This window comes from Paenibacillus sp. 01L418 (assembly GCF_056400045.1).
The window spans coordinates 1-55,749 of record NZ_JBFTSN010000010.1; the positions used below are offsets into that span (position 1 = coordinate 1).

50 protein-coding genes are annotated in these 55,749 nt (G+C 45.9%); 16 read left to right on the plus strand and 34 right to left on the minus strand.

Annotation, left to right across the window (positions count from 1 at the left end):
* The first annotated feature begins 179 nt into the window (after positions 1-179).
* Entirely contained in the window at positions 180-746 is a 567-nt protein-coding gene (locus AC1DSE_RS02705; RefSeq protein ID WP_477509502.1) for a beta-class carbonic anhydrase, read from the plus strand.
* 72 nt (positions 747-818) lie between these two features.
* Here the strand turns inward: AC1DSE_RS02705 and AC1DSE_RS02710 are convergent, their stop codons facing one another.
* The 4 genes from AC1DSE_RS02710 to AC1DSE_RS02725 form a co-directional block, all read right to left on the minus strand.
* On the minus strand, positions 819-1,301 hold the full coding sequence (locus AC1DSE_RS02710) for a GyrI-like domain-containing protein (RefSeq protein WP_477509503.1): 483 nt from the start codon (positions 1,299-1,301) through the stop codon (positions 819-821).
* A 65-nt stretch (positions 1,302-1,366) separates the two neighbouring features.
* Positions 1,367-2,305 (minus strand): helix-turn-helix transcriptional regulator, encoded by a 939-nt coding sequence (locus AC1DSE_RS02715; protein WP_477509504.1) that lies wholly within the window; start codon positions 2,303-2,305, stop codon positions 1,367-1,369.
* 29 nt (positions 2,306-2,334) lie between these two features.
* A complete protein-coding gene (locus tag AC1DSE_RS02720; protein WP_477509505.1) occupies positions 2,335-3,144 on the minus strand; it encodes a GNAT family N-acetyltransferase in 810 nt (269 codons plus the stop codon).
* A 193-nt stretch (positions 3,145-3,337) separates the two neighbouring features.
* Complete coding sequence (locus tag AC1DSE_RS02725) at positions 3,338-4,243, minus strand: NAD(P)/FAD-dependent oxidoreductase (protein ID WP_441909989.1); 906 nt, start codon at positions 4,241-4,243, stop codon at positions 3,338-3,340.
* Between the two features lie 229 nt (positions 4,244-4,472).
* Here AC1DSE_RS02725 and AC1DSE_RS02730 point away from each other — a divergent pair, with 229 nt between their 5' ends.
* Together AC1DSE_RS02730 and AC1DSE_RS02735 are read left to right on the plus strand one after the other, a co-directional pair.
* A complete protein-coding gene (locus tag AC1DSE_RS02730) occupies positions 4,473-5,441 on the plus strand; it encodes an MraY family glycosyltransferase (protein ID WP_477509507.1) in 969 nt (322 codons plus the stop codon).
* A gap of 413 nt (positions 5,442-5,854) precedes the next feature.
* The gene (locus AC1DSE_RS02735) at positions 5,855-6,370 is read left to right on the plus strand and encodes a DUF4309 domain-containing protein (RefSeq protein WP_477527373.1); all 516 of its coding nucleotides are present in this window, start codon (positions 5,855-5,857) and stop codon (positions 6,368-6,370) included.
* Between the two features lie 91 nt (positions 6,371-6,461).
* On the opposite strand, the gene AC1DSE_RS02740 is transcribed toward AC1DSE_RS02735, so the two are convergent.
* The 3 genes from AC1DSE_RS02740 to AC1DSE_RS02750 form a co-directional block, all read right to left on the minus strand.
* Positions 6,462-6,842: a VOC family protein gene (locus AC1DSE_RS02740; RefSeq protein WP_477527380.1), complete on the minus strand. Its 381-nt coding sequence runs from the start codon at positions 6,840-6,842 to the stop codon at positions 6,462-6,464.
* Positions 6,843-6,993: 151 nt separating this feature from the next.
* Positions 6,994-8,235: a TolB-like translocation protein gene (locus AC1DSE_RS02745; protein ID WP_477509509.1), complete on the minus strand. Its 1,242-nt coding sequence runs from the start codon at positions 8,233-8,235 to the stop codon at positions 6,994-6,996.
* A 133-nt stretch (positions 8,236-8,368) separates the two neighbouring features.
* Positions 8,369-8,521 carry a hypothetical protein gene (locus AC1DSE_RS02750; protein ID WP_339205563.1) on the minus strand — a complete coding sequence of 51 codons (153 nt, stop codon included), beginning with the start codon at positions 8,519-8,521 and terminating at the stop codon, positions 8,369-8,371.
* A gap of 16 nt (positions 8,522-8,537) precedes the next feature.
* Between AC1DSE_RS02750 and AC1DSE_RS02755 the strand changes: the two genes are divergently transcribed.
* A complete protein-coding gene (locus AC1DSE_RS02755) occupies positions 8,538-10,616 on the plus strand; it encodes an acyltransferase family protein (RefSeq protein ID WP_441878437.1) in 2,079 nt (692 codons plus the stop codon).
* 58 nt (positions 10,617-10,674) lie between these two features.
* Here the strand turns inward: AC1DSE_RS02755 and AC1DSE_RS02760 are convergent, their stop codons facing one another.
* The 4 genes from AC1DSE_RS02760 to AC1DSE_RS02775 form a co-directional block, all read right to left on the minus strand.
* A complete protein-coding gene (locus AC1DSE_RS02760) occupies positions 10,675-12,558 on the minus strand; it encodes an FtsX-like permease family protein (protein WP_441878435.1) in 1,884 nt (627 codons plus the stop codon).
* Entirely contained in the window at positions 12,530-13,297 is a 768-nt protein-coding gene (locus AC1DSE_RS02765) for an ABC transporter ATP-binding protein (RefSeq protein ID WP_441878433.1), read from the minus strand. Before AC1DSE_RS02765 ends, AC1DSE_RS02760 begins: the two co-directional genes overlap by 29 nt.
* Positions 13,298-13,390: 93 nt before the next feature.
* Positions 13,391-14,401: a sensor histidine kinase gene (locus tag AC1DSE_RS02770; protein WP_477527374.1), complete on the minus strand. Its 1,011-nt coding sequence runs from the start codon at positions 14,399-14,401 to the stop codon at positions 13,391-13,393.
* The gene (locus tag AC1DSE_RS02775) at positions 14,398-15,105 is read right to left on the minus strand and encodes a response regulator transcription factor (RefSeq protein ID WP_477509512.1); all 708 of its coding nucleotides are present in this window, start codon (positions 15,103-15,105) and stop codon (positions 14,398-14,400) included. Before AC1DSE_RS02775 ends, AC1DSE_RS02770 begins: the two co-directional genes overlap by 4 nt.
* 186 nt (positions 15,106-15,291) lie before the next feature.
* Between AC1DSE_RS02775 and AC1DSE_RS02780 the strand changes: the two genes are divergently transcribed.
* From AC1DSE_RS02780 to AC1DSE_RS02790, 3 genes are all read left to right on the plus strand, one after another.
* Positions 15,292-15,831 (plus strand): sigma-70 family RNA polymerase sigma factor, encoded by a 540-nt coding sequence (locus tag AC1DSE_RS02780; RefSeq protein WP_441878427.1) that lies wholly within the window; start codon positions 15,292-15,294, stop codon positions 15,829-15,831.
* 11 nt (positions 15,832-15,842) lie between these two features.
* Positions 15,843-16,853 (plus strand): DUF4179 domain-containing protein, encoded by a 1,011-nt coding sequence (locus AC1DSE_RS02785; RefSeq protein WP_477527375.1) that lies wholly within the window; start codon positions 15,843-15,845, stop codon positions 16,851-16,853.
* Positions 16,854-17,102: 249 nt separating this feature from the next.
* Complete coding sequence (locus tag AC1DSE_RS02790) at positions 17,103-17,864, plus strand: alpha/beta fold hydrolase (RefSeq protein ID WP_477509514.1); 762 nt, start codon at positions 17,103-17,105, stop codon at positions 17,862-17,864.
* Positions 17,865-18,025: 161 nt separating this feature from the next.
* Here the strand turns inward: AC1DSE_RS02790 and AC1DSE_RS02795 are convergent, their stop codons facing one another.
* The 8 genes from AC1DSE_RS02795 to bglX form a co-directional block, all read right to left on the minus strand.
* Entirely contained in the window at positions 18,026-18,640 is a 615-nt protein-coding gene (locus tag AC1DSE_RS02795; protein ID WP_477509515.1) for a flavin reductase family protein, read from the minus strand.
* 38 nt (positions 18,641-18,678) lie between these two features.
* Positions 18,679-19,290 carry an alpha/beta hydrolase gene (locus tag AC1DSE_RS02800; protein ID WP_477509602.1) on the minus strand — a complete coding sequence of 204 codons (612 nt, stop codon included), beginning with the start codon at positions 19,288-19,290 and terminating at the stop codon, positions 18,679-18,681.
* Positions 19,290-20,237, minus strand: a complete 948-nt coding sequence (locus tag AC1DSE_RS02805) for a ring-cleaving dioxygenase (RefSeq protein WP_477509516.1) — start codon at positions 20,235-20,237, stop codon at positions 19,290-19,292. Before AC1DSE_RS02805 ends, AC1DSE_RS02800 begins: the two co-directional genes overlap by 1 nt.
* 61 nt (positions 20,238-20,298) lie before the next feature.
* Positions 20,299-20,700: a DoxX family protein gene (locus AC1DSE_RS02810; RefSeq protein WP_372238955.1), complete on the minus strand. Its 402-nt coding sequence runs from the start codon at positions 20,698-20,700 to the stop codon at positions 20,299-20,301.
* Between the two features lie 195 nt (positions 20,701-20,895).
* Positions 20,896-21,342, minus strand: a complete 447-nt coding sequence (locus AC1DSE_RS02815; RefSeq protein WP_477509517.1) for a MarR family winged helix-turn-helix transcriptional regulator — start codon at positions 21,340-21,342, stop codon at positions 20,896-20,898.
* 187 nt (positions 21,343-21,529) lie between these two features.
* On the minus strand, positions 21,530-22,513 hold the full coding sequence (locus AC1DSE_RS02820; protein ID WP_441912982.1) for a LacI family DNA-binding transcriptional regulator: 984 nt from the start codon (positions 22,511-22,513) through the stop codon (positions 21,530-21,532).
* 78 nt (positions 22,514-22,591) lie between these two features.
* On the minus strand, positions 22,592-25,981 hold the full coding sequence (locus AC1DSE_RS02825; RefSeq protein WP_477509518.1) for a GH36-type glycosyl hydrolase domain-containing protein: 3,390 nt from the start codon (positions 25,979-25,981) through the stop codon (positions 22,592-22,594).
* 18 nt (positions 25,982-25,999) lie between these two features.
* Positions 26,000-28,156 carry a beta-glucosidase BglX gene (gene bglX / locus AC1DSE_RS02830; RefSeq protein ID WP_477509519.1) on the minus strand — a complete coding sequence of 719 codons (2,157 nt, stop codon included), beginning with the start codon at positions 28,154-28,156 and terminating at the stop codon, positions 26,000-26,002.
* Positions 28,157-28,699: 543 nt separating this feature from the next.
* On the opposite strand from bglX, the gene AC1DSE_RS02835 reads away from it, so the two are divergent.
* The 3 genes from AC1DSE_RS02835 to AC1DSE_RS02845 all read left to right on the plus strand — a co-directional run bounded on the left by AC1DSE_RS02835 (position 28,700) and on the right by AC1DSE_RS02845 (position 31,801).
* Positions 28,700-29,947, plus strand: coding sequence for a sugar ABC transporter substrate-binding protein (locus tag AC1DSE_RS02835; protein WP_477509520.1), 1,248 nt, complete (start codon positions 28,700-28,702; stop codon positions 29,945-29,947).
* Positions 29,948-30,044: 97 nt separating this feature from the next.
* Entirely contained in the window at positions 30,045-30,932 is an 888-nt protein-coding gene (locus AC1DSE_RS02840; RefSeq protein WP_076266418.1) for a carbohydrate ABC transporter permease, read from the plus strand.
* 20 nt (positions 30,933-30,952) lie between these two features.
* Positions 30,953-31,801 carry a carbohydrate ABC transporter permease gene (locus AC1DSE_RS02845; protein WP_477527376.1) on the plus strand — a complete coding sequence of 283 codons (849 nt, stop codon included), beginning with the start codon at positions 30,953-30,955 and terminating at the stop codon, positions 31,799-31,801.
* Between the two features lie 91 nt (positions 31,802-31,892).
* Here the strand turns inward: AC1DSE_RS02845 and AC1DSE_RS02850 are convergent, their stop codons facing one another.
* The 5 genes from AC1DSE_RS02850 to AC1DSE_RS02870 form a co-directional block, all read right to left on the minus strand.
* Positions 31,893-32,822, minus strand: coding sequence for an MBL fold metallo-hydrolase (locus AC1DSE_RS02850; protein WP_441958508.1), 930 nt, complete (start codon positions 32,820-32,822; stop codon positions 31,893-31,895).
* A 276-nt stretch (positions 32,823-33,098) separates the two neighbouring features.
* On the minus strand, positions 33,099-33,350 hold the full coding sequence (locus AC1DSE_RS02855; RefSeq protein WP_076266420.1) for a GlsB/YeaQ/YmgE family stress response membrane protein: 252 nt from the start codon (positions 33,348-33,350) through the stop codon (positions 33,099-33,101).
* 139 nt (positions 33,351-33,489) lie between these two features.
* The gene (locus AC1DSE_RS02860) at positions 33,490-34,551 is read right to left on the minus strand and encodes a sensor histidine kinase (protein WP_477509521.1); all 1,062 of its coding nucleotides are present in this window, start codon (positions 34,549-34,551) and stop codon (positions 33,490-33,492) included.
* Positions 34,548-35,222: a response regulator transcription factor gene (locus AC1DSE_RS02865; protein ID WP_339205592.1), complete on the minus strand. Its 675-nt coding sequence runs from the start codon at positions 35,220-35,222 to the stop codon at positions 34,548-34,550. The genes AC1DSE_RS02860 and AC1DSE_RS02865 overlap by 4 nt, the downstream gene beginning before the upstream one ends.
* A gap of 24 nt (positions 35,223-35,246) precedes the next feature.
* The gene (locus tag AC1DSE_RS02870) at positions 35,247-36,992 is read right to left on the minus strand and encodes an ABC transporter ATP-binding protein (protein WP_477509522.1); all 1,746 of its coding nucleotides are present in this window, start codon (positions 36,990-36,992) and stop codon (positions 35,247-35,249) included.
* 230 nt (positions 36,993-37,222) lie between these two features.
* Between AC1DSE_RS02870 and AC1DSE_RS02875 the strand changes: the two genes are divergently transcribed.
* Together AC1DSE_RS02875 and AC1DSE_RS02880 are read left to right on the plus strand one after the other, a co-directional pair.
* Positions 37,223-38,212, plus strand: a complete 990-nt coding sequence (locus AC1DSE_RS02875) for a BadF/BadG/BcrA/BcrD ATPase family protein (RefSeq protein WP_477509523.1) — start codon at positions 37,223-37,225, stop codon at positions 38,210-38,212.
* Between the two features lie 108 nt (positions 38,213-38,320).
* Positions 38,321-39,007, plus strand: a complete 687-nt coding sequence (locus AC1DSE_RS02880) for a class I SAM-dependent methyltransferase (RefSeq protein WP_477509524.1) — start codon at positions 38,321-38,323, stop codon at positions 39,005-39,007.
* Positions 39,008-39,016: 9 nt separating this feature from the next.
* On the opposite strand, the gene AC1DSE_RS02885 is transcribed toward AC1DSE_RS02880, so the two are convergent.
* The 3 genes from AC1DSE_RS02885 to AC1DSE_RS02895 are packed head-to-tail and all read right to left on the minus strand — an operon-like array spanning position 39,017 to position 41,724.
* Complete coding sequence (locus tag AC1DSE_RS02885) at positions 39,017-39,634, minus strand: class I SAM-dependent methyltransferase (RefSeq protein WP_477509525.1); 618 nt, start codon at positions 39,632-39,634, stop codon at positions 39,017-39,019.
* 21 nt (positions 39,635-39,655) lie between these two features.
* Positions 39,656-40,231, minus strand: coding sequence for a class I SAM-dependent methyltransferase (locus AC1DSE_RS02890; protein ID WP_441878391.1), 576 nt, complete (start codon positions 40,229-40,231; stop codon positions 39,656-39,658).
* A 44-nt stretch (positions 40,232-40,275) separates the two neighbouring features.
* Positions 40,276-41,724, minus strand: coding sequence for a DEAD/DEAH box helicase (locus AC1DSE_RS02895; RefSeq protein ID WP_477509526.1), 1,449 nt, complete (start codon positions 41,722-41,724; stop codon positions 40,276-40,278).
* 260 nt (positions 41,725-41,984) lie between these two features.
* Between AC1DSE_RS02895 and AC1DSE_RS02900 the strand changes: the two genes are divergently transcribed.
* A complete protein-coding gene (locus AC1DSE_RS02900) occupies positions 41,985-44,225 on the plus strand; it encodes a GDYXXLXY domain-containing protein (RefSeq protein WP_477509527.1) in 2,241 nt (746 codons plus the stop codon).
* 187 nt (positions 44,226-44,412) lie between these two features.
* On the opposite strand, the gene AC1DSE_RS02905 is transcribed toward AC1DSE_RS02900, so the two are convergent.
* Together AC1DSE_RS02905 and AC1DSE_RS02910 are read right to left on the minus strand one after the other, a co-directional pair.
* A complete protein-coding gene (locus AC1DSE_RS02905; protein ID WP_441878385.1) occupies positions 44,413-44,874 on the minus strand; it encodes a hypothetical protein in 462 nt (153 codons plus the stop codon).
* Between the two features lie 133 nt (positions 44,875-45,007).
* Positions 45,008-45,331, minus strand: coding sequence for an MGMT family protein (locus tag AC1DSE_RS02910; protein WP_339205605.1), 324 nt, complete (start codon positions 45,329-45,331; stop codon positions 45,008-45,010).
* 350 nt (positions 45,332-45,681) lie between these two features.
* Between AC1DSE_RS02910 and AC1DSE_RS02915 the strand changes: the two genes are divergently transcribed.
* Positions 45,682-46,122 (plus strand): DUF1641 domain-containing protein, encoded by a 441-nt coding sequence (locus tag AC1DSE_RS02915; protein WP_054025638.1) that lies wholly within the window; start codon positions 45,682-45,684, stop codon positions 46,120-46,122.
* Positions 46,123-46,158: 36 nt separating this feature from the next.
* The gene (locus AC1DSE_RS02920) at positions 46,159-47,340 is read left to right on the plus strand and encodes an NAD(P)/FAD-dependent oxidoreductase (protein ID WP_477509528.1); all 1,182 of its coding nucleotides are present in this window, start codon (positions 46,159-46,161) and stop codon (positions 47,338-47,340) included.
* A 65-nt stretch (positions 47,341-47,405) separates the two neighbouring features.
* Here AC1DSE_RS02920 and AC1DSE_RS02925 read toward each other — a convergent pair whose 3' ends face one another.
* From AC1DSE_RS02925 to AC1DSE_RS02935, 3 genes are read right to left on the minus strand one after another with little or no spacing between them, the layout of a single operon-like run.
* Complete coding sequence (locus AC1DSE_RS02925) at positions 47,406-48,947, minus strand: extracellular solute-binding protein (protein WP_441878378.1); 1,542 nt, start codon at positions 48,945-48,947, stop codon at positions 47,406-47,408.
* Positions 48,948-49,001: 54 nt separating this feature from the next.
* Positions 49,002-49,871 (minus strand): carbohydrate ABC transporter permease, encoded by an 870-nt coding sequence (locus AC1DSE_RS02930; protein ID WP_441878376.1) that lies wholly within the window; start codon positions 49,869-49,871, stop codon positions 49,002-49,004.
* An 18-nt stretch (positions 49,872-49,889) separates the two neighbouring features.
* Positions 49,890-50,834, minus strand: coding sequence for an ABC transporter permease (locus AC1DSE_RS02935; RefSeq protein WP_477509529.1), 945 nt, complete (start codon positions 50,832-50,834; stop codon positions 49,890-49,892).
* Between the two features lie 254 nt (positions 50,835-51,088).
* Between AC1DSE_RS02935 and AC1DSE_RS02940 the strand changes: the two genes are divergently transcribed.
* Positions 51,089-53,389, plus strand: a complete 2,301-nt coding sequence (locus AC1DSE_RS02940) for a helix-turn-helix domain-containing protein (RefSeq protein WP_477527377.1) — start codon at positions 51,089-51,091, stop codon at positions 53,387-53,389.
* 70 nt (positions 53,390-53,459) lie between these two features.
* Here AC1DSE_RS02940 and AC1DSE_RS02945 read toward each other — a convergent pair whose 3' ends face one another.
* Together AC1DSE_RS02945 and AC1DSE_RS02950 are read right to left on the minus strand one after the other, a co-directional pair.
* Positions 53,460-54,407: a YbjN domain-containing protein gene (locus tag AC1DSE_RS02945; protein WP_477527378.1), complete on the minus strand. Its 948-nt coding sequence runs from the start codon at positions 54,405-54,407 to the stop codon at positions 53,460-53,462.
* A gap of 24 nt (positions 54,408-54,431) precedes the next feature.
* The coding region (locus AC1DSE_RS02950) for a hypothetical protein (RefSeq protein ID WP_477527379.1) at positions 54,432-55,749 on the minus strand (1,318 nt) is incomplete at its 5' end.

Consider the following 55,749-nt stretch of genomic DNA (forward strand, 5'->3'; position numbering starts at 1 on the left):
GTGCTGCACTGCTGATTGGCCTAGCTCTGAAGAAATGGATTAACCGCTATTCTACCAAAATGCTGGAAAAAGCAAAGCAGAGCGGATTAATTCACTAGTAAAACATTTGACTAGCCCCCTTTTTCTATGAATAATAAAATAAACAATAGAAAAACGATCTTGGGTTAGGAGGCAATTATATGTCCATGGTTCCGCAAATATTGGAGTTTAATAAGAAATTTGTTGAGGAAAAACAATATGAAGCCTATTTGACTGACAAATTTCCTGATAAGAAGATTGCAGTCCTTACTTGTATGGACACTAGACTTGTAGAGCTTCTGCCAAAAGCATTAAATTTAAAAAATGGCGATGCCAAATTTATTAAAAATGCTGGCGCCATTCTGACTCAGCCGTTCGGAAGCGCGATGCGCAGCATCCTCATCGCCGTGTACGAGCTTGGGGCTCGCGAGGTTCTCGTCATTGGCCATCATGGCTGCGGTATGACCAACCTCAATACTGAAGGCATGGTCAGCAAATTCCAAGAGCATGGCATTGATCCGCTTGCCATCGAAACGCTCGAAAATTCAGGCATACGCATGGATAAATTCCTTCGTGGCTTCTCAAGCTCCGAGGAAGGCGTCATGCACAGCGTCAAATTGATTCGTAAGCATCCTCTCTTCCCAAAAGCCATTCCAGTTCACGGCTTTATACTCGACCCCGAAACGGGCGCTCTGGAGCTTCTCGTTCAGGATTATCAAGCAGAGTAATTGAACCATCAGCAAAGAATACAAAAAACGGTTGTCCTTTCAGCTGAATCAGCCAATAGGACAACCGTTTTTTTATTTTATCGCAATGTAGATGTCGACTTCCGCATTCGCAGGGTCAAAGGTCCGGCCGTCATACAGCTCGTAATCGCCGCCATAAGTGCGCTCAATAGACGAATGCTCGAAAAACGCCCAAATCTCGCCCCATGCTTGCGCTACAACCTCATAAACGGGACCCTTCTTCGTTTTAAAAACCATAAATTTAGCCTCTGGAACCGTCGCTTGCTCTAGTCCATCCGGCAGCTCGGCTTGTGCATCTGCCCGCTCATGCCCAATAAGCACCGTGTAGGCTCCACTAGCATCACTTTCATAATCCGTATACAGCGCATAGATAAGATGACCGTTATTCACCTGTGCTCGTTCTGAGATACCGCTGGTGAAATAAGAATCCCATAGACTGGACAAAAGTCCGTTTGCTCCCGCTTCCTGGGCATTCGTCGTGCGCGTTGTTACCCCTATAAGCGTAACTGCTGGTTTTACTGCAATGGTATCATTCATCTGCTGTTTCCCCATTTCCTTGGTATGATCTTATTTTACCGTAGGAAACTGGACAGCTGTCTGTCTTAGTTCTTATAACGGTTAACAATATTTTGAGCTCGCAAAATGATTTCCTCCACGAGAGCCTGAGGCTGCTCAACCTTAACCTGATCACCGTAGCTTAGCAGCATCCCATAAAACCAGTCATCTATCGTATGCTTGCCTTCCACACGCAAGCTTCCATCCGCTAATACAGTCACTTGATCCGGATGGAAAGCATCTCCTACACGGTGGCGCACCTGCGGCTGGAAAATAAGCGTTACATTGGTATCGGCATTTTTCGACCATTCTACATCCCATGCGTAACTGTCCAGCGAAGGAGTCTCGCGGCGTTCAAATTGCTCAAACAATAGATTCAGCTTCTGTATGCGCGATAAACGGAACACGCGAAACTGCTCGCGAAGCGTGCAATAAGCCTGCAAATACCATATGTTCCCCTTCAAAATGAGCGCATACGGCTCAATCACTCGCTCCGTCTCCGAGCCGTTCATGTTAATATAGCTGAGCCCCGCCTTCCGCGTCTCTTCAATCGCCTTCTTGAACAAGTTTACCTTGTCGCGCGCTGCTGGTCCCTGTCCCCAAGGGTTCAAATCAAAAACCAAGCTATCTCCAAGGTGATCGTTCTGAAGCTTATCCGATTTGTGCAGCAATGCTCTTACCTTCTCATGCAAACCAGCATAGGTCGCATCATCTAATGCGGTACCTATGCCTTTGACGGCTGCTATAAGCGACGAGATTTCTGCTAATGTTAGATAGTGACGAGACAGCGTATATTGCTCCATAATCTCGAACCCGCCCGTTGTCCCTTGATGAGCCAATACCGGAATGCCGGACTGGCTTAACGTATCCATGTCGCGGTAAATTGTTTTTGTTGATACTTCAAAACGATCCGCCAGCTCCTTGGCGCTTATTCGTCCCCGGTTAAGAAGCAGTACCGTCATCGCGAGTAAACGATCAATCTTCAAATCAGTTCCTACTTTCTAAGCTTTTGCATCTACATAAATCTAATTTCAGCAATCGGTCCACTCTGGACAAAACCTATATTTTGATAGACTTTGTTAGCAGCAGGGTTTTTATTATCCGCATACAGCATCGGCTCCCTGTTCTCTTCCTCCAAAATTTCGCAAATTCCCGCTACGACCGCACTGGCATAGCCGTTTCTACGAAGGACAGACGGCGTATAAACCGCATTGATCCGTCCGTGCCGCGGAGATCGATGTGCGATGTTGGCCATCGCTACTGGCAGCTCATCAACAGACCAGAAATATAAATTGCCTCTCATAACCATTCCCTCTGCAGCGGGCATCTGACTGGCAGGTATAACCGACGCCCCATACGCGTCCTCAGAGAAGCCAGCCAAAAACTCAGCGACAAGCTCTACATGCTGGCGCGTTGCTTGAATCATTTTCCCTTTTACCTTCATGGGCTTAATCACCTTTGGGCATGAATAAGCAGTCATCAACATATAAGCACGATATTGCAGCTGGTTCGCCTCCGCATACATTTTCGCGAACGGTTCTGCCGTAGACGGAGCTCCGCATATACCCGGCAAATCCGTTCCTTCGTAATAAGCGATAAGCTCCTGCATAAGCATGTCTCTGCGCTCTTCCGTCATATCCTCCGATAGCCATAACCAAGCGTTATGCCCAGGCGAACCTGCAAAGAGCAGCCGTCCGTCAGACGTCTTCAAGCTCGTTGCGCCTTCCAATGCCGTAATCAAATGAATCAGATTATATTGCAGCTCATCTCGCATAAATGGAAATTGATTTAAAACATGATCGTCTGGATGCAGTTTTTCTAACATATGATCCCTCCTTTTCTCGCTGATAATTAACACTCTCTATACTTTTAGAGCCGTCTAATTAATTCAGTCCAACACCAATACCCATAATGAGTAGGGATGTAACAACGATGTCTATTAACTGATCCTTATTTTAGCAAAAAAACCTTAATAGGTATAACGATACTGCTGCGTTTATAAACGCTCACTTCAGCTGCTAAAATCCAAAATCCTGATGCGACAAATCGGTATTGACCCCAATGGCAGCTTTGCTGCCTTCTCCGGCTGCGACAACAAGCTGTGCAGGTACAATAATAGAAGAATCGCCAGCTGCATATATGCCCCTTATGCTCGTTCTGCCGTAATCATCGGTAACGAAGCCGCCTGCCTGTGTCATCGCACAGCCAAGCGCCTCCCCGAAGTGCGCTGCTTGGCCCCATGATGGCGTAACAAAGCCGCCTGTGCGCTCAATCTCGGTGTTATTCGCAAATACGATACGATGAAGGCGGCCATTCTCGCCATGGAGAGCTTTAATTTTTTGCTGCGTCACTTGAATCCCTCTTTGGCCTAGTTGACCGATCTGCTGCGAGCTAAGGCTGTTCATTCCATTCGTACAAACGACTACATTGCGACTCCAGTTAAACACCGTTTTCGCCAAATTGAAAATATTCGAGCCCTCCGAAATGACGACGAGCGGTTGATCACGCAGCTCCCAGCCATCGCAGTACGGGCAGCTGAACAAGCTTCTGCCATAAAAATCTCGTATGCCGGGGATAGCAGGCAAAGATTCCTTCAGACCTGCTGCCAAAATAAGCGTACGAGCGTGATAAATAACACCGTTGCTTGTCATCAGATGGAAGCCCATCTCGCTTCGCTGCACCTCCGTCACTTTATCAGGCTTAATGGTAACCGAAGGATATTGAGCAATATCTGCATGGGCTAATCGACGAAGCTCGCGCGGCTCAATGCCATCTCGCGTGATGAAGCCATGCGACTCATGGGTTACCGCGTTTCTAGGCTTATTGTGATCAAATACAATTACAACTCTTCGCGATCTGCCCAGCACGAGCGCTGCATTTAAACCAGCAGGCCCGCCGCCGATGATGGCACAATCCAGCTTCATATCTATCGCTCCCTTATCAGTTGAACTATTAACAACAAGCCGATACGTTTAAACAAATTATCGCTTATCTTTATTCAATCTGGGCAGGAAGGATGCATCTTGATTATGTAATGAAGGGCGTGCTGCAGGCAGCTTCTAAAGATTAATATCTTCTCACTTATGTAATCTCCAATCGACAATTTTCTTCACGAATTGTATAATTCTGTTGTTCCTTCATTAACTAACGGTGGTGACTATTATTTTATATGCAATCTCTTTGTTAGTTTCCTTTGCTATCGTTTATTTCTTAATTCCTCCGTTTGCAAAGCTGGCTTTCCGTCTTGATTTTGTGGACAAGCCCCGCAAGGATGTTGAGCGAAAAATTCATAGGGAACCGATCCCTCTTACTGCTAGTTATGTTATTTTCATCGGATTTTTCTTTACTTATTTGCTCGTCACAAGAGATTTCTCCCTGCAAACTGGCGCCATATTTCTAGGCGGCGTACTGCTTCTCTTCATCGGCACGGTAGATGATTGGTACAAGACGAAAGGCAAAGACTTTCCGTCGCTTCCTAAATTTATCGTCCAAATATCAGCAGCGGTGCTCGTTTATGCTTCTGGCATCGCATTTACCGGCTTTTACAATCCACTTTCAGGAGAATACGTGCTGCTTCCCGTTATTTTGCAGTTTACGCTTACGATTTTGTGGATCTTTGGCGTAACGACGGTCATTAACTTCTCCGATGGCATGGACGGGCTCGCTGGAGGGCTTTCGGCGATTTCTGCCGTAACGCTGTTCGTTGTAGCACTGGCCAAAGGACAATCCAATTCCGCCATCATGGCTATTATTTTAGTAGGTGTCACCATTGCGTACCTGCGATATAACAAACCTCCTGCAAAAATCTTTATGGGCGATGCTGGAGCTACCTTCCTTGGGTTTATTTTGGCGGTCATTGCACTAGACGGCGCGTTTAAGCAAGCTACCGTGATGTCATTGTTTATCCCGATTCTCGCTCTCGGCGTACCGATCTTCGATAATATATTCGTTGTCGTGAAACGCATGCTGCAAGGCAAAGCGATCTATCAGGCAGATGCAAGCCAAGCGCATTATCGCTTGCTGCGGGCTGGCCTCAATCATAAGCAGGTCGTCATGTTCCTATGCTTGGTCAGCACATGCTTATGTTTATCATCTATCATTTTGCTGCTTGTTCAGATATAAGAAATAGGGATGCTCTCAAGCGAATTTATTTGCTTAAGAGCATCCCTTTTTTTGTTTAGATGCAACGACTTCATGAGACTAGACGCCGCCTTGCTAAACCTCGAACATAATTTAATTTATTGATGAAACATTTCCCCTATTACGCAGTCTGATTAATTAGCAAATATTTCAAATAGGTGGCGGGTGCTTCATGAACAGAGCTCTATCTGTATTGGCCAAGCACGACCACACCTCACTCACCAAGCCTTTTCACAACACCGCTCATTTGTCTCAGCATAGAAAGAGGGTCCTCTCTCAGCCAGTCCTCAGACATCTTGTACACTTGACCTAGCTTGACAGCGCGAGGCTCTTGAAACATTACATTTACTCGGCCCGTTTATAGTTATATCGAGTGAACTATTGGAGGCGTTTCTATGATAAGAATGATAAGCAAAACCACTGGAATATGCCTTTTACTATCGATGCTCCTCCTCTCTGCTTGTACGAAAGCCGAGGAACCTGCAACACCTCAAATAGAAACGGGTAAAGGGAATTCGTGTCGATTTAGCCTCGACAGTGAGCTTCTAGAAACAGCCGAAAAAGGGCAGCTTAAGGGCTTGAAAGTAAATTTAAACCACTCTAGGAGCGAACTAGAGGAAGCCTATGGACAGCCTGACGAGGTTGGATTTGAAAATGCTGATTATTTAAAATATGATAACTGCTACTTCTATATTTGGGACGAAAATAAGATAGGCGTAATCGATATAAAAATAAACGAATCTGTAGAAGAGGTTAAAAAGGTTTTGGGAGAACCAGATTCCGAAGGCAATTCTGAAGGCGGGTATGATGAATATGGCATTAGTTATACAACAGGAGATTATTCTTTATATTTTATGTACGAAGACGCGGCATCAACTGWAGGGATTGTTCGAATAAAGAGCATGAATTAACTTGTCATTGCAAGAACAGCGGCAGTCTCGAAAGACTGCCGCTGTTTGATAGAGCTTTCGTTTCCTAATACACTAACATTGGAGGGGAATATTACTTTTTCTCCATTACAGCAAAGTAGTTTGCTTCATCATCTGCAAAGTTGAATACTCTTCCAGAAGGCATCGTTACAATGTCACCGACAGTGACACTTTTATTGGACAAGTCGCCATGCAGCTGTTCGAAGTGTTCCGTAAAAAACATTAAAGATGGTGTACCAAGATTTAATCCTGGTGACATTTTTGCAACGAATTCCTTATTATGTAGAATGATCSTTGTTTCTGAATCCTTTGTAGGAGCAATTTCAATATATCGAAACCCTTGGCCGTTATTTTCTTCAGAAATGACTTGAAAACCTACTTTTTCTGTCCAAAATTCTACTGCCTTATCTTGGTTATCTACATACAGCATGATTTGACCGACTTTACTAATCATTGATTGTTCCACTCCCTTGTTTAAGTAATTATTATAATTGAACTGGGCGTTCCTCAGCCAGCTTGTCTTCATTACCTCCTTATATTATAGCATGTAGAATAGGTTATCAATTGAGCATATTCTGATCTTTGCGGCATACGTTATGATGCACTCAATAGAATGCAATCACCTCAGACCAGTCCCATTGTCCATAATAAGAATCTGCTTGGTCGATACCTTTTATCCATTCCACTGCATGGTGTCCATCTATGTCCGCCATGATTACATTTGCTGTAATGTGATCATCCCTCACCCAAAAGAGCTTCGAATGAAGAACTACCGGGTTATAAGCGCCATGCTTTCGGGAGGGCTTTGTCAAATGTTTTTGCACGCCATTATTCAGCTCCACCCTCACTAAGTAAGGAAATGCTGCGCGGCGCTGATCACCATCCGGCTTAGATTCCGCTGCTCTCGACACAATAATATGCTGCAAATCCTGCCAAACAAATACTTGATCAACGAAATGCTTAGGCGTGTACGCAGCCCCCTTCTCTGAGGTTACTTCCAGCACCTTCAGCTGTTTATTGCTGGTGGCCTCGCGCCCGATCCCTGCAATGTAAGCGAGCCGGCTGCCGCTCTTTGCCCATGAGAACCACTGGGGATTATTCACCATCTCATCAAGTGTTCGAAATACAACGCCGTCCGTTGAAATCACACAAAGGATGTTGCTATCGGCCGATAATGACGCGGTTGGCTTAGCAAGAAATGCGATCCATCGACCATCAGCGGACCATTTGAACTCGCTCGTGCCGACCGCAAAAAAATCGTCAGATGGTGCTGGCAGCACATGAACGGTTGTATAGGTGCGAGGATCGTCCATTGTACGAAGTGGTATTTGATAAAGATGGATCGGCGTCCATCCATCCGGGAGCAGCTCTGACTGTGAAGAAGCAAAAAAACCTTTACCATATGGCAGCCATGAGAAATTATCTATGGCTGCAGCGGAACCAAGCGGTTTGTCCGGCGAGCTCGCATCAACGTATTGCAGTTGATCCTTTATCTGATATGCCAGCAGCTTATTCTTCGGTGCCCATTGAAAATTTTTGCCGACATTTGCAGCGACGAGCTTGCTCTTGCCTGTTGGTAAATGCAGCACCCATAGCTCTTGCTCTGCATCTCCCTGCGTATATGCAAGCCATTCTCCATCGAATGACCACTTGGGATTGCGCACAATAGGTCCGCTTACAAGCTTCTTCTCCACTTGACCTGTCTTTAGCCAAAGCTCGCCATTTCGCACAAAAGCAGCCCTTAGAAGTTGTTCTTGTTCCCCATTCGGTGCCGCTGCAATATCTGCTCCACTCGTCATAAACAACAACGCAAGAAACGAAGCGATCCAAAATTTTACGATTCTCATCTAGGGAACCTCCCAAAAAAATACTTGTGGTTACGGTTCCCTTTACTGGTGGAAACATGCATTTATTCGTTCTGTAGCTTTTCATTTTTTTTGTTTCCAGTTTGATACCGATTTGTAACTGTTCTGTTACGAATTATTTTAGCTGCCGCCATATAATTGATTTACAACGATTCATCATCCAGAGGGGCTGAACACCATTTTTACCATCGGTATTATTCGTAATCATCGCTTTTTCCACCGTCTTATTCTCATCGACCTTGCTGCAATTCTCCCCATTCAAATTCATGTAGGAGGATTCCGCCATGCCTAAACCAATCGGCAACAGTAGTCGCTATATGCCGGGACTGGATGGCTTGCGCGCCATTGCCGTTCTTGCCGTCATTGCTTATCACTTGAACTTGCAATGGGTACCGGGCGGACTGCTCGGGGTTACTATGTTTTTTGTCCTCTCTGGGTATTTAATCACGGACATTTTGCTGAAACAGCTTCATCCTTCCAAGAAATTAGATCTCAAAACGTTTTTTATTCGCCGAGCTAGGCGATTGCTGCCTGCGATGTTCCTCATGATAGCTGTCGTTTCATTATGGCTGTTGATTAGTGATACAGGCCGGTTATTGTCTCTAAAAGGCGATATCGGGTCAGCGCTTCTTTATATAAGCAACTGGTATCTTATTTTCCATGAGGTTTCCTATTTCGAGAGCTTCGGCCCCGCTTCACCGTTCGGCCATTTATGGTCGCTTGCAGTGGAAGAACAATTTTATTTATTGTGGCCCCTCGTGCTGTTAGCCGTTATCCGCTTCTCTCCAAAACGGGGCAAACTTGCACTGTGGACACTGGCGGCAGCTGCGGTATCAGCCAGTGCAATGGTACTCCTTTACCAGCCGGGTGTTGATCCAAGCCGTGTTTACTATGGGACGGACACCAGAGCCTTTGCCCTTCTCATTGGGGCAGCGCTTGCTATCGTTTGGCCGAGTTGGAAGCTGTCATCGACCTTGTCTGCACGCAGCCGCATGCTTATGGATGCTGTAGGCACGTTCGGCTTCGTCATCATTTTGGTTATGATTAATCAGACCAATGAGTATGATTCTTTTCTATATCGCGGAGGCATGGTGCTGTTCTCCCTTGCTACTGCGGTTGTCGTGGCTGCACTCGCCCATCCCGCAAGTAAATTCGCAAATGTAATCGGAAGTAAAGTGCTTGCATGGATCGGCGTCCGTTCCTACGGCATTTATTTATACCATTATCCAATTATCGTGTTAACGACTCCAACGGCCGAGAGTGGGGAGCTGCATCCTGTAAGAGCACTTATTCAAGTAATCCTAACGTTCGTACTTGCTGAGCTTTCTTGGCGGTTTATAGAGGAGCCTATAAGGCATGGTGCGCTTGGAAAAATATATTCCCTGTTTAAACTGCAAATAACGGAGCGGATTGGATTAAAAAAAGCTAGCAGTTATCTCGCCGTGCTTGTCATTGTATTCTCGAGCGTATCCTGCACAAGCAGTGTGAATTTGCAGTCAGCCAGCGGCGATAGCACGAACAATGAAACCTCTGTAGTTGCGCCCGCCAAGCCGAATGTTTCGGAGGAAGCTGCTCCAGGCAAAGATCGTGAACAAGGCAAGACTGGACAAAATGAGGCTGTGATCGAGCCGAAGCCAGCTGAACCAGAAAAACAAACGCCTCCGCAAGCGACGGAACAACCTGGTCAATCTAATACGGCTCCGGGTACAGGTAAGGATAAAACCGAACCGTCTATCACCGATCCTGAGCAGCCGAAAGTTGATACCATTGTGAACGGTACCGATGGCAGTAAGCCAAAACCTGTACCAACTGTTAATGACAAACCAACCAGCAATCCCGCACAGGGAAATAAAAATCAGAAGCCTGTACCAGACAAACCGACTGTCACCCCTATCGATCAAAACAGCGTGACAGCAATCGGTGATTCCGTCCTATTGGATGCTGAACCATTCCTAGAGAAGCTGGTTCCGGGTATCGTGGTTGATGGAAAAATAGGAAGACAGTTTGGGCAGGCATTAGATGTGATCGAGGGCTTGAAAAAAAATGACCAGCTTGGAAATACGGTTGTCATTCAGCTCGGAACGAACGGTGCCTTTACGACAAAACAGATGAATGAGCTTCTTGACACGTTAGGCACAGAACGTCAAATCATATTCATCAATACGCGTGTCCCGCGCAAATGGCAGGATTCCGTAAATAAAATGCTCGCAGCCACAGCGAAAAAGACGGAGAACGTGACCATTGTAGACTGGTATACAGCAAGCAAAGGGAAAAAGGACTTTTTTGCCGCTGATGGCGTGCATTTGAAAAAGCATGGAGCACAGTTTTATGCAGACCTGCTCATTAAAGCATTAGACAAATAAAGAAGAGTGCTTTGAAGGTGTAATCGCCTCCGAAGCACTCTTTCTTTATGATGCTCAATTAGGCAAGTGCCATCTTTACCTGCCTAATATAGAAGAAACGAACGATGAAGAAGTAAATGACTTGAACGATAAAAAATAGGCCAAGCACGAGTATGGATTCCTTGAGCAGCGAGTATTTAAACATGTTGGATAGTGTCATGAGGGCAACAGCCCCATGTACTAATGCCACCACGATTGGTGCAAAGAATAGCAATATAATTTGTCGATTCAGTATTTTTGCAAGCTCTTTGTCGCTTAGGCCCATTTTCGAAACCGCTTTGAACTTCTGCCTGTCATCATCCAAATCGCTGTACAGGCGGAAATAAAGAAAACTGCCTGCGGAGACAAAAAACACGATTCCGATAAACAAACCAATGAACAGTATCGGGCCAAAGCGCTCGCTTAACACGGAATTTTGAAATTCAAGCGCGTAAAACTCATATTTATCGCTATAGGGAATAAGATTCGTAAGCTTACCGCCTGCCTTTATGGCTTCTTTCTGCCGCAGTGGTCCATGCCATGCATAATAATGGCTCTCTTGTACTGGAGGCTGGAGTTTTGCAAATTGTTCATCCGATACAATGAAATAGCCGCTGAAACCATGTACCGCTGGCGATACAACAGCTCGATTGGCTTCAATCACAGCACTAGGCTCCAGCGTAAATGGCTCGTTAAGCATTGCTTTACCCGCTCGTGACAACCCAAAGTCGACAACCGCTGCTTTGCCGCCTGAAAGCTTAATCTTATCTATTTTCATTAATTCGGCCAAATGGTTATAGTCGGATTGCTTAACCACTACAATCATTTTATCGCTATTGGAGGCCTTGTAATAACCAAGCTTAAGCATTGCTTTTTCATTTGCGATGTTCGATTCTTTCAGTGTGCGATCAATCTGCTCCATATGCTTTTGCTCGCTGCTATCACCATCCGTCGTTGTCCGGTAGGTGAATAGATAAGGATTTCCCTTAACATGATCTCCTCCGATGATGGATTGAAATCCATAAAGCGAGCCTATCGCACAAAACGAGACAGTGGAGATAATAGCGACCAGAAAGAACGAACGCGCGTTGTCCTTCAAGCGGTAGGCGAGATCGGAAAAAAGCAGCATATTCGTTTTGAGCCAAAAAATCGATTCCATACTCTTTAGCTTCCGAATGATATAAACGCTAAGCTGTGTAAACAGCAGGTAGGTGCCGATGCAAACCATGATCGTAACCGGAATGAGCAGAAAAATAGCCTCGGTCCCATCGGCTCGTAAACTAAGAAAGTAGCTTGCTCCAATCAAGATTGGTACTAGCATGGAAAGAAGGAAGGATGACTTTGGCTCACTTTTCGCTTGCTTGTTTGCCTTTAATAGCGTAACCAGCTGCCCGCTGCGCAGTACGGTAGAAATAAAAAAAGAGATGAGAATAAATAGAATCAAAAATGAAACCAGAGTGAGGGCAATAGCCTTATAAGGAATATAAAAGGATAGCTTTTCATTGATGGTAAGAACATTTTCCCCTGCAAGCAAAATCGCCTTTGCAAACACAAGTCCCAAACCAATGCCGCCGATAATGGCAAATAGGCCAATAATCATATTTTCCAAAAAAATCATCAGACGGAGCTGGACAGTGGTCATGCCCTGCATGATCATCAGCCCAAATTCTCTTTTGCGCGATTGTAGAAATGTACTCATGGAGTAGAGAACAAAAAAGAAGGAAAAGACATAAATAATCCACTTGGATACAGAAAGCGCAAACGTAGCGCTGGAATGAATATTTTCCCCGCTAAGGACAGGGTGATATGCAAAGATAGAAAAAGTAAAGAAAACCATCACCGTAAATAGACTGCTGAGGAAATAACCTGCATAAAGCCGTTTGTTACGAGTGACGTTACGGAATGCGAACTGGCGAAACGTCATTATGATATCCTCCTAACAGCGAAAGCGTATCGATAATTTTTTGGAAGAAGGTTTGACGATTGTCACCCCGATGGATTTCCGTATAGAACCTGCCGTCCTTAATGAAAATAACGCGATTGCAATAACTAGCAGCCACCGCATCATGCGTGACCAGCATCATTGTTGCTTTCTGCTCACGGTTAATTTTCTCCAGCAGTTCCATAACATCCTTCGCTGCTTTGGAGTCAAGATTTCCTGTCGGCTCATCTGCCAGCAGCAGCTTGGGAGAGTGAATCATAGCCCTTGCTATCGCTGCTCGCTGTGCCTGCCCCCCAGATATTTCATACATGCGTTTATCCATAATCTCTGTAATGCCTAGCTTTTCTGCTATGGCTTTTACTTTTTTCTTCATTTCGCTAACCTTGTTGCCATCTAATGTCAGCGGCAGCACAATATTCTCCTCAACCGTCAAGGTGTGAAGCAGATTGAAATCCTGAAAAACAAATCCAAGCTCACGGCGGCGAAATATAGCTAACTCATTTTTGCCCAGCTTGCTGGTCGTTTTGCCGTGAAATGATATGTCTCCCGTTGTCGGCTCGTCAATCGTTGCAATTAAGTTCAGCAGCGTTGTTTTCCCGCTTCCAGAGGGGCCCATAATCCCAACAAAATCACCATCATCAATCGTTAAATTAATGTCGGTCAAAGCCCGATAGGACATTTTACCTTCATATATTTTACTAACCTGTCTTACATGCAGCATACTTAGATCTCCTTTCAAGAGGAAAACAGTTAATGTGTGATCAGTATACTGTGGACGGTCAGCCGCTAACTATCGATTAGACTTTCACTTTTATTACACGCTTGTAAGCTTCTGATAGGCGGCAAAAATAATACGTACCTCCGTACCTTGATCGACCACTGACGTTAGCTCCATTCTATGCCCAAGACGATCAGCAGCCTCCTTCGTCAGATAGAGCCCCATACCCGTTGATTCGCGCATGCCGCGTCCGTTTTCCCCGGTAAAAAAGGGATCAAATACCCGCTTCATATCCGCAGCAGGAATGCCTACCCCACGATCGATAACTTCAATAATAGCTTCGCTCCCGCGCAAATAGCAGGAAATCACGACCTTCTTCCCTTCTGTCTCTTTGCTCGCAGAATATTTAATCGCATTGATGACGAGCTGGGAGAGCATAAAAAACAGCCATTTCTCATCCGTTTCGACCGTTAATTCAGGCGTACTGATATGAACCTCGGGATAAATCTGATTGCGAATAAAAAGTCGTTTGTTGTCATGGACAACAGCGCTGATGATTTGTGACAGAACAACGGGCTTCACGTGGAAATCCTGTTCGAACGCGCGGAGCCGAGCCATATAGAGGACCGTATGCAATCCCGAGCGCATTCTCTCCAGCTCCTCACGAATGCTGGCAAACTCAGGCTCATCGATATTTTGAACAGTGAGCTCAATGACCGAAAGAGGTGTTTTCATTTGGTGAACCCATTGGTCCATGAAAACGAGATGCTCCTCCTGCTGCTTCTTTACTGTATATAATTGCTGCTGATACTGACGGTACTGGGTATGCAACAGTTTCTGGAGCGCCTCCGAGATGGGCGACTGCCCGATTTTCTGAAATGAAGCATCTAGCGATTCGAGAGGCTGACTAAGGCGGAGGTAATAATGTCGCCGACTAAGAAAGTGGTACACAAGGTATCCGCCTAGGATGAAGAAAGCAAGAAAAACAACGTAAAGTGCTGTCTTCAAATTGTGATAGCCATCGAGCCAATAAATCGAAAAAATGATACCCAATTGCAAAAGCTGAACAACAATGAGCAGAGAGTGTTCTCTTATAAACAGTTTCACTTGTCACTTTCCTTCATCCATGTGACGTTCAGCCGATAGCCTGTACCTCTCACCGTCAGCAAAGCATCTTCGATGCCAAGCTCTTGAAATTTTCTTCTAACGCGGGTAATGTTCACATTCAGCGTATTTTCATCCACGTAAGCCTGATCATCCCACAGCTTCTCAAGCAGAGCCTCGCGGCTGGCAACCCGTGGATATCGCTCAATGAGGCTTTCTACGATGTCGGATTCTTTTTTCGTGAGCGCAATGATTGCAGCTTCTAGCTTCAGCTCCAGCCTTTCGGGATAAAGCATGAGCCCTTCGATTTCGAGAACGCGTTCCTCATATCTGGAGGCATACTCCCCATAGGCACGTCGAAGATGGCTGTGGATTTTGGCCAGCACAATTCCAGAGTGAAACGGCTTCGTGATATAGTCATCTCCCCCATTTTCAAGAGCCATGATCTGATCCATTTCACCGTCGCGAGCGAATATAAACAACACCGGGCAGATCGATGCGCTGCGGATTTGCCTGCACCAGTAATAGCCGTCATAACTAGGCAAATTCACATCAAGAAGAACCATGTCCGGCGTGGCTTGATGGAACTCCTCCATTACATGCTGAAAATCGTTTACCCGTATCCCTTCATAGCCATATTTCGTTATAGTAGACAGCAGAAGCTCCGCGATTTTCGGATCATCTTCTACAATCATTATTTTGTGCATCTCACTCTCTCCTTGTATGGACCATTAATGTCAAAATAAGAATATTGCAACACTATCTATTATGCTTGATCTATTATCGATATGGAAACGGGAAGCTAGCACTTTTTTTCTCATGTGATAGATTAATGGAATTCTATTCGTATTACCTAGTAGGCGCCAATAATTGTTGCAAGGAGGGGTGAACGGTTGAAACTGACAGAGGACAATGTTGTACAACACATAAAGAACAAAAACGAAAAAGCCATTTCTTTTATTATCCATCAATATGGAGGACTGCTTGCTGCCATAATTAAACGCCATTTAAATGGCCAGCAGCAGGATTACGAGGAATGTCTGGATGATGTGCTGCTTTCAGTATGGAACAATATTTTGCACTTCGATCCAGAGAAAAATGGCTTTAAACAATGGCTTGCAGCGATTGCCAAATATAAAGCAATTGATTATCAAAGAAAACAAATCAAGCTTCACAATCACCAATTTTCGGTTTCCGAAATAGATGATCGCATGCTCAAAACAAGCGAAGCAGCCGGCACAAGCCAAGTAGATGAGCTGTTTGACCAACTATCAGCGCGTGAGCGGGATATTTTCGAAAAATATTACTTAGAGGGAACACCTTCCCATGAAATCGCGGAGCACTATAATGCCAAGGAATCTTGGGTGCACAACAAGCTTTCTAGGGGACGCAAGAAATTGAAAAGCTATCTGCTCAAAAATAATCAAGGATAAGGAGTGAGACTGTGTCGATTTATAAAGAGCTAAATGATCTTAACCTGGATGTAAGCCAGTATGAAGAACAGGAGCTCACGAGCTTCCAAAAAAAGAGCTGGGACCGACGTGTACGGAGTACAATTAGAAAACATAAAACCAATAACAGAAAGAAATATGCAGGCGTTGCGGCGGCCATTATTTTGGCAGCAGGTATTTCAATCAGCACGGGGACTGTGACTTTTGCCAATGTTCCATTCGTCGGAGGGTTGATGGAGCGATTGATGGCAACTAATGCAGATGAGAACGCGGACTACTCTCCGTTTAAAACCGAAATTGGTGCCACTGCTGAAAATAATTACGGGAAATGGACCTTAGATGAAGCGTTGATTGATAACGGACGTTTGCTTATTAGCTCCACTTTTGAGCCTGCTAAGGGGGTCAAATTTAATTACCAAATGCATCCGATGCCAACCGTACTCATGAATGGACAGAATCTCACTTCAGGAACCGCTGGACAATCCATTAAAGTTCACGATTCCATGTATACCGTCTATAATGAGCTGCGAATTTCAGAGCTTCCGATCGGTGAAACGATTGCCTTCCAARTTAGTTACGATAATCTAGACTGGAGCATCGACTCGAAAGTGAAGCTGATTGAGAATCCTTGGTCCTTTGACATCAAGGTTCCGACGAATCAATTGGCTGCAACAAGTGAAACGATTGCATTTAATCAGGATATATCACTTGGAAACGGACAATCCATTCATCTAAAAAACATGGTCGTATCACCTATTTCAACGATTTTATATTATGACTGGACCGAGCAATCCAACCACATTGCGTTTAAAATCGTCAGTGAATCCGGACTGGAGTTATTGCCAAACACAGCGGAAATATCTGCTGAGGGTTCGTATAACCGCTACGTTCCGATTGATTTGAAAGCTGAGAAATACTATTTGGTTCCTTTCGAGAGTTCAGAGAACCCTCATGCTGAGAATCCAGGAGAGGTACCGGAGCAATCGATAGTGATTAATCCATAGCAAAGCAGTGGCACCGCATACCGCCATTCCGGCTCCCGAGCGTGAAATTCTCAGAAATAGGACTAGAAACTAGTCCTATTTCTCTTTAAACAACCAATTCAGCATAATTAGATATTGAAACTAGTCTTATATCTACAATGCACCTTGCCATTTCTTCCAAAAAAAGAGATATTCATAGAATAGCTCTTTAAGCTTAACGTTTAAAAAGCTGCCGTTGATTTGAGATGATACTTAGGAGGCGGTACAATCATGCCCCACATTCCATTCAAGGATTTGGACGTTTTTTATGAAAAAATGGGAAACGGTGAGCCTGTCATTTTTTTGCATAGCGGCTACTCTCGGGGAATTCTAGCCTTCGCCAGCCAATTGCTTGATTTTCAGAGCAAATATACCTGTTATTATCCGGATTTCAGAGGTCATGGGCGAACAAAGTGCAGCAGTCTCGAATGGAATACGCCTCAGCTTGTAGAGGACACGATCGAATTTATGGACGCGCTTGGCATTTCTAGTGCACATTTGATCGGCTACAGCTTGGGGGCGAATGTTGGATTGTATGGCGCTGTTCATTATCCCGAAAGAGTTGCTACTTTAACTACGATAGGAACTAGCGGTTATGCAGATCCAACGGGTGTCGAGCAATTCGAGCCAGAGTGGCTTTTGGAACAGGGGCAGCAAGCGACCATCAATCAAATGATTGAAAGGCATGCAGAAGCTCATCGAGGAAATTGGCAAGAGCATATGCGGCAGTCTGCGAACGACTGGCGTCTCTATCCTCAGCTTACGAGCGAGCAGCTAAGCAGCATTCGTTGTCCATCCTTGCTTATTACTGGTGAAAATGATCCCTTTGTAGGTGAAACGAAGATAAAGCAGTTGAGTTCCCTGATTAAAGGATCTCGATATCTCGTCGTTCAGGGCGGCAGTCACAGGCCTCATATGCTTAGAGAAAATCCGGTTTTGGTTAATGACACCATACTAGATTTTATTGGCTCATACCCGATTTCCGACATGTGAGATTATCTAATCAAAATTGAAGCTTACGATTAAGCAAAAAAGCTGCCGAGTATAACAATCGGCAGCTTTTGCTGTGTTAGCGGGGCGATCGATTTGCAAAGCAGCCACGGACGTTTTTCTTGTTCGCAGCTGCCGCGGCATTTTTCTACCGCACATTACGTTTATGTTGGCCGTACAATTGTGAATTGCTCCCCTAGCTTCGCATAATCGTTTCCAGCAAGCCGGCTCACCGGCTTCAATGCCTCGGCGTTAATACGTCCATTCTCGTACAAAGCCTCATCCACATGGAAACGTACAACTTTGCCAATTAATAAATCACAGGCTGGCGAATCCGCTGTACCGCCAAGCGATAACGATTGATCAAGTACACATTCCATACGAATTCTCGCTTCAGCCACACCCGGCACACGCACAAGGTCGCTTGCGATAGCCGATAAGCCTGCAAGCGCAACCTCACTCTCTTCCGAAGGCAAAGCTGCTGCCGTTATATTAATCGCTTCGATATAGCTCTCATCAGAAATATGTACAACAAACTCGCCTTTGGCGATGGCATTTCGGGAGGTATCCTTCTGGATACCTCCCGGCTTGCGCTGTACAGATACCGCAACCATAGGCGGATTAGCGGTAACGATATTGAAGAAGCTGAACGGAGCTGCATTCAGAACACCTTCGCTTGAGAGTGTAGTGACAAAAGCAATGGGTCTTGGCACAATACTGCCAATCAACAGCTTATAATTGTCCTGCACACTTTGACTCGTTGGATCAATCGATAACATGATGGGCTCCCCTTCATAAGCGAAATGCTTGCTTTATATTAACCTTTAAAGGTTTCGTTAAACCAAGCCGCTGCGGCAGCTACCTCTGAACTCGTTAGCTGATGTCCAAATGTTTCCCAATGTACCGTAACCTGAGCCCCCGCTGCTTGCAGCAAACGGTCCAGCTCCTCCGTCTCCTGAGGCGTGCAAAGCGGATCATTCGAGCCCGCACCTATGAAACAAGGTACGCCAGCTAGGTCAGGCAGATCAACATCCCGAATCGGCACCATCGGGTGATGCAAGATCGCTCCGTGAAGCGTACCTTGATAGTGGAATAATAGGCTGCCTGCGATATTAGCTCCATTGGAATAACCGATCGCCACGATATTATTGCGGTCGAATCCATATTCTACTGCGGCTTGATCTAGAAAATCATTAAGCTCCTGCGTGCGGAATTTAAGGTCCTCTAGATCAAATACGCCTTCAGCAAGACGTCTGAAATAACGCGGCATACCATTCTCGAGCACATTTCCTCTGACACTCAGCACGGACGAAGCAGGCGAGACCAGCTCAGCAAGCGGAAGCAAATCCCGCTCGGTTCCACCCGTTCCATGCAAGAGCAGCAGTACTGGTGCAGTTGCATCTGTTCCTTGTTTGAATATATGTTTCATCATTTGTCCTCCTCCAATACTCTTACTTCAAATGGTGACAATAATTGCTCAATTTGCGTACGATGCTCCTCATACCATTCCGGCAGCATCAGCTTTTCACCGAGATGCTCCGGCTCTTCATCACGAGCAAAGCCCGGTGGATCTGTAGCAATCTCGAATAAAATGCCGCCGGCTTCACGGAAATAGATCGCGTTAAAATATTGGCGATCCACGATCGGAGTAGGCTGGAAGCCATGGCTCTCGACGTGGCTTCTCCATAGCGCGTGCTCCGCGTCGTCTTTTGCCCGCCAAGCGATATGGTGAACGGTGCCAGCTCCTCCATGTCCGTGTTCCATATCCTCTACATTGATGTCAATTAGATTGCCCAGATCACCTGTTGCTTTAAAACGAGCATAACCTTCATCTTCCCCGACTTTCTCCAGTCCCATCACGTTAACAAGGAGCTCCGCGGTTTTAGCCGAAGCCGTCGTGTATAATACGGCACCGCCAAAACCCTTGATCGCTTGCTGCGCCGGAACGCCGCCAAACGACCATTTACTATCCTCTCCTTGCTCCCTAGCTACGATCTCAAGCTTTAAACCATCAGGATCTTCGAATTGCAAATACTGCTCTCCAAATCTTGATGTTTGAGCAAAATCTATATTAAGCTTAGCTAGACGCTCTTTCCAAAAACCGAATGCACCTGCGGGAACTACATAAGTGGTTATACCCACCTGGCCTCCGCCAATTTTGCCTTTGCGTGAATTCTCCCAAGGAAAAAACGTAATAATAGTGCCTGGACTTCCGATCTCATTTCCAAAATATAAATGATAAACCTCTGGCGCATCAAAGTTAATCGTCTTCTTAATCAACCTTAGACCTAATACGCCTGAATAAAAATCTGCCGTCGTCTGAGCGTTTCTAACAAAAGCGGTTATATGGTGAATACCAGCTGTTTGATTTGTCATGGTAATGACACTCCTTATTTTATAGGAATATGAAAAGTAATGTAACTAACCCCACTTCTGATTAGCCAATAAGCGCATCAATGGAGTATTCACCAGCGCCTGTTAATGCGATGCCTATAGCAATGGCTACGAGAACAAGATTATATTCATAACCGTTTGCGGTTGCCCATATTCCGTTAGGACCATGCACCTTCACTATAGCACCAAGCATAGTAAGCACGATCAATACCGCAGCAAGAGGTGTAAGCAGACCAGCGACGAATAATAGGCCGCCGATTAGTTCCATCAATCCAGCGGCAACAGCCATAGCAACCCCTGGCTTAATGCCAATCGACTCCATCCAGCCGCCTGTTCCCTTTGGACCATAACCGCCAAACCAGCCAAACAGCTTTTGTGCACCATGCCCTACGAACAATAGGCCTACAACGACACGAACAACCAATAATCCCAAAGCAATACTCAATGTAAACTCCTCCATTTTGTTTTTAATGTTTAAACTACTGCTTGCATCACAGCTCTTCTTTTACCACTATTTAAAGAATCTCTATTTTAAGATATATGGTATGCATAAATGATCGCTGCTACCTTATAACAGCCATCATTGATATGCAACAAACGCCCATACGCGTGATTACACCTTTACAGCTAGTTAAACCCGCTACTTGTAGTGCTCCTGAGCAAACTTTCCTAGCTTCTTAAGCAGCTTGCTCGCCAATTGCTTCTCTTCTGCTGTCAGCCCATTTACCGCTTGCTTGATAGCGTCTTCGTGAGCAGGAAATACATCCTCTACGAACTGTTTGCCTTCATCGGTTAGTTCTGCATAAATGAGGCGTCTATCCGTAGTCGAAGCTCTCCGGCGTACCATTTGCTTCTTCTCCAGCTTATCTACGACATAAGTAATGTTTCCGCTGCTCATAAGCACTTTCTCACCGATTTGCTGCAATGGCTGCGGTCCGCGGTGATAGAGCAATTCAAGCACTCCAAACTCCGTGCGGTTCAAGCCGTTTTTACGAATATCACGATCCGCATGGGCATTCACCCATTGGCTCGCTCTAGACAGCGCAATGAAGAGAGCTAATGAATCATTTTGTTTTTCATTTGCCATGATGATCACTCCTCTCTGCGCCGTTTTATCTTTAATTAATTTATCTTGATTTAAAGATAATACATTTTGAAACAGTTGTCAACGCTTATGCCAAATCTTTTTGAATCAACGATAACAGGCATGCTTCTCAAAAAATAGAACGGCTTGAGATTTCACCTCAAACCGCTCCGCCGTCGATGGCTTCCATTTAGCTTTCTTTGGCCGGCCTGACCGAATTCCCTTTAATAAGAGAAACATAAATCCGTTCATGCTCCACTTCGTCGCCGCTGATCAGCTTGATCAGCTGTTCGGCAGCTAGAGCCCCCCATTTGCGCTTGGAATAATCAATCGTAGATAAGCGCGGCTGAGTGTAAGAAGCCAGCTCCATATTATCAAACCCAACGATATGAATATGTTCACCAATCCGAATATCAGGATGATGCGCCGCCAAATAATTGAACATACCAATAGCCATCTCATCGTTGAAGCAAAACACTGCCGCAGCCGTGCCGCTGTTCTCAGCTATAATTGTCGCTGCAGCCTGCTCTCCAGCCGATTTATTGAAATCTCCTTCAATTACAGTCAGCTTAACGCCAGCGGATCGTTCCACCGCTTGCGTAACAGCTTGCAGCCTCTGCCTTGAATCATAAGAGCCGCTAGGGCCAGTCACTACATAAAGAGTCCGATGGCCTTGCTCGATCAAATATTCGGCTGCCAGCCTCGCCCCTGCTTTGTTATCGAGCAGCACTTGATTGATGTTCGAGTGCTGCAGTTCACGATCCAGCACGACCAGCTTATGCCCGCGCTCCGCGTAGCTCAGCAGCTCAGTACTGCCAAACGTCTCGTCCAGTATAATCGCACCATCGATCATTCGCTCGGGCAGCATCCGATGAGATTGCTTACCGCTGCACACGATCAGATCATAGCCCTTTTCCGATAAAATCTCCTTTGTTCCTTGCAAGAGATCGCCGTAGAATGCGCCGCTGAAGTCGGTAAGAAAGACACCGATAATTTTTGTTTCTCTCGTCTTGAGCGACCTTGCAGCAGCGTTCGGGATGTAGTTTAATTCCTTGGCAACAGCCAATATTCTTGCTGTCGTCTCATCCGTCACCTTGGGGCTGCCGTTAAGCGCGTAAGATACCGTCGAGATCGAGACCCCCGCTTGTTTAGCGATATCCTTAATACTAACCACAGCATTCGCTCCTATCTTTCATTGTTCCTTCACTATATCACAAAGACTGGCGGTTCTTGGAGACCGCCAGTCTGCTTCTTACATAAATATTTCGATTCGGTTCGATTCCGAATGAAGATTAGCTTTCAATTGTTCTTCGGAAATTTGTACTCCACCTACACGATAACGGTTAGCTGAAGGCTTCCCTTCCGCTTCCTTACCGTTAATGATGACCTTCGTTACCTGTCCTGCATCGCTAAGGCGATAAACAAAAGTAATCGGCAAGCCGTTCCACATGAAATCGAATTGCATGCCATCCAGCTTAGCTGGCAAAATCGGATCGATAACCAGATTACCTTCCGACTGACGGATACCGAGGGCATTCGAAATCAATTGGTTCATATAGATTCCGGGACCGCTCGAATAAATTCTCCAGCCGCCCTTAACAGGCACAGTTCCTTCACGAAGCTCACCGAAACGCTCCTGCGCCTCATAACGGTTGTTGAACTTGCCGTCGGAGCTGCTGAAGTAAGAGTTGCTTTGACGCAGCTCTGCATTAGGAACAACATCACGCAATCCAACCGGATTAATCATGAGTAAACCTTGCCATACTTCATCCGTCTTGCCTAGCTTCGCCATTGCTTCAACATAACGAATATGAGCATGAACATATTGCAAGCCGACTTCCCGGCCGAAATTAGATGCCTGCTCTGCCCGCTTAAAGTTAGTGCTTACGCCGCCTGCATATTGTGCAGGACGGTTCATCAGCCGTACGCCATCTGGGCAATACAGCTGCTCTTTAATAACACGGTAATGCTCAGCTGCTTGCTCCTCTGTAAGCAATTCGCTAATCATACTGCGTGTCATTGGAAGCAAGCGGTATTGAATGCCTGTAGTTGTGTCAGTCGGGTGAAGCATCAGCTTCGCATCGCCCGGCTCCTCCATGTATACAAAGCCAGGAATGACATCCTGTTGCAGCATATACTGGTTAAAGTCCGCTTGAATAGCTGATGCCAGCTCCTTAAGCTCGGCTGCCTGAACAGCATCAACTTCCTCCAGCACGCGGCCAAACTGTGCGATAACCTGATACGTAAGCGCTACTGTCCAGCTGCTGACCATATATTGCTTAAGCTGTGCATTAGCCGGCTGCAGCGTATCATCCCAATCTCCGTCGCCATAGGAAGACAAATACGTGTCGTGCAGGAAGTGGCTCTTCATATAGGCAATTTCCTTCATCGCATGGTCAAGCAGCGTCGCAGATTCTGTCGTGAATTCGCCTTTATGACGGACCGTATAAGGAACACGCTCCTGCAAAATGCTATAATCCTTTGTTGCTGCCAAGTAGTCACCAAGCACCTTCAGCGGCCAGACAATAATATCGCCATGGCTTTCTTCTTGCTGAATGTGGAAATACTTGTCGAACATGAACCATTGCGGCCAATTGCCGTCATCCTCGTATTGATGGGAATAAACGGTCTTCAAGATTTCAGCAACCTGCTCGTATTTGTTCATAGCCATGAAGTACTCAGTCGGTCCTTGGCAAACGTCGCGCGTTCCCCATGCTGCACCGCCGTATTGCTCCAAGCCATGAGGCACAGAGTAGTGAACGAGCATATTGTGCGTGTACCACCATGCCAATGCATTCACTTTATCCAGCTCAGCTGAAGCTGCTTCAGTACCCTCAGCGGATAAGCGGAAGCCATTCATCACATGACGGAAAAACTCACGGTAGCGCTCGATTTCAAGCTCTGCCTTCCGCTCTGACTTCGGCAATGCCTCGCCACGCAAGAGACCTTGCATCGTAATTGTCCATTCCGCACTTTGGCCAAGCTGCATCACCACGAGCGATGCTGAGCCTGATGCCGTACCGCTAACAAGCAAGCTTTCATCGCCTGCAGTCATGTCTGCCCCGCTTACGAACATCCGATATTGCAGATTAGGGAAGATCGGAGCGCTGATAGAAGCTTGGTCAGCCTTGAAAGTAAATACGCCGTCCTCCAGCTCCATATGGAACGGCAGCTCGTATTCATTGTTATTCATGGATACTTGATTCGTAACTAAATAGCGGTAAGCCTGTCCTTTTTCCGAACGAAGGTGAAGGCGTACCTCAGGCGAATCAACCGTTGTATAATTTGTAATGATGATTGTGTCATCTGCTGTTTTGTAGAACCAACGAGCATAGTTAAAGCCGATCTCAAACATCGAAGGCATAGTAAGAAGGCGGTATGAACCTTCCAACTCGACATAAATGCGTTGTCCAGATGTCTTTAAATTATTGAGCGCATTGCGCGCATTCGTAAACAGCTTGTGGAAGCTGGTATTGCCTACTAGCAATTGTGAGTTGAAAATACCGTACATATAGGAAGTTGTCGTCATAACATCCTCTGTCATGCGGTCATTGCCGCCAGACATTAGAATATGACCGTGCGGACGCTCAACTAGCAGCTCCTTCTCCTTAAGCACAACATGCTCATGGCTCTCTGTAAAGAAAGACAGCAGCTTGCCGTCTTGCCATTCCTCCTGATGACGGTTAGGGAAATAAGCGTTAACTTCCTCCATCGTCATTGATGCCGTGCGTACTGGCGTTCCAATCGCATTTGCAACCTCAGACTTAGCTACAGGTGTTGCCGCCGCAGCGAAGTCGGTCTCATTCGAACGCTCAACTTCTTCCCAAGCCTTCTGAATTTCAGCGCTGAACTCTATTTCACTCACAGCTGATGGATGATCAGCCTTGAACATGCCGTAAAATACAAAGCGAGCTTTATCCTTCAACAAGACAGGCTCAGCTTGAAGCGCCGCATAAGTGAATTCATATTGATAAACCTCATTCGCTAGTTCAACCTTGCCAAGTGCTTCCGGCACGTCCGTTTCTTTATAGCTAAGACCAAAGAATTGGAATCCGTCCGTTGAGTAGCTGGCTGCTCCTGTTAGTGCACCGTGCTGCATGTAAGGAAATGATCCTTGCATCGGCTGATTCTGGCGGAAGCAAAGAACATAACCCAGCTTCTTATCTTTAAAAGCTTTATGGTCAACGTACTGCGACATGTAAGCTTCGTTCGACCGCACTGCGCCAATATCTGCGAGTCCAATGTCTTGTCCATAAGTGATGTCGATCTTCGCTTCTTTTCCTTGCGAATGTGCGGTTACATCCCAGAACCAGATGCCATGGTTCGTTAATGTGAAGACTACGCGATAGGCGATGCCATCAAATGCAGTCCCTTCCCATAGCAGACGACCATCCACCGCTGACATGCGGCTTGACGAATGAATCCCAAGCAAAGGCTCATAAGAAATCCCTTCTTCGGTATGCATGCGCAAGTAAAGATTGTTAAGCGAACCATCTACATTGTTCGACACCACTTGATTCAGCATCGTTCCTTTATGGACAGCTTGCGCAAGGTCTCCGCTGCTTAAAAAATCAAACGTCAGCTCTCCTGCTTTTATTTGCAATTTATTCATCGCTTTCAACGCATTCACTATAGCTTCCATCTTCTTCTCACTGCCTTTCTATTTGCTTAGTTTGAATTTAAGCGTTTCTACATCGCGGCTGTTTGGCCCAATGTACAGTTCAAAGTCACCAAGGTCGCTTGTGAAGGTTAGATCAGCATGATAATAACGCAGCTGTTTTTCCTCCAGCGTAAACGAGACCTCTTTGCTCTCTCCTGGCTGCAGCATCACCTTGCGGAATGCCTTTAGCTCTTGTAACGGACGGACAACATCCCCCGCCATGTCGCGTACATACAGCTGTACGGTTTCCTCACCAGCACGAGCCCCAGTGTTCGTTACTGTGATGTTTACATGTAATGGCTTAGAAGCACTCATCGTATCCATCGCCATCTTCGCTCCGCTGTAGGTAAAGGTTGTATAACCAAGCCCATAACCAAACGGCAGCAGCGGCTCATTCGGAACATCCAAGTATTGAGATACGTATTTCACCTGCGCATCAGGTGCGCCCTGCGGCCTTCCCGTATTGAACCGGTTATAATAAACCGGTACTTGGCCTACGGAATGAGGGAAGGACATCGACAGTCTTCCAGTCGGTTCCGACTCGCCAAACAATAATTCCGCAATGGCAGCACCGCCTTCCGTACCTGGGAACCACGCCTCTAACACGGCATCCGATTGATCAATTACACCGTGCAGATCAAGCGGTCGTCCGTTAAATAGGACAGTCACCATCGGCTTGCCTAGCTGTTTCAGCTGAGCGATTAGCTCAAGCTGTACCTGCGGCAATCTAATATTCGACCGGCTAGCCGCTTCTCCGCTCATATCCGAATGCTCACCTAAAGCAAGCACCACGATATCTGCTTCTTTAGCTGCAGCATATGCCGCTTGCCACTGCTCATCCGTTGCGTCTTCAATACCGCAGCCTTCTGTCACAGACAACAATGATGCATCTACTTTGCTTGCGATGCCTGCTGCCAGTTGAACCGCCTCTTCCTTGGAGCCAAGCCAAGACCAAGGTCCAAGAATATCGCCGCTAGCCGCGAAAGGACCAATCAAAGCAATTTTCTGCTCGCGTCCAAGCGGAAGAACTCCCTCATTTTTTACGAGGACACAGGATTTAAGAGCCAGCTCACGCGCAGCCTTGCGATGTGCTGCGGAGCCTACAATTTCCTGCTCACGCTCTTCATTCGCACCACGATACGGTTGATCGAACAAGCCCAGCTTCTGCTTCAGCTCCAGAATGCGAAGTACAGCTTCGTCGATCAATGCAACATCGATTTCATTCTCCTCAACAAGCCGCTGCAAATGATCCGTGTAACAGGTCGTCATCATTTCAATATCGACGCCGGCTTTGATCGCCTTCATTGCCGCTTCCGATTCATCCGCTGCAACACCGTGCGGGATCAGCTCTTTTACTGCGCCCCAATCGGAGATTAGCACACCGTCAAACGCCCATTCGCCGCGAAGAAGATCACGCATCAGCCACTTGTTTCCTGAAGCTGGAATGCCATCCACTGTATTGAATGCCGTCATGACCATTTCGCAGCCTTCATCCAGCGCCGCTTTATAAGCAGGCAAATAAAACTCGCGAAGCTGACGCTCAGACAGATCAACCGTGTTATAGTCGCGTCCACCTTCTGCAGCTCCATATGCGGCAAAGTGTTTTACGCATGCTGCCACGCGGTTAATATCATTTGCAAGGTCTTTTCCTTGGAAGCCTCTTACGAAGGCTCTGGCGAATTCACTGTTCAAATATGGGTCCTCGCCTGTCGATTCCATGACTCGGCCCCATCTTGGGTCCCTTACGAGATCGACCATCGGAGCGAACGTAACGTGTACGCCTGCCGCAGCAGCTTCCTTAGCAGCGATCTCGGCACTTTGTTCCGCCAGCTCCATATCCCATGAGCAGCCGATTGCCAGCGGTACAGGAAAGATCGTTTTGTAGCCATGGACGATATCCGCCATCACTAGAAGCGGAATGCCTAAGCGGTTGTTCGCCAAATGCTGCTTCTGTATGTTAATGACTTCCCTCGCTCCTGTTAAGCCAAGCACGGAGCCTGTATTGCGAACCGTTTCTTCCGTTACGCCCATTTCAGCCATCGGTCCGGTAATTTGTCCATCCGCGCCTTCAAAGAATGGCGTCGCCAGCTGCAGCAGCTGCCCGATCTTCTCCTCAAGCGTCATGAGCTTTAGAAGAGCCGCAGGTTGCTTTTCCATATCCGTGTTCCTCCTCGTAATAGCCAATCAAATTTATCGTTCTTATCGTTAATGTTTACAGGTCCTTCTGTCTTTACCACGCTTATGTCTTATGGCCAATATTTTTAACAATCGAAACGTTTCTATTGATTCCTAATTTGGATTATAAACAATTCAAAAAGAGTCGTCAATTGCTGTTTCATCTTTAATAGAAACGTTTATATTACTAATATGAGACTATTTTCATGAAATAAAAAAACGCTTGAACCCGTTAAAACTTTGATCTATAATGATGTCGAAACGTTTCGAATCAATAAGCAGGTCTGGTTCTAAAGTTGTAAACGGTAATATATTTTGTTTATAGAAACGTTTCACCACATCAAATAGTATTTCTATTTACTTGTGGCGAACGTTTTTGCTGCGGCAGGGAATGTAACATTTACCTGCTCATCTACACCCAGCTTAGGCTTATATATACGGCAAACAACAGCCGCCTGCGTGCATAACTTGCACGGATTCACAGCATAGTACTGATAACAATCATTCACACAGGAGGAATAATTAATGTTTAAGAAATCAGTAGCAACTGCACTAGCTAGCTCTATGCTACTTATCGGCGCCCTCACTGCTTGCGGAAGCAACAACAGCAATGAAGGAGCAGCAAACGATAAAGTAACCATCAACGTATGGGGGATGGGTGAAGAAGCCAAATCCTTGCCGAAGATTGCAGAGCAATTCATGGTTGAGAACCCTAACATTAAGGTCAATGTACAAGCACTTCCTTGGGATACGGCACATGACAAGCTATTGACGGCTGTCGCTTCCAAAAAAGGTCCAGACGTGCTTCAAATGGGAACAACTTGGATTCCTGAGTTTGCATCCGCTAAAGCGCTTATGGATATCACTCCTTACGTAACTGAATATCCAGAACTTGCTGAAGCAAACTTCTACCCAGGATCGGTATCAACAACTAAATACGAAGATGCAACTGTAGGCGTACCTTGGTACATCGACACTCGCGTACTTTACTACCGTACAGATCTACTGAAAGAAGTAGGCTACGATAAAGCTCCACAAACATGGGATGAGCTTAAAGATGCTGCAACAAAGCTTAAAGCTCGCGGCAAAAACAAATACGGCATCAGCCTTGATGTTAAAGAACAATCGCTACTATTCATGTTCGCTCGTCAAAACGGCTCGAAGCTTATCGAGAACAACAAACCACAATTCAACCAACCAGAATTCGTTGAAGCCGTTGAATATTTGGACAGCTTCTTCAAAGACGGCTCTGCACCGATTGATCTAGGTATGGATATTATCCCTGCATTTAAGGGTGAAGGCATCTCGCCAATGTTCATCAGCGGACCTTGGATGATTAAACTAATCAATGACCAAGCACCTGAGCTTGCAGGCAAATGGGCAACAGCTGTACTTCCTAAGAAAAAGAACAACCTTTCTTCTCTAGGCGGCTCTAACTTGTCTATTTTCCAACATACAACGCACAAAGAAGAAGCCTTGAAATTCCTTGCTTACATGAGCAAGCCTGAGACACAGCTGAAATGGCTGGAGCTTACAAACTCGCTTCCTTCCACGAAAAAAGCATGGGAGAACGAAGCTTTGACTAAAGATCCTAATGTAAAAGTTATCGGTGAGCAGTTGAACAGCTCGGAGCCTATGCCGCTTATCAAGCCATGGGAAGAAATTGCTCAAAACGTGCTATCGACATTCGAGAGAATTTACCGCGGCAAGTCTGAAATTAAGAAGGAACTTGACAGCTTCAACGCCAAAGCTGAACAAATTTTGAATAAATAATGATCGCCATCGCCGGCAGCGGTTCTGGAACAGAGCCGCTGCCGGTTCCATTAGAAATGGATAAAGCCAGGCGCTCATAGCAAAGGAAGGGTCGTTTATGAAAGGCATCTCTCAGAGTAAGGCACCGTATTTCTTTATCGCTCCAACGCTTATTTTGCTTACCTTATTTTCGTTATTGCCGATCCTTGTAGCCTTAATAATAAGCTTTACGGACATGGACTTGGCAGGCCTTGCTGACTGGTCCAATATTTCATTCGTCGGATTCAAAAACTATGTAGACGTGCTGGCTGATCCTATTTTCGTAAAAGCCATACTTAATACGTTGTTCTACGTGATCATCGGTGTTCCACTTGTTATCTTATGTTCACTTGCTATTGCGATCATGATTAATTTCGGCGCAAACCGTGCATTTAAAGCTTTCCGCGTCGTCTATTATATGCCATCAGTTACAAACGTTGTTGCCGTTGCTGTTGTATGGGGTTTCCTTTACAATCCGGCTTTCGGTCTGCTCAACTATATTCTTGATTCGATTAATCTGCCTACGGTTCCATGGCTTCAAGATCCAGTCATGGCTAAAATATCGCTTATTCTGATGGCGGTATGGAGAGGGATCGGTCTCAATATGATCATCTTCATTGCCGCGCTTCAAGGTATTCCGAAGTCTTATTACGAGGCGGCTCAGCTCGACGGTGCCAGCACATGGAAACAGCTGACTTACATCACGATTCCAATGCTGCGCTTCGCGATCTTCTTCGTATCGATCACTACCATGATCGGTTGGCTGCAATTTTTCGAAGAGCCATTCATTATGACCGACGGTGGTCCACTCGACAGCACAACATCTGTGGCCCTGTTTATTTATCGGAACGGCTTCCAGCTTAGCAACTTCGGATACGCGGCAGCAGGATCATTTGTCCTGTTCATCGCAATCATTATTATTACGCTCGTACAATTCAGATTTCAAAATAAAGAAACGGATCTATAATCCAAACGGAGGTGTAATGGATGAGTTCGCAAGCAAAAGCGTCAAGCGCCTCAAAAGGCGAAAAAGCGCTCAAGTGGATACTAGGCATATGCCTCGCGGTCGGCGGGGTATTGGTCATCCTTCCTTTCGTATGGATGATCCTTTCTTCCTTTAAACCAGAGAGCGAGATACAGAATATCCCGCCTACCTTACTGCCTGAACGCTTCACGACGGAAAATTTCAAGAACTTGTTTGAGAATATGAACTTTGGCGTTTATTTGAAAAATACGCTAATTATCGTTTTCTTCTCCTTTATTGRCTTATTCCTGAATGCGATGGCTGGTTTCGGCTTCGCGAAGTACAAATTCAAAGGCAGTAATAACTTGTTCTATATCGTACTTGCTACGATGATGATTCCTGGTCAGGTGACGATGATTCCAGTCTATCTAATCCTAAATGAAATGCATCTGACGAATACGATGATCGGTATCGTTCTGCCCGGACTTGTCGGCGCCTTCGGTATATTCCTGTTCCGTCAGTTCATGGCTACCATTCCAGATGAGCTGCTGGAAGCAACCCGTCTTGACGGTGCAAGTGAATTCCGGACGTTCATGCAAATCGTGCTTCCTATTTCGAAGCCGATACTTGCGGTACAAGGCATATTAGCCTTTATTGGCGGATGGAACAGCTTCCTTTGGCCGCTTATTATCGCGAACGATGAGAAGCTTTACACTCTCTCCGTTGGCCTGTCATTGCTCAAAGGGCAATACGGCGGCAACTATGCCCTCCAAATGGCTGGATCAACCTTTATGGTTGTGCCTATCATCATCATCTTTATCTTCTTCCAGAAGCATATTATCGAGAACTACGCGATCTCAGGCATCAAATAATAACAGCAGGGGCTGTCTCTAAAGGTATGTATAGACCTTTGAAGACAGCCCCTGCTATGTTTTATAAGCTTTTCAGCTATAAATATATAAGCTACCGCCACCACGCTGAGGATGGGTACTCAGCCGCTTGAAGCAGTACAGTCTCTCCGATTTTCGGAGTCGAAATGCGTGTTTTCATCTCCTTAGCTGCCTTTACCGCTCGCTCCACAGGGTCGGTCCAATCATGCATGGCAAGTGTGAATGCACCCCAGTGTATCGGAATCATAATCTTTCCGCGTACGTCCAAGTGAGCCTGTACCGTTTCTTCCGGCATCATATGGATAGCTGCCCAGCGCTCATCATACTGTCCACATTCCATTAATGTGAGATCGAAGGGTCCGTATTTGTCGCCAATTTCTTTAAAGTGAGGACCATAGCCGCTATCTCCGCTGAAGAAGATGCGTGCCTCCCGGCCATGTATTACCCAAGAGCACCAAAGCGTTGCATCGCGATCCGTTAAACTTCTACCTGAGAAATGTCTTGCAGGCGTACAAGCGAGTTGAATCCCCTCATATGAAAACTCATCCCACCAATCATGCTCCTCTATAAGGGATGGATCTACTCCCCATCTTACCAAATGAGGCGCAACACCAAGCGGAACAATAAAGCGTCTCACCTTATCCTTAAGCTTTACGATCGAGCCATAGTCCAAATGATCGTAATGATCATGTGAAATGAGTACCGCATCAATCATCGGAAGCTGCTCCATCTCAAACGGCAGCTTATCACTGAATCTTTTACCGCCTATAAACGGAAACGGGGACGGCGCTTTGCCGAACATCGGATCAAGCAGCAGGGTTTTCCCGTCGATTGCAAGCAAAGCTGCAGAATGGCCAAACCATGTCAGCTTAGGCTGATGCTGCCCGGCACCATATCCTTCACTCATCGACTCAACGACTAGCGCTTTGCTTGGCCTAGCCATCTTATTGCCTTTCATAAATTGAACGAGCAGCTTCAGCTTCTCGCTTGTTGTCGTATCCATGGCTGTAGGAATCGCATTTATAAATTTTTTACGGCCATATTGGTTCGAACGGCTTAACTGCTGCCGCCGCTCCTTTGATTGTGCTGCCCCAAAAGCAGGGTAATACTGGAGGACCAAATACACAACAACTATGACTACCGCAATGATACTAACGAATATGAGCATGCCTTTTAACCTCTCCCCTTGCCGTATCAATATCTACACGCAGAAAAACCGCTATTGAAGTATACGTTACTACTTCAACAACGGTTTTATCAAGTTTAGGTAAAGATTAGACTACGCGCGTCGTGTTCCTCGCAAGATTGCACTTAGCAGCAGTACGACTACAACAGCTCCAATGATAGCCGGGATGAGAGCAAATCCGCCCATCGTCGGTCCCCACGAGCCAAGAATTAGCGTACCTAACCAAGCTCCGATGAAGCCAGCTACGATGTTACCGATAATTCCTCCCGGTACGTCGCGCCCAACAAGCAAACCACCTAACCAACCAATTACTCCGCCAACGATTAATGTCCATAATAAACCCATATTTTTTTGCCCCTCTCTGTCATTCGATATAGCTATGATTAACCTCATATGGCTATTTTGAAACAAAACAGTCGAGTGTAATATATGGAAGAACAGAACTCGTTGTCGTTTCAAGGCACTTTATATGAATAGCTGGCTGCTAAGTAATCGGCAGCGTCACCTCAAAAGAAGAACCCTCATTCAACCTGCTGTCTACACGAATATTCCCGTGGTGGAGCTCAACGATTTTATGGACGATCGACAAGCCTAATCCGCTGCCATCAGCCGTTCTCGTCCGCTGCTTGTCACCCTTATAGAAACGTTCAAAGATGCGGAGCTGATCCTCCGAAGAAATGCCAATACCCGTGTCTGTAATCTTTACTTTGACCTCATCACCTAGGCGCTCCAGTACAATCTTAATGCTCCCTTTGGCAGGTGTAAATTTAATCGCATTATGAAAGAGGTTTACCCAAACCTGACTAAGCATCTCTTCGCTCGCCGCAATTTCTACTTCCTCTAGCTCCAGTTCAAGCTCAAGTGCTTTGTCCAGCCACTGAGGCTCACTAGCGAGCACAATGTTCTCAAGCTGCGCATCGAGCCTGTATCGCTTCGTGTCCAGCTGCTGCTGCTCGGATTCGAGCGTTGTCAGCTTAAGCAGATTGTCGCTTATTTTGGACAACCGCGTCGTTTCCTGCTCAATAATCGACAAGTAATGACGCTGCTCCTCAGGGCTAAGGTCCTCGCGCTGCAGCGTGCTCGCAAATCCGCGTATCGAGGTCAGAGGTGATTGAATTTCATGCGATACGTTAGAAATAAACTCCTGACGAAGCAGCTCTACCTGCTTCAGGTCATGCGCCATATCGTTGATGGACTGAATAACGTCCCCGAATTGGCCATGAAATTTCTTGTCACGATCCAAGGCCACGTTGAAATCTCCCTTTGCCATTCGTTTTAGCGCATCGATCATTTCAACCCAAACTTCCCTCTGCTTCGGTCGTATCACCAAATTAACGATAGCGAAAAGCACAATGATAAATAAAATGCCCAGTCCCCAGTTCACCAGCTGCACTATATATTCAGGAAAGCGGACCTCATGTCTCGTGTAAAACCACTTCGTCAACCAATACGCCAGTGAGAAGGCACTTCCGCTCAGTAGGAATACCATCGATGTAGCTCCTACAACACGCAGTGAAACTTCCCATTTTGACATTTTACGATTCATTGGAGTACCTCCAGCCGATAACCGAGTCCACGGATCGTACTGATCTTAATCGATACCTCCCAAGCGACAAAACGCTCACGCAGCCGATTGATGTGTACATCCAGCGTTCGTTCGTTGCCGTCAAAATCATAGCCCCAAATCGCTTCGATCAGTTGGTTGCGTGTCAATGTACGGCCTAGATGGCTAACGAGCTTGAACAGCAGCTCAAATTCCTTCGGAGGAAGCGTCGTATAATCCGAATGAATCTTCACTTCATAAGTCTGYCGATCGAGCATGATCTCCGCTACGGAAACCTGCTGCGACACCGCGATTCGGTAACGCTTCAATAGCGCTTTAACTCTGACAGTCAGCTCCGCGGGATCAAACGGCTTTACTAAATAATCGTCCGTTCCGAGGTGGAACCCTCGCACCTTATCGCCCATTTCTCCCTTGGCCGTCAGCATGAGCAGCGGAATATCGTACTGCTCCCGCAGCTCACGGCACAGCTCCCAGCCGTCCATATTCGGCATCATAATATCCAATATGACCATATCTGCCGGAGAGGCTTCCATTTGAGCAAGCGCCGATTGCCCATCCGGAGCCTCCTGCACGCTTAAAGCCTCTTTCTCCAAAATAACCCGAACCAGCTCACGAATATGCGGATCATCGTCTACAATCAGCACATAGCCCATTTCTCCACCCTCTTCTCTGCTTACTTAAGAAGCCGTTTTATTGACTCGAAGCTGTCCATTAGCGAATTCTCGATACATGGTATGGCTAGCATACAATTGATCATGCGTTCCTACCCCGGTAATGACGCCTTTCTCTAGGAAAACGATCGAATCCGCATCAACAACCGTCGACAAGCGATGGGCGATAACGACAGTGGTCCGTCCGATCATTAGATTTTTCAGCGCGTCCTGCACCACTTCTTCTGACTTGCTGTCGAGATTAGACGTCGCTTCGTCGAGCATAAGGATTTGCGGATCACGCAGCAGCGCCCTTGCAATGGCAATCCGCTGCCGCTGCCCACCCGATAGCTTAATGCCGCGCTCGCCAACTTCGGTTTCATAGCTCTCAGGCAATGCTTCAATAAAGCCGTCTGCATAAGCCATTCGTGCAGCCTGCTCGATTTCCTGCTGCGTCACCTCATGCGTCAGACCGTAGCATAAATTGTCTTTGATCGTGCCTGCGATAATTGGGCTCTCCTGCGAAACGTAGCCAATCTGGCTGCGCCATGAACGCAGAGACGCGTCGCGGATGTCTGTTCCGCCAAGCCTAATCGCCCCGGATGTCGGGTCGTAGAACCTCTCCAGCAGCGAGAATAGCGTCGTTTTGCCGCTGCCGCTCGGGCCAACCAGAGCAGTTACTTTGCCCGCTTCAATCGTCAGGCTCACATCACGCAGGATTGGCTCATCGGGCTTATAGGCAAATGATACATTTTCCACCTGCAAGGTTTGGTCCATCTGAGTTACTTCCTTGCCATTATCTTGATCTTCTTCATCGGATTCTAATATACCAATAATGCTGTCCGTCGCGCCCATTGCCTTCTGAAATTGCGTAAAAAATTGTGAGATCTGCGTGATCGGCAGCATGATTTGGAACAGATACATAATAAAGGCGACTAATTCACCCGCAGTCATCTTACCTGATGATACTTGAACACCGCCAAAGCCGATTAAGCATACCAGCAGCAATAAGATGATAAAAGTGACGATTGGTGAAATAAGCGCCTGCATGCGAGCTTCCTTTAAACCAAAACCAAACAAATTCTGAATGCCGACGCGTCCTTGCTCATATTCAGCAGGCTCCGAGCCGGATGCTTTAACCAGCCGAATCTCCGACACCACACGATTTACGACGGAAGTAAATCTTGCGTTCTCCGCCTGCGTGGATTTGGATATGCTGTACATTTTCCGCCCAATTGGCACCATAATGAGTGCGGCCAAAGGGAAGACGGTTAACATGATGAGCGTCATCTGCCAATTCATATAGAAAAGAATCGACAATGCACCGATAATGGACAAAATGCCTGTGAAAAAACCAGTTACATGCTCCGTAATAAGACCCTTCAGCAGCGCCGTATCATTAGTCAGCCGACTAATCGTATCACCGGAGGATTTGTTGTCATAATACGGGACTGGCAAGCGCAGCAGCTTGCTCCATAACCGCTCTCGGATAGACGAGACGATCTTATTGCCGCTGTAATGCAGCAGGTAAACAGACACGCCTCCAGACACAACCTGCGCGATAAAAGCAGCCGCCATCCAGACAATTTGCCCCGTGCTCAATGACCCCAGCGAGAAGCCATTAACCATATTTTTCGTGAATAGGGGTATGGTCAAGCTAACTAGCGTCGTAATGACGCTCAAAATAACCGCAATAGACAGCATCATCTTCGGGGGATTCGTCTCCATAATCAGCCCTATGAATCGCTTGACGTTGCTATTTTTATTTTTCATCAGTATCACTCCTGTATCTCTCTATTCTCTCCACTACAGTTCCTACTTTACCTTGCCTGTTTAAACGCAATATAAACAACGAGGCTATCGCTGCGTATTTAAGCAAGCCATTCTCACTTTTTTGTAATCCACCACTTCCTCTATTTGGTAAATTGGAGTAAAATAATGCGATAGTTTGACCAAGCGTTCGTTCGACGCCGCACAAGCCACTACGAATAGGAGAGCTGCCTATGCATTTTCAAGAAGAGCAGGTTGTAATTGGAATAGACGGCGGCGGAACTCATACCCGCGTCATGGTGTGCAGTCATAGAGGACATGTGCTTTCATATTTGGAACGAGGCTCCGCCTCTATTTACAAAGACGAGATGGCAGCAGAAAATGTGCAAGGAGCTATAGCCCAAGCACTGCAGCAAGCTGGCCGTACTCCTGAGCATGCGCTGGCGCTGGTTGCCGGTATTGCAGGCTTCGATTCCCCATCTGACCTCGAATGGATTAAGACATTAACAAAGCTTCCGGGACTTACCTGCCCGATGTGGCATGTGAATGATGCGGTCTCTGCTCATAGAGGCGCATTAATGGGTGAACAAGGCATCGTCGTTATCGCTGGAACAGGCTCGATTATCGTAGGCATGACGGACGATGGACAACTGATTCGCAATTATGATTTTCACCATTATGCAGCTAGCGCAGCGAGATTTATTGCCTATGATGCTGTATATGAGATGCTGGCAGGCAATTGTAATGATACGGACCATGAGCTTTGCGAGGCCATGCTTGTTCATTGGGATGTTTCAACAGTCCAGCAGCTTGCTGATATAGCCAAAAAAGGCTTTGCGGATGATCGCCGTACGCGAGACAAGCAGTTTGGGAAGTTCGCTCCTGCGGTTACGGAAGCCGCCGAGCGTGGAAGCTCTCTCGCGATCCGCGTGTGCAGCCGTGCCATCGATCAAATCAAGGTAGGCATCGAGATGATTGCTTCCTCCTTCTATAGTGAAGAGGTTGCTGTTACTTTCACAGGCAGCGTTGCAAACAGCCCTTATTTTATTCGCGAGCTGGGCGAGCAGCTTCGGCAAGGAAACAACAAGCGCTACACCGTTGTTCAGCCTAAATTCCCGCCTGTAGTCGGCTCTGTTTTACTCGCGTTGAAACAGCTGGATATTGCCATAGATGATGACGTTATCCATAACCTAAGTGAATATACATTTGAGACTGCCGAATAGAAGTTTGATCCGACGTCAACCGTTTAAAACATGGCTATTGACCTTTCCGTTACGTATACCTTTAAGCTAGGGATGAATCATTTTGAACCCTACTGAGGAGGAATTGCGATGCCAGACCATGATGTTATTTATAAGGAGGAAGCGGCGCGTTATCATGAATTAATCGCGAAGCAGCCGAGCGTGCAGCATTGGATCGAAGAGATAAGACCAATTAGAGGATTGGATATTGTAGATCTTGGTGCCGGCTCCGGCAGACTGACTGCCGTACTAGCCGATCAGGCCAAAACGATTGTTGCACTTGATGCGTATGAACCTATGCTGCACGTAGCGGCAGAACGATTACGTTCTGCTGGCTATACGAATTGGAGAACGCAGGCTGCTGATCATCGCGAGCTGCCTCTTGCGAGCCAAAGCGCGGATTTAATCGTTTCCGGCTGGAGTATTTGTTACTTAGGCAGCGATAATCTACCAAACTGGGAGCATAACCTACAGCAGGTTATGAGCGAAATGAAACGTGTGCTCCGCGATAACGGAACCATTATTATTTTTGAGACGATGGGCACTGGCTTCGAAACACCAAACCCGCCTGACTTTTTGAAAAAATATTACGCTGCACTTGAGCAGGATTATGGATTCTCGCACAAATGGGTACGAACGGATTACACCTTTGACAGCGTGGAACAAGCGGAGCAATTAACACGTTTCTTCTTTAGTGATGAATTAGCAGATAGGGTAGCGCGGGACAAGCTCGTCCACCTGCCCGAATGCGCTGGTATTTGGTGGCTTCATTTGTAATCATGCATATTAGCCTGATTTTTCTACACACCAAGTAGTCATGCAGCGTTTGTCTGCTACGATAACGGTTTTGAGCGGCTCGAATAAATGCCCGCTCAGCTTTGCCGTCATTCCAAGCAGTTTTTCCTCCGTAACCAGAAAACGTCTGCTTCCGTCAGGAAGCAGATATTGTCCTTCACCAAGCGGCTGCATACGGGACTCCATGCCAATGGAGGAGGCCAACCTAGCGAACAGCTTCCCGCCTGGCTTAAGCACGCGCCAGAGCTCATTAACCATTTGATCAAAATGCTCCTCATTGTCGGCAAAATGCAGAACCGCGCTGCTAATAATAAAATCAAAGCTGGCATCGGCGAAGCTCATCTGCTCTACCGCCTCCACGCGTGCCTGCTCTTTCGCCCATTTAGGAGCTATCAAGTCCGCTAACCGCTGCAACTCTTGAATAGCCGTCTCTGATCGATCGATTGCAAATACATCATAGCCGCTGCGGAGCAAATACGTCAGGTTTCTCCCTGAGCCACAGCCTGCATCAAGAATACTCATATCCTTAGTCAGTGATCCCTTCAGCAGCTGATCAAATAAATAAATATCGATGCCGCCAAATTGCTCCTTCAATTCCATCTCCATCATTTGCTCCTCCTTCTATGATGTTTACTTTACCTTGTATACATAAACCTTCGTCCGATACATATCGCGGCAAATAAGAGTACGCTCAGGCTCCCAGTTCGGCAGCGCAAAACATACGCTTATAACATGTGCACCCGGCTTTAATTGCTCGTGAAAAATGGGGCTTAAACGCCGCATCGCACTCGGATAGAGGTAACACACAACCATATCCACATCCCGGTACGAATATGTGTACAAGTCGCCCTTTTTGAACGATACATTCGTCCGATTTTCGAGTTTCGCAGCCATAAAAGATATCCACATGGGGATAACTGAATTTTCGATTCCAATGATCCGCAGGTTTCTGCTGGTTCTCCCCGCTTGAAGCGCGAGCGTACCCCAGCCAGAGCCCGCCTCCACCATAACGCCGCGGCTTTGCAGCCGTCTGATCTCATCAACTACAACCCGCCGCAACGGCGCTGAGGAAGGCATAGGCGAAATGCCGTTCCGCCAGCTTACATACACGATGGACAGCAAAGCAATCAGCACGATAGCTGCCACGACCATCAAAACATTCTGATAGATGAAGCTTTCCACGATGATCTCCCTATCTTGTTTCATGGAGGATTCCGCTTTATTTCCCTAGTGTGAATCCGCTCTGTTAGTTAAGACTTATTCCCTCTGCGAACCTTCAGCTGCTTGCCCTTCACTGTCGTATTTCGCATAACCTCCAGCACTAGCGAGCCTTTGCCATTCAAAATTTCAACATCGGTAACATTATCCAAAATCGTAATAATACCGATATCTTCCGCGGACACGCCTTCTATTTTGGCAATGGTTCCAACAAAATCGACCGCTCTAAGCTTCTTTTTCTTGCCGCCGTTAAAGTTAAGCTTCATAATCTGTTTGTTCAGCTGCTCGCGCTTGTCTTTTTTGAGAACGGGACCGATATTGAGCTTCTGTTCAAAATCTTCTCTGCGAAGGTCAACCGCTTCTTCTGATGGCGCCTTCGCTTTGTTAATGCTAAATCCGATGTAGCCTTCTATTTCAGCTAGGCGCCTTGCATCCTTAGATGCTGCGAAGGTGATCGCTTTACCCGTTTTGCCAGCCCGTCCCGTTCTGCCCGTACGATGAACATAACTTTCCTTCTCCAGCGGAATATCGAAGTTGATGACATGCGTAATATTCGTAATATCAATGCCTCGCGCTGCTACATCTGTTGCAACCAAATAACGGAATTGCCCTCTGCGGAACGCATTCATTACTTCAAAACGCTCATCCTGCTCCATGCCGCCATGGATGCGGTCGCACGGATATTCGAGCTCCGCCATTTGTCTGAACACTTGATCTACATTCTCCTGTGTCCGGCAAAAAATAATACAGCTGTCCGGATTTTCGACGATCATCACGTCTTGGAGCAGCTTAAACTTATCTGCTTCCTTCACCTCAATAACCGAGTGCTCAATCGTAGCAGTCGTAAGCCCCTCTGCCTTGATCTCTACTTGTACAGGAGTGTTCATATATCTATGCGCTAGCTTAGCTACATCCTCAGGGAACGTTGCAGAGAACAGCATCGTCACTCGATCCGTAGGCAGCTGCTGTATAATAGCTTGTACCTGCTCGATAAAGCCCATGTTCAGCATTTCGTCCGCTTCGTCGATGACTAGATATTTGATTCGTTCGATGGGGAGTGTTCCACGCTCAATATGATCATGTACGCGTCCAGGCGTCCCTACGACCATATGCGTTCTTTGCTTAAGCTCCGCTCTTTGGATATGGAAAGGCGCTTTACCGTAGACAGCCATCGATTTGATCCGCTTGAAACGGCCGATATTTGTAATGTCCTCGTTGACTTGCAGTGCCAGCTCCCTCGTTGGTGTCAGCACAAGCACCTGAGGCTTGTTTTCGTTCCAATCAACCAGCTCGCATAATGGTATCCCGTAGGCTGCCGTCTTGCCGCTGCCCGTTTGTGATTTAACGACCAAATCCTTTTGCTCAAGCGCAACCGGAATAACCTCGCGCTGCACCTCCGTTGGCGTTTCGTAGGACAAGCTCTCCAACGCTCGAACGATTTCTTGACTTAACGCATAATCCGAAAACTTTATTTCACTCATCTATAGACCTCTTCCGCACTTTAGTAGTTAAATCTTTCGTAACCTTAAGAATAGCATAATAACGACCCATTTGATTCATAAACCTTTGTACAGCCCAGCTTTCAAAATTTATTTGTTAGATCAACCGCTAAATCGGGTTATATCGTATAAGAGCTTGCTTCGCTCTAAGCTAGGCAGTACTACAAAAAGTGAGTACTAGTTCACTTTAGATTGGGTCATTATAATAAAAGCCAGATCAACTAGAAAGGCTTGTGAGTGCTATGCTTCGATTAAATGTTGCACGTGTTGGATTTCTAATGGGCGTTTCACTTCTGCTTGCTTCCATCATCTATTTCTTCGCGGCGAACTGGGGCGGCCTGGTCCGCGCCGATAAAATTCTCGCGTCTGCCGGCATCATGGTGTTATTCTATGGCGCAGCTTTCGTTTTTTCCAAAATGAAAATAATGCTTGGCCATCACTATTTTTTGTCTGTTACTTTTCTAGTCGGCGGCTGTGTCGCGTTTGGCGTGGCGGTTGCCCTTCTAAATCAAATATATAATTCACATGCGGACACCTATGAGCTGTTTCTCGTTTGGTCCATTCCTGCTCTGCTGCTTGCGTTCATTACCCGCTTTAATCCTTTTTATATCCTTGCCTATATACTCGTTCATCTAACCCTGTGGCAATACTTTTTCCCAAGCGCGTATTCTATCGTCCATAGCGACCAAGAAATTTTGCTGATTGGCTGGTTATTTGCGCTTATCAATCTTATTCTATTCGCATTAATAGAATCCAAACGTCTCACATCAGCGCCGCTTAAATATATTAGCTTTATTGCCTTTCATATTTCTTTGCTCGTCTTGACAAGTTCCGATCTATACGAACATTATGGCGCATGGATGAACGTCGCAAGCGCTGCGGCAATCGCGTTCGGATTCTATTATTTCACCCAAGTTCGCCTGGATAAAATCATGCTTACCCTTAACGCGCTGGCTGCTTCCGCTTTCGCTGTATTTAAATATTTCGAGCTGATGTCCGAGCATTATTCCACCTTGTTTTTTATATTCGGACTCCTCTTTGTCGCTTTATTACTCACAGCCAACGTCTTTTTCTTCCGTTACTTAAACAAGCTCGGCAAGCATCAGTCAAGCTCTAATGAACGAGATGACCAAGCATCCCATCCATCAGAAGAACATAAGAGCACTCTTGTTGGCAAAATCGCATTCACAATCGTTACCGTAATCGGTGTTTTGATTGGCAGTATCTCCTTAGTAGGCTTAGTACTATTAGCCGCTGGTGAAATCCCGCCCGAAAATATTTTATTTGTAGTGTCACTGCTGTTTATTATTCCAACACTGCTGCTGACTCGCTTAAATACGGCTGTACGCTACACCGTGCTTACGATTGGATATATAGCTGGACTTATCTCTACCGCTTGGATTGATACTTCAGCCTTGTCTATTTTTTTCATAGCGGTACTGCTTGTCGGATGGTTCAAATGGCAAGGAAGGGTACCGCATTTCTTTATTTATACCTTACTGAATATCAATATCGCTATTCTTCTGTTTCAGTTATTTGGATCTGTTCATAATGCGGCTTCCTTCATCGTGTTCATTGTGACGTCGCTCAATGCAGTCATTTATGCTAGTCACCATCTTCTTAGGGAAGGCCCCTTCAAGATTCATGTAAGAGAATGCGGTTGGTTCTTTACTCTGCTCCTTCTATTTTGGCTAACCTTTATGGATAACATTTTCCCTTACTCATATGAGCTATTTAATATATTGAATTTCATTGTAGTTACGATCGCAGCCTTTCTATTTGTTAGGCGCAGCCAAGCCCTTGAAGCAGCCATAAGCTTCGTATTCTGGTTCATTTTCCTTGCGTTCAAATATTACGACTTGTTCTGGACGTTATTGCACAAGTCGATTACACTCGCTCTGCTTGGCGTGATTATCATAGCAGCTACTTATATTTACGCCTACAGAACACGCGCAGCAGTGTCTGAACAAGCGGACTCATTCAGCCGATTGCTGCGTAGAAGCCCCGCTCTCATTGCTATCGTTGTAGTGCTGCAGCTCGGTTATGTCGGTTACCATGCCGCAGTAAGCGAAATATTGCTCTCGAGCGGCACTCCGATTAAGCTGGCCATCGTGCCGCTTGATCCACGATCCATTTTGCAAGGCGATTATGTAGCGCTCCAATACAATATTTCGGCACCACCAGATCACATCGCTCAGGAACTGGAAAGGCGTCCAAGCAACAGCCGAATTAAGGTCGTGCTTCAACAAGGTGCGGGCGGCGTATACAACTTGGATCGTTTATATAAAAAAGGTGAGCCTTTAGCTGACAAAGAAATCATTATTAACGGTTCCACTAGCGGCTGGAGAACCATCCAGTACGGCATAGAATCTTATTTTGTACCCGAAGGCACTGGGCTGGAAACGGAGCAAAATGCCCGCTTCGCGTATGTAATGGTTGGAACAAAAGGTGATGCTATTCTAGAGAAATTAACGAAAGAATAGTGCTGTACAATTGACCGCCAATAAACAAAAAAAGAAGCAGGACCTATACAGCGCAACAGCTGTGCAGGTCCTGCTTCTTTCAAAATAGAAGGAAATATTTCATTTGCTTCTACTTTGCTTATATGTGCCCAACAACGCTGCTTCCGTTTGCTGAGGACGTTGATGGCTTTTTTGCATATTCTTTCGACTATCCGTGCATCAATTTGTTCAATTCCGTAAATTCCTCTAAATAACCGTTTCTCTCCAGCTCCATTAATGCCTTCCGAATGCTGACCTCATCCTCGCCAGATTGATCTGATAGTGCTAAGAGCTCAGGCAATGTAATGTTTTTATGCTCCTTGCAATACGTGAGCAGCCCTTTGGCTGCCCAAGATAAGCGATCATCCTGGAATTCACCGATCATTTTACGGAACAATTTATGTGGGATTAGCTGCTCGTCAACTAAGGCTTGCATCGCTTTTATTGCAAGTTTTGTCGTCATACGGCCTTTTTTGGCAACCTCGTCTAAGGTGAGCGATGCGGAATCCGCCGTGCTTGAGCTGAGTACGATATAAATCATTTGCGAATAAATATCCAAGCTTTGGTTATAAAAGATTTCGGTGGAAACTGTGAAGTTTCTAACGTTTCCCGGTGTAATTTCTGTTGTCATGTTCTTTCTCTCCCTTCCGAATGGTCTATACCATAATAAAGGTTCGGATACGGGGTTTCAAATGGGGCCTCATTAGAAAAAGTTAATCGCAGCCGCTTAACCGCGAAGAAGCATAATTTTCATCCGGGCAAGGTCATCTTTCTTCTTCTCTTTCCGGATTGTAGCGGTATTTTTCCAAATCAATTCGCCCGTCCTCGCTCGCTGCAACACCTTCCTCTTTTAAATAAAAGATCTGCATGTAACGAGCTTCCTCCTCTTGAATCGATATCTCCCCTTTTGCATTAACAACTCTGTGCCAGGGAAGATTATAAATGCCGCTCATCGAATGCAGAACTCGGACAACCTGCCTTGCCCCCCTGCGATTGCCAGCCAGTTCTGCGACTTGACCATACGTCATTACGGTGCCTTCCGGAATCGCCTTAATGATGGATACAACTCTTTGCGTATAGGGCTGCATATTAGAACTCCTTTATGTATGTTTTTAATCATTGTTTTTTATTATCATAACTGAATTGCGCTTCATGTCAGCAATATTCCAAATCTTTTTACCGAAAGCAATAAATTTCTTTTTAACTTTTGGTGAAAACGATGTAGAATAGAAACAAAGGGTTTAATCCGATTACGTCATACGCGCATTCACATCCTTCTGCCTCATGCAGAAATAAGACTGTTACGTACACATAAACATTTTTCGATTAACTATGTGAAAAGTGTAACAAACTTTCAGGATGCATTTTTAACTTTAGCGGCTGACACAATTGAGACTACAACTTACTTTCAAATTTACGTAAAGGAGGACATTCTATTATGTCACAACCATCTGCTGGACAAGAGGTTGCAGCTAGCCTCGTCGAAGAAAAACAAACGTTGGATGTACTTGATCAATTGATGAAGCCGGAGGTTCAAGAGTCTCTAACTGTACTCGTGGACAGCCTGCCGAAATTAGCTGAAATGGTTACTCTAATGACCAAAGCTTATGATTTTGCACAAAACATCGCTACAGACAAAGTGTTGATCAACGATTTCGCTCAAGGTATCGGTGAATTCGTTAAACCGGTTCAAGAGAAAGCAAAAGGTATCGCAACAGCAGCTATTGAAGCTGGCGAGCGCTCGCAAGAAGCGGCTAACTCTTCTGTTGGCCTATTCGCTATGTTGAAAATGCTTAAAGATCCGGAAGTTCAAAAAACGCTTCGTTTCGCGCAAGCTTTCCTTAGTGTTTTGTCTGAACGCAAAAACGATAAAGTATAATACACCGAATACGTATAGAACGAACGGAGGATGAACATGTCGAAGCAAATACTAATTCTTGGTGGCGGTTATGGCGGTCTTCTTACTGCTCTAACAGCACGACAACACTTGACTGCAGCAGAAGCTAGCATCACAATCGTAAACCGTTTTCCAACTCACCAAATCATTACTGAGCTGCACAGACTTGCTGGAGACACAATTGCTGAGCAAGCAGTTGCTCTACCGCTTAGCAAGCTTCTAGGCGACAAACAAGTTAACATCATCGTTGACTCGGTTAAAGAAATTAAACCTAACGAGAAGCAAGTGGTTCTTGAAAGCGGACAAGTGCAAAAGTACGACACTCTTGTTGTAGCACTTGGAAGTGAAACGAACTACTTCGGCATTCCAGGATTGGAAGAGAACAGCCTTGTTCTTAAATCCGTTGCTGATGCTAACAAAATCCGCAAGCATGTTGAAGATCGTCTTGACGCTTACAAAAAATCAGGCAACAAAGCTGACGCAACAATCGTTGTTGGCGGCGGCGGCTTGACTGGCGTTGAGCTTGTTGGCGAATTCGCTGACAGACTTCCTGAGGTTTGCCGCAGCAAAGGCATCGACTTCAATGATATTTCGCTGTATTGCGTAGAAGCCGGCCCTGCCGTTCTGCCAATCTTCCCGAAAGTATTGATCGATCGCGCTGTAACAAGCCTTGAGAAACGTGGCGTTAACTTCATCACTAGCGTAGCGATTACAGAAGCGACAAAAAGCTCCGTATCGCTTAAAGACGGTCGTACGATTGAATCCAGCACAATCATTTGGACTGGCGGCGTTAAAGGTAATCCAGTTGTCGGCAGCAGCGGTCTTGCAGAAGACCGTGGTCGTTCACTTGTTACACCAACGCTTCAATCGACTTCACACGCTGATGTATTCCTTGCTGGCGACTGCGCAGTTGTATTCCCAGAAGGCAGCGAACGTCCTTACCCTCCAACAGCTCAGCTTGCTTGGCAAATGGGCGAAACGGTAGGCTACAACCTAGCGGTTCAAATCAAAGGCGGCGTTATGGATAAGTTTGTACCTGTATTCTCCGGAACACTGGGCAGCCTTGGCCGTAAAGATGGCGTGGGCACAATCGGCGGCAACGCGACACAGCTTAAGGGCTTGCCTGCTTCCCTAATGAAGGAAGCAAGTAACGTTCGTTACCTGTCGCATATTCACGGTTTGTTCGCACTAGCTTACTAATATACACAAACAAAAAGAAGGAGGGCAGCTGCCCTCCTTCTTTTTGTTTTACCCATCAGCTAACCTTACTTCTGCAATGCCTGCCATTCTTTAAATTGCTTCTGATATTCAGCGACGACCTTATCAAGACCAGCAGCCTTTAAGCTTTGAAGAGCTGCCGGGAAGTATTTATCGTAGGATACCACGCCCATTTTAATTGGAATGATCTTCGATTTCACTTCGGATAGCACATTCGCATATTCAACAGCAATCGGCTCCGTATTGAGGCGGAAACCAAGAACAGGTGAGAATTCAACTGGATTCGAAGGCTCTGTCGTTTGCATTTTCAAATAATCTTCCGGCGTCTTCACATCAAACAACATGTAGTTAATGTTGCCGATCATCCACGAATCAAAATAATACGATTCATCATTCGCGTCACGAATAAATTCTGCCGTACGCTCGCCTACCGCTTTGTAGTGCGTGCCTTCTTCCCCATATAGGAATAGGTTGTGATTATCCTTATTGCTGTACAGCCAGTTCAAGAACATAATAGCTGCTTCTGGGTGCTTCGATGTAATTGGAACTGCATTTGTATTTCCGAACGCCAAGTATTGAAGCAGCGGTTTCTCTTCTGCCAAATAACCCTCGCCTACTTTTGCTTCTGGATTATTTCTTGCAATTGCGATCGAAGAGTACAAAGCGCCGTTCGTGCTGTAAATAAAATCGCCCAGTGTCATGGCTTTGTCGCGCTCTTCCTTCTTATACGTCAAAATATCAGGGTTAATCAGCTTTTTCTCATACAGCTGGCGGAAAAACTCTGCATCCTTTTTGAATTCTTCACTCTCGAGCCACGAGCTAATATTGCCCGCTTGATCGACCTTAATGATTTGTTCGCGGTAATCTACAAAAAACGGCCATGAATCGTACGTACGGTGTAAAAATACAGGCGTAACATCCGTTTCCGTTTGAATATATAATTTCTTGTCGGAAGCTTGTTGCATCTTCTCAGCCGTTGCGATAAGCTCGTCCGACGTTTTTGGGAAAGGCATACCTACTTTATCGAGCAAATCTTGGCGGAAGCCAAGCGTGCCCATCTCACCGCTGCCTGAGGTCTCATAGCGCCATACAGCCGGAACGGAATAGATTTTACCATCGATCTTTGCGGCATCCCATGCGTAGTCAGGAATGATTTTTTTCAGCTCTGGACCATACTTGTCAATGAGCTCATCCAGCGGCTGAAGCGCGCCTCGCCCAACATAGGAGCCAGTAGGCACGGAGCTGTTCTCCATAACATGCAGCATGTCAAACTCGTCACCTGTGCTCAGCATTAGGTTGGTTTTCTGATCCCAAGCATCCCAAGGGATAAAATTTATTTCTAGCTTAACGTTAACACCGTCAGCCTTCAGCTTTTCATTTACTTTTTGGACAACATCATCGGTATGAGGTTTGGCWGTACCCGGAATCACGTATTTCAGCGGTAATACTTCAGCATTATCCCCTTCGTTTCCACTGGCGTTGCCGTTTGAACCCGCTTTGTCTCCCGCATTACTGCAAGCCATCATAAGAACGAGCATCATAACAATAACCAAGCTTGCCGGAATAAAGCGCATCTTCCTGTTGTTCATCTTGATTAACCCCTCTCTGAATCTTTAATTATATATGGCCCTAAGGCGACATATCTATCCTTTGACTGCTCCAACGATAAGACCCTTGATAATAAAGCGCTGCAGGAACGGGTAAAGCAGTACGATAGGACCAATGGTTATGATAGCTACCGCCATTTTGAATGACTCGGTTGGAATCGTTATGTTGGAAGTGACCAAGCCCTGCATCTGGTTCACCATATTGATCTCGGATTGCAGCTTATACAATAAATATTGCAAAGGGTACAAGCTTTCTTTGTCGACCAGCATGATCGCGTTGAACCAATTGTTCCAATAACCTAATCCGTAAAATAGTGCTACCGTAGCGAGAACGGGCAACGATAATGGAAATACGATGCGAAACGCGATATAAGCATCGCTAGCTCCGTCAATTCTTGCGCTCTCTAGTAGAGCTTCAGGCAGCTCCTGCATGAAATTGCGAACGAGAAACAAATTAAAGGGACTGAATATTAGCGTCGGTACGATAAGGGCAAGCAGATTGTTTTTGAATCCTAAAAGGTCATTCATCATGTACCAAGGCACAAGGCCTGCGTTAAAGAGCATCGTGATGAAGAAAAACAACGCAATTGGATTGCGGTAACGAACCTGTCGATTGGCAAGCATATAACCGGCCATTCCTGTGATGACGACTGCCGCTAAAGTACCAATAACCGTTACGCCGATGGAAACCCCATAGCTTTGTAGCAGCTGATCATTACTGCCGAATACCGATTTGTAGGCTTCTAGTGAAAAGTGATCCGGTATAAAGCTGTAGCCTTTTCTTAGGATAGACTCCTCATCCGAGAAAGACACGATGAGAACGAGCAGGATGGGAAGCGTACAAAGCAGTGCGAACAACAATACAAAAATCGTATTAACGATTTGAAATACATCTATTTTTTTCAAGCACATTCCCTCCTTTCCTTAGAACATCGCGCTATCTTTATTGAATTTCTTCACAATCCAGTTGGCAGATAGAACAAGCACAAATCCAACGACGGATTGATACAATCCAATAGCCATGGCGATCGCAGGATTGCCCGATGTACGAAGCGTTCGGAACGTATACGTATCGATAACATCCGTTGTCGAATAAAGCATCCCATTGTCGCCGATAATGGCGTAGATCATTCCGAAATCGGAGTAAAAGATTTTGCCGATCGCAAGCAGCGTTAGAATTGATACCGTCGGCATCAACATTGGAATCGTAATGGATTTAATTTGCTGCCAGCGATTGGCTCCGTCGATTTTTGCAGCCTCATACAAGGAGTCATCAATTGCAGTAATCGCTGCTAAATAGATGACCGCGGACATGCCTGTCTCTTTCCAGATGCTGAGCCCGACCAAAATCCATGTCCATGGCTTAGGATCGGAATACCAATTGTGCGGATCAAAACCAAACGTCTCCAGCATGTTGTTGATAAGGCCATGCTCGGTTGCAAACAAGCTGTAGACGATGTAGCTGACGATAATCCACGATAAGAAATGCGGGAACAACAGCGTCGACTGCGATACTCGCTTAAATACGCGTGAGCGAATTTCATTCAGTAGAATAGAGAATGCCAGCGCGACAATCGTCCCAAATAAAATAGATAAAAAGTTCAGCTTAATCGTGTTCCAAGTGACCATCGCAGCAGCCGTTGAGTTGAAGAAAAACTCGAAGTTTTTCCATCCTACCCAATCGCTCTCGAAGATGCCCTTTGTATAATTAAACTTTTGAAAAGCGATAACCATATAAGGCAGCGTCATATAACCGTATACGAATGTGTAAAGCATCGCCGGCAAGACGAGCAAATATGAAACCTTGTTCCGCTTAATGTCGGTAAAAAAAGTGTATCGCTTTTGCCGTTGACCTTTAGCCTTGCTCACAGCAGCATCTCCCTTCATGATGATTTGTTTGTTTTCGGTGATTTCAGTATGCGCCGCGGCAAGTGTCGCTGAATAGTTAAAATCTTGATAAACCCTTTAAAATCAAGGCTTTTTGGGACTATAAAAATCAGTTAAACCTTCAATTTTTGCAAATACAGCGAAAGAACGTTGCATTAAAGAAGGATGTATTTTAAAGTTTTCTAAATAAAAGATGTAAGCGATTCATTTATTAACGGAGTAAGGAGACAGGCCCGATGAAATGGAAGCAATTATTTAATTATTCCGTTTACCGCAAGATGTTGATTTATTACATCCTACTCGTCGCACTCGCTGTTCTAGCTGTCAGCAGCACCTTATACTTTTTCTTTGCTTCCAAAACGGAAGAGACGATTAGCAAAAACGTCATTTCCATGCTGCAGCAAACGAGCTATACCTCCAGCATCGTTCATGAGCAAATTGAAACGATAGGAAACCATTTGTTAAGCAATAATCGAATCATCACCGTACTGATGAATAAAGAACATGATTATGTACAGGATCGTGACGCGATGGATATTCTTCTGGATATCCAGTCCACTTATCCGTTCATTAAATACATTGGCATTTATAACGATCATACGAAGCGGTATCTGAACACGGCGGGGACAACCTATGTGTTAAATGATTTGGAGAAGGAGCGAATTACGGATATCAATCACTTGCAGTATATGGAGCTGTTCGCAAACCAGCTGCGTATGCCAAACGCTCCAAGCACAAGCAAGCCGGAACATGTGCTCACTGCGATTTTGCGTCCAAACTATGCGCTTACCTCTGCATACAAAGGAGCTATCACCATCCATGTGGATGAACAGTATATTTTGAATACGATCAAAGCGATTAGCAGTGCTAACGATGATGTATTTGTCATGAATGCGGACGGGCTTGTATTATCCCATACCGATGCGAACCAATTCATGCAAAKCTTCGCATCGATGCCTCATATCGAACGCATTCTGAATTCGTCCATGAATGCCGGACATTTCAAGGCTAAAGTGAACGGATCGAAACAGCTGGTCACCTTTGTGAAATCAAACCAGCTTAATTGGTATTTTGTCAGTGTTAAGCCTTACCGACTGCTTATTTCGGATATTTCCGTATTGCGAACCTTTACCGGCTTGATTGCTATGGTCATTATTGCGCTTGGTGCATTAACGGCTTTCTTTGCCACAAATAAGCTCTATAATCCGCTTGGCCGTCTAATTAAGAAAGTGCATGAAGTCACGGGCAACAAAAAACCGCTCACTGAGCAAAATCAAAATGAATTTGCACTGCTCTCAGAGGCCTTCTCCAACGTCATTGATCAAGCCAATATGGTTGAACTGGAGCAGAAGCAGTCTTTGCCGGTGCTAAAGAAAACCTATCTTCAACATTTATTGCATGGAACGCTGCATGACTTATCGGCGACACATATGATCCAATCCGCGATTAATGAGCATTTTACCAGCTCGAATTATGTCATTATCGTCGCGCAAATCGATCGATTTACGGATTTTGCGCAGCATAACAATCAGACGAAACAGGGACTTTTCCGCTTCTCTGTCAGTAATATTACGAATGAGCTGCTTCAGAAACATGCGAAAAACGAAACGATCGTCGTAGATGAGCAAACACTAGCTATTTTGTTGTTTCTGGATTCGCCATCCGTGCCCGAGCATATCTTATTAACCCTTGGCGAAATTCAAGAAGTCATCTATAACTATTTCAAATTTACGGTTACGTTCAGCCTAGGCGAAACGGTTAATGACAAATATGAAATTGATCGTTCCTTCGAATCGGCACAGGAATACGCCAAGTATCGTTTCTTCTACGGACATCAGGCTATTATTCATGAAGCTATGGTTGTTAAGGTCATGCAGCAAGCAAGTGTGTACCCTGCAGCAGCTGAGAAGAAGCTATGCGAGGAGCTTCGTTTAAACCACAATGACAAGGTCAATCAAGCACTTGATCAATTTATGAAGCAGCTGAGCGAGATGAGCTACTATCAAGCCATCTCTAGCGCAAATCAGCTTTTGAACGCCCTTTTGCGTGATTTTGACGGCGCGTTGCCCATTATGCAGGAATATTCCAAAGAATATTACGATACGGTTAACCAATTGCAGAAGCAGGAAACGCTTCAAGAAGTTCACTCGCTGCTTCGTCATTTCTGTACCCTTATCGGCCTCATGATGGACAAGAAGCAAACGACCAAAACAGATACATTGATTGAATCGGTTTGCGCTTATTTGCAAAAGCATTATCATGAGTCTGATTTGGGCATTGAAACGATAGCAGAGACCGTACAGTTATCTCCCGGCTACCTCGGCAARCTGTTCCGCACCCATACGCAGCTGTCGTTTAATGATTATTTAAAGAAGATTCGGCTGGAGGAAGCTACGCGGCTTCTTACGACAACAAATGATTCCATTGCGGTCATCAGCGAGAGTGTCGGCGTGCTGAACACAACCTATTTCTTCACGCTCTTCAAAAAAACGTATGGCATTTCACCTGCACAGTACCGCGAACAGCATTCAAAATAAACACAAAAAAGGCTGTTTGCACGAGAAGGGTACACCCTTCCTGCAAACAGCCCTTTTGTTATCGATGATATTAGCGTTTAAGCACTTCACGAATTTCAGAGAAATAAGACTCTACCGCTTCAAGATGGTTGCCCAGTATTCGACTGAACACCTCAGAATCATACGTTTTCCCGGCATAATAGGAGGATCGGAATCTTAGCTCGCCATCCTCATCATCCAGCTCGAAGCTGCCGCTTAGCAGGTCCATGTTCTCGTTCAATAATAACAAGRCAAGCTCCTGGCGCTGATGCTCAGGGACGAGCTCCGGATAGACGGAATAAACCGCGCAATAATCTTGAACCTCCTCGATCCGAATGAGACCAACCCAGCTTTCGCCTCTACTAGTAAATATAAGCTTGTACAGTTGATCGTCTATCACCTCATATTTCAGTTCATTGTCCGTTAGAAATGATTTGATATGCTCATTCAAAGCCCCATTTGCAATAGAAGGCTCTTCGGGTACTGAATTTCCTTGATCCATTTCTGCAGCCCACGCCGTCCTGAATCCCATCTTTAAGACGCCTTCATCCTTCAATGCTTCAGGCAAAACAACGCTTTGCTTTAATTCCAGCGCGAGCCAGCACTCGGTATGATTTAAGCTCAGCAGCTTGCTCGTTGGCTCCGTACTTGAGCGCACACTGTCAAATATAGCTTCTGCATCGAATCCATGCTGTGCAGCCAGCTTCGTCAAGCTTGGCCTTAGCGCGACTTGAACTTCTACAGGTTGATTCTCATCCATAACCGCGCTGCTGCCTGTCCTCATGCTGGCGAATAAGTTAAACCACTCGTTCTCCATAATATCTTGATAAGTTTGGCCGCTAACCTCGATCATCATCTGACAAGAAAGCGACTCCTCGAAGCTTTGAAAATTAATTTTTCGCAAGACAGCAGGCACTAATTCTCCCGTCAGCGTATGGAAATTTATCGGCAGCTCTGTAGTAATGCTTGTATCTCCCGTATACTTATGTTGTTTGGACATGACTACGATCACTCCTAGCAAATGTTAACCTATTTCGTGCCCTGCCAATTCTCCTGAAATGGATCCCGATCCACTCGCATCCTGCTCATATTGCAGCTTTCCAAGCCGCTTGGACTTCTCTACCGCTACATTCACGATGCCCGCTTCCACTTCGAATGACTTCGTTTGCGTAACTTCCAATGCAATTTCCCAGCCTTTGGACTTATTATCTTTATCCCACTTTTTGCTAAACCCGATACTCAGATCAAGTGAGCTTGCGAGCGCTATTTTGTTGCCTTGTTCAATCGCGCTAGCACTTGAATCCCCTGTTAGCCAACCGCGAATCGTATCATTGACGGTTTCGTCGCCTTGGATTTTTGAGGCAAGGCTTTTGCCGGCTGCTTCAAACTGCGGAACTACAAATAACAGATCCGTCCCAGTATCCAGAGCTGATCCTGCACCCTTCGCCACCATGTCCTTATCCTTTTTCACTTTGCTAGTAATGAGGCCAACGAGATTTTTGGCCGAACCAGCTACCGGTGTCGCTACTTTAGATGCAATCTTCACCCATTCGCCCGCATCTTCACCGAATTGGAATGGAATAGAGCCGCTAGCTGTAATTTCGAGCGATCTCAAATTATTATTGATGACGGAACCTGCAGCTTCGAGTCCAAAGGCGATGTCATTGCCGCCCAGCTTCACCTTCGCTTCGGCAGAGGCTTCCATAACATGCACATTCATACCTCTGCGGAGGGTTGCTGCCTTTTCCTTCAGCTTCGTTAGATCCGTTGCCCCGCCAAATCCGTTAGGCGATTGTTTCTCAAGAGCTTCTTTGTCAAAGCGGCCTAAGAACTTATAGCCAAGGGCTGCTCCCATCTCGGCTACCCCGGCATTCGCTTCAGCCTCTCCCTTAAAGGTCAAGCCAATATCAACATGATTGCCTGCTTTTTGCAGCTCCTTTTCCTCGATCATAGCTGCCCATATTTCTGCTTCTTCGACCTCGGCCATACCGGACTTACCTCCCATACCCCAGAGATAATCCGCTGCACTATCGGAAATGTTTCTTATTTGCCTGTACATACCGTACGAGGTTAAATTCATGACACCGGCTGAATCCGTTCCTATACTCTCTAGGAAGAAGCCCGCACGGAAATTGGCGTCGAAACCAAACGACTGGAAGCCAGCTCCGAAAGTAATTTCAGCGGCCATCGTTAATTCTTTATCTTCCCTGCCTACCGAGCCTGCCAGTCCGAACAGAACATAGACGCCGCTAGCATGAACGGGTATTTTCAAATCAAAGCTGAACGAGCTGGAGTCGCCAATATTCGGCGCGGCTAGATCAAGCACCTTGCCTATGACGAAG

Bases quoted from the DNA above. Each gene is read 5' to 3' on its own strand.
- AC1DSE_RS02725 (WP_441909989.1), bottom strand. From the start codon at position 4,243: ATGAAGCTGGATTGTGCCATCATCGGCGGCGGGCCTGCTGGTTTAAAT.
- AC1DSE_RS02705 (WP_477509502.1), top strand. From the start codon at position 180: ATGTCCATGGTTCCGCAAATATTGGAGTTTAATAAGAAATTTGTTGAG.
- AC1DSE_RS02720 (WP_477509505.1), bottom strand. From the start codon at position 3,144: ATGTTAGAAAAACTGCATCCAGACGATCATGTTTTAAATCAATTTCCA.
- AC1DSE_RS02765 (WP_441878433.1), bottom strand. From the start codon at position 13,297: ATGCTGCATGTAAGACAGGTTAGTAAAATATATGAAGGTAAAATGTCC.
- AC1DSE_RS02905 (WP_441878385.1), bottom strand. From the start codon at position 44,874: ATGACAACAGAAATTACACCGGGAAACGTTAGAAACTTCACAGTTTCC.
- AC1DSE_RS02825 (WP_477509518.1), bottom strand. From the start codon at position 25,981: ATGGAAGCTATAGTGAATGCGTTGAAAGCGATGAATAAATTGCAAATA.
- AC1DSE_RS02870 (WP_477509522.1), bottom strand. From the start codon at position 36,992: ATGAAAAATAAAAATAGCAACGTCAAGCGATTCATAGGGCTGATTATG.
- AC1DSE_RS02745 (WP_477509509.1), bottom strand. From the start codon at position 8,235: ATGAGAATCGTAAAATTTTGGATCGCTTCGTTTCTTGCGTTGTTGTTT.
- AC1DSE_RS02895 (WP_477509526.1), bottom strand. From the start codon at position 41,724: ATGAGTGAAATAAAGTTTTCGGATTATGCGTTAAGTCAAGAAATCGTT.
- AC1DSE_RS02890 (WP_441878391.1), bottom strand. From the start codon at position 40,231: ATGAAACAAGATAGGGAGATCATCGTGGAAAGCTTCATCTATCAGAAT.
- AC1DSE_RS02815 (WP_477509517.1), bottom strand. From the start codon at position 21,342: ATGGCAAATGAAAAACAAAATGATTCATTAGCTCTCTTCATTGCGCTG.
- AC1DSE_RS02860 (WP_477509521.1), bottom strand. From the start codon at position 34,551: ATGAATCGTAAAATGTCAAAATGGGAAGTTTCACTGCGTGTTGTAGGA.
- AC1DSE_RS02840 (WP_076266418.1), top strand. From the start codon at position 30,045: ATGAAAGGCATCTCTCAGAGTAAGGCACCGTATTTCTTTATCGCTCCA.
- AC1DSE_RS02755 (WP_441878437.1), top strand. From the start codon at position 8,538: ATGCCTAAACCAATCGGCAACAGTAGTCGCTATATGCCGGGACTGGAT.
- AC1DSE_RS02790 (WP_477509514.1), top strand. From the start codon at position 17,103: ATGCCCCACATTCCATTCAAGGATTTGGACGTTTTTTATGAAAAAATG.
- AC1DSE_RS02900 (WP_477509527.1), top strand. From the start codon at position 41,985: ATGCTTCGATTAAATGTTGCACGTGTTGGATTTCTAATGGGCGTTTCA.
- AC1DSE_RS02760 (WP_441878435.1), bottom strand. From the start codon at position 12,558: ATGACGTTTCGCCAGTTCGCATTCCGTAACGTCACTCGTAACAAACGG.
- AC1DSE_RS02910 (WP_339205605.1), bottom strand. From the start codon at position 45,331: ATGCAGCCCTATACGCAAAGAGTTGTATCCATCATTAAGGCGATTCCG.
- AC1DSE_RS02800 (WP_477509602.1), bottom strand. From the start codon at position 19,290: ATGAAACATATATTCAAACAAGGAACAGATGCAACTGCACCAGTACTG.
- AC1DSE_RS02750 (WP_339205563.1), bottom strand. From the start codon at position 8,521: ATGAATTTGAATGGGGAGAATTGCAGCAAGGTCGATGAGAATAAGACG.
- AC1DSE_RS02850 (WP_441958508.1), bottom strand. From the start codon at position 32,822: ATGGATACGACAACAAGCGAGAAGCTGAAGCTGCTCGTTCAATTTATG.
- bglX (WP_477509519.1), bottom strand. From the start codon at position 28,156: ATGGAAAAGCAACCTGCGGCTCTTCTAAAGCTCATGACGCTTGAGGAG.
- AC1DSE_RS02805 (WP_477509516.1), bottom strand. From the start codon at position 20,237: ATGACAAATCAAACAGCTGGTATTCACCATATAACCGCTTTTGTTAGA.
- AC1DSE_RS02710 (WP_477509503.1), bottom strand. From the start codon at position 1,301: ATGAATGATACCATTGCAGTAAAACCAGCAGTTACGCTTATAGGGGTA.
- AC1DSE_RS02775 (WP_477509512.1), bottom strand. From the start codon at position 15,105: ATGCACAAAATAATGATTGTAGAAGATGATCCGAAAATCGCGGAGCTT.
- AC1DSE_RS02835 (WP_477509520.1), top strand. From the start codon at position 28,700: ATGTTTAAGAAATCAGTAGCAACTGCACTAGCTAGCTCTATGCTACTT.
- AC1DSE_RS02855 (WP_076266420.1), bottom strand. From the start codon at position 33,350: ATGGGTTTATTATGGACATTAATCGTTGGCGGAGTAATTGGTTGGTTA.
- AC1DSE_RS02885 (WP_477509525.1), bottom strand. From the start codon at position 39,634: ATGATGGAGATGGAATTGAAGGAGCAATTTGGCGGCATCGATATTTAT.
- AC1DSE_RS02795 (WP_477509515.1), bottom strand. From the start codon at position 18,640: ATGTTATCGATTGATCCAACGAGTCAAAGTGTGCAGGACAATTATAAG.
- AC1DSE_RS02875 (WP_477509523.1), top strand. From the start codon at position 37,223: ATGCATTTTCAAGAAGAGCAGGTTGTAATTGGAATAGACGGCGGCGGA.
- AC1DSE_RS02920 (WP_477509528.1), top strand. From the start codon at position 46,159: ATGTCGAAGCAAATACTAATTCTTGGTGGCGGTTATGGCGGTCTTCTT.
- AC1DSE_RS02880 (WP_477509524.1), top strand. From the start codon at position 38,321: ATGCCAGACCATGATGTTATTTATAAGGAGGAAGCGGCGCGTTATCAT.
- AC1DSE_RS02915 (WP_054025638.1), top strand. From the start codon at position 45,682: ATGTCACAACCATCTGCTGGACAAGAGGTTGCAGCTAGCCTCGTCGAA.